This is a genomic window from Pseudomonas sp. NFACC08-1, assembly GCF_900106735.1.
Taxonomy (GTDB): domain Bacteria; phylum Pseudomonadota; class Gammaproteobacteria; order Pseudomonadales; family Pseudomonadaceae; genus Aquipseudomonas; species Aquipseudomonas fluorescens_Q.
On sequence record NZ_FNNL01000024.1, the window covers coordinates 1 to 57,671 of the forward strand.

General features: G+C 61.5%; 45 protein-coding genes, 1 tRNA gene and 1 pseudogene (1 of these 47 running past the window's edge). 19 read left to right on the plus strand and 28 right to left on the minus strand.

The window, feature by feature from the left end; all coding sequences use genetic code 11:
* Positions 1 to 4,348 (plus strand): annotated as a pseudogene (locus BLU76_RS29190) (LapA family giant adhesin); the annotation flags it as partial.
* A 183-nt stretch (positions 4,349 to 4,531) separates the two neighbouring features.
* Positions 4,532 to 4,870, plus strand: coding sequence for a hypothetical protein (locus BLU76_RS29195; protein WP_003196545.1), 339 nt, complete (start codon positions 4,532 to 4,534; stop codon positions 4,868 to 4,870).
* A gap of 245 nt (positions 4,871 to 5,115) precedes the next feature.
* On the opposite strand, the gene lapD is transcribed toward BLU76_RS29195, so the two are convergent.
* Together lapD and lapG are read right to left on the minus strand one after the other, a co-directional pair.
* The gene (gene lapD, locus BLU76_RS29205) at positions 5,116 to 7,062 is read right to left on the minus strand and encodes a cyclic di-GMP receptor LapD (RefSeq protein WP_072347288.1); all 1,947 of its coding nucleotides are present in this window, start codon (positions 7,060 to 7,062) and stop codon (positions 5,116 to 5,118) included.
* Positions 7,063 to 7,076: 14 nt separating this feature from the next.
* Positions 7,077 to 7,700, minus strand: a complete 624-nt coding sequence (gene lapG, locus BLU76_RS29210) for a cysteine protease LapG (RefSeq protein WP_371856198.1) — start codon at positions 7,698 to 7,700, stop codon at positions 7,077 to 7,079.
* A gap of 271 nt (positions 7,701 to 7,971) precedes the next feature.
* Here lapG and BLU76_RS29215 point away from each other — a divergent pair, with 271 nt between their 5' ends.
* From BLU76_RS29215 to BLU76_RS29235, 5 genes are all read left to right on the plus strand, one after another.
* The gene (locus BLU76_RS29215; protein ID WP_092225591.1) at positions 7,972 to 8,664 is read left to right on the plus strand and encodes a GntR family transcriptional regulator; all 693 of its coding nucleotides are present in this window, start codon (positions 7,972 to 7,974) and stop codon (positions 8,662 to 8,664) included.
* A gap of 685 nt (positions 8,665 to 9,349) precedes the next feature.
* The gene (locus BLU76_RS29220; protein ID WP_063323486.1) at positions 9,350 to 10,126 is read left to right on the plus strand and encodes a DUF3050 domain-containing protein; all 777 of its coding nucleotides are present in this window, start codon (positions 9,350 to 9,352) and stop codon (positions 10,124 to 10,126) included.
* Entirely contained in the window at positions 10,123 to 11,055 is a 933-nt protein-coding gene (locus BLU76_RS29225) for a diiron oxygenase (protein ID WP_092150211.1), read from the plus strand. The genes BLU76_RS29220 and BLU76_RS29225 overlap by 4 nt, the downstream gene beginning before the upstream one ends.
* 10 nt (positions 11,056 to 11,065) lie before the next feature.
* The gene (locus tag BLU76_RS29230; RefSeq protein ID WP_092225593.1) at positions 11,066 to 14,485 is read left to right on the plus strand and encodes a non-ribosomal peptide synthetase; all 3,420 of its coding nucleotides are present in this window, start codon (positions 11,066 to 11,068) and stop codon (positions 14,483 to 14,485) included.
* Between the two features lie 32 nt (positions 14,486 to 14,517).
* Positions 14,518 to 14,982 carry an SRPBCC family protein gene (locus tag BLU76_RS29235; protein WP_092225595.1) on the plus strand — a complete coding sequence of 155 codons (465 nt, stop codon included), beginning with the start codon at positions 14,518 to 14,520 and terminating at the stop codon, positions 14,980 to 14,982.
* A gap of 352 nt (positions 14,983 to 15,334) precedes the next feature.
* Here BLU76_RS29235 and BLU76_RS29240 read toward each other — a convergent pair whose 3' ends face one another.
* The gene (locus tag BLU76_RS29240; RefSeq protein ID WP_092225597.1) at positions 15,335 to 17,215 is read right to left on the minus strand and encodes a methyl-accepting chemotaxis protein; all 1,881 of its coding nucleotides are present in this window, start codon (positions 17,213 to 17,215) and stop codon (positions 15,335 to 15,337) included.
* Between the two features lie 253 nt (positions 17,216 to 17,468).
* On the opposite strand from BLU76_RS29240, the gene BLU76_RS29245 reads away from it, so the two are divergent.
* The 3 genes from BLU76_RS29245 (at position 17,469) to BLU76_RS29255 (ending at position 21,550) form a co-directional block, all read left to right on the plus strand.
* Positions 17,469 to 17,969 carry a sigma-70 family RNA polymerase sigma factor gene (locus BLU76_RS29245; protein WP_014335956.1) on the plus strand — a complete coding sequence of 167 codons (501 nt, stop codon included), beginning with the start codon at positions 17,469 to 17,471 and terminating at the stop codon, positions 17,967 to 17,969.
* Positions 17,959 to 18,960: a FecR domain-containing protein gene (locus BLU76_RS29250; protein ID WP_092225599.1), complete on the plus strand. Its 1,002-nt coding sequence runs from the start codon at positions 17,959 to 17,961 to the stop codon at positions 18,958 to 18,960. The genes BLU76_RS29245 and BLU76_RS29250 overlap by 11 nt, the downstream gene beginning before the upstream one ends.
* 85 nt (positions 18,961 to 19,045) lie before the next feature.
* Entirely contained in the window at positions 19,046 to 21,550 is a 2,505-nt protein-coding gene (locus tag BLU76_RS29255) for a TonB-dependent siderophore receptor (protein WP_092150228.1), read from the plus strand.
* Positions 21,551 to 21,688: 138 nt separating this feature from the next.
* On the opposite strand, the gene BLU76_RS29260 is transcribed toward BLU76_RS29255, so the two are convergent.
* Complete coding sequence (locus tag BLU76_RS29260) at positions 21,689 to 22,762, minus strand: fatty acid desaturase (RefSeq protein ID WP_092225601.1); 1,074 nt, start codon at positions 22,760 to 22,762, stop codon at positions 21,689 to 21,691.
* A 100-nt stretch (positions 22,763 to 22,862) separates the two neighbouring features.
* On the opposite strand from BLU76_RS29260, the gene BLU76_RS29265 reads away from it, so the two are divergent.
* Positions 22,863 to 23,867: an AraC family transcriptional regulator gene (locus BLU76_RS29265; RefSeq protein WP_092150234.1), complete on the plus strand. Its 1,005-nt coding sequence runs from the start codon at positions 22,863 to 22,865 to the stop codon at positions 23,865 to 23,867.
* Between the two features lie 190 nt (positions 23,868 to 24,057).
* Here BLU76_RS29265 and BLU76_RS29270 read toward each other — a convergent pair whose 3' ends face one another.
* Positions 24,058 to 24,744 carry a Crp/Fnr family transcriptional regulator gene (locus tag BLU76_RS29270; RefSeq protein WP_092225603.1) on the minus strand — a complete coding sequence of 229 codons (687 nt, stop codon included), beginning with the start codon at positions 24,742 to 24,744 and terminating at the stop codon, positions 24,058 to 24,060.
* Between the two features lie 88 nt (positions 24,745 to 24,832).
* Between BLU76_RS29270 and BLU76_RS29275 the strand changes: the two genes are divergently transcribed.
* Complete coding sequence (locus BLU76_RS29275) at positions 24,833 to 25,357, plus strand: Mpo1 family 2-hydroxy fatty acid dioxygenase (RefSeq protein ID WP_092225605.1); 525 nt, start codon at positions 24,833 to 24,835, stop codon at positions 25,355 to 25,357.
* A gap of 60 nt (positions 25,358 to 25,417) precedes the next feature.
* Here the strand turns inward: BLU76_RS29275 and BLU76_RS29280 are convergent, their stop codons facing one another.
* The 8 genes from BLU76_RS29280 to oscA all read right to left on the minus strand — a co-directional run bounded on the left by BLU76_RS29280 (position 25,418) and on the right by oscA (position 34,062).
* A complete protein-coding gene (locus BLU76_RS29280; RefSeq protein ID WP_092225607.1) occupies positions 25,418 to 27,640 on the minus strand; it encodes a GMC oxidoreductase in 2,223 nt (740 codons plus the stop codon).
* Positions 27,637 to 28,146 carry a hypothetical protein gene (locus tag BLU76_RS29285; protein WP_063323499.1) on the minus strand — a complete coding sequence of 170 codons (510 nt, stop codon included), beginning with the start codon at positions 28,144 to 28,146 and terminating at the stop codon, positions 27,637 to 27,639. The genes BLU76_RS29280 and BLU76_RS29285 overlap by 4 nt, the downstream gene beginning before the upstream one ends.
* Positions 28,136 to 29,503, minus strand: a complete 1,368-nt coding sequence (locus BLU76_RS29290) for a cytochrome C (protein ID WP_092225609.1) — start codon at positions 29,501 to 29,503, stop codon at positions 28,136 to 28,138. Before BLU76_RS29290 ends, BLU76_RS29285 begins: the two co-directional genes overlap by 11 nt.
* Positions 29,504 to 29,831: 328 nt before the next feature.
* A complete protein-coding gene (locus BLU76_RS29295; RefSeq protein ID WP_092225611.1) occupies positions 29,832 to 30,821 on the minus strand; it encodes a sulfate/molybdate ABC transporter ATP-binding protein in 990 nt (329 codons plus the stop codon).
* Between the two features lie 3 nt (positions 30,822 to 30,824).
* Positions 30,825 to 31,694: a sulfate ABC transporter permease subunit CysW gene (gene cysW, locus BLU76_RS29300; RefSeq protein ID WP_092225613.1), complete on the minus strand. Its 870-nt coding sequence runs from the start codon at positions 31,692 to 31,694 to the stop codon at positions 30,825 to 30,827.
* Positions 31,695 to 31,706: 12 nt separating this feature from the next.
* Complete coding sequence (gene cysT, locus BLU76_RS29305) at positions 31,707 to 32,525, minus strand: sulfate ABC transporter permease subunit CysT (protein ID WP_092225615.1); 819 nt, start codon at positions 32,523 to 32,525, stop codon at positions 31,707 to 31,709.
* Positions 32,526 to 32,728: 203 nt separating this feature from the next.
* Positions 32,729 to 33,742 (minus strand): sulfate ABC transporter substrate-binding protein, encoded by a 1,014-nt coding sequence (locus BLU76_RS29310; RefSeq protein WP_063323504.1) that lies wholly within the window; start codon positions 33,740 to 33,742, stop codon positions 32,729 to 32,731.
* Positions 33,743 to 33,879: 137 nt separating this feature from the next.
* The gene (gene oscA / locus BLU76_RS29315) at positions 33,880 to 34,062 is read right to left on the minus strand and encodes a sulfur starvation response protein OscA (RefSeq protein ID WP_003186967.1); all 183 of its coding nucleotides are present in this window, start codon (positions 34,060 to 34,062) and stop codon (positions 33,880 to 33,882) included.
* Positions 34,063 to 34,543: 481 nt separating this feature from the next.
* Between oscA and BLU76_RS29320 the strand changes: the two genes are divergently transcribed.
* On the plus strand, positions 34,544 to 34,927 hold the full coding sequence (locus BLU76_RS29320; RefSeq protein WP_092225617.1) for a DUF6124 family protein: 384 nt from the start codon (positions 34,544 to 34,546) through the stop codon (positions 34,925 to 34,927).
* 423 nt (positions 34,928 to 35,350) lie between these two features.
* On the opposite strand, the gene dibA is transcribed toward BLU76_RS29320, so the two are convergent.
* Positions 35,351 to 37,258 (minus strand): phosphodiesterase DibA, encoded by a 1,908-nt coding sequence (gene dibA / locus BLU76_RS29325; RefSeq protein WP_092225619.1) that lies wholly within the window; start codon positions 37,256 to 37,258, stop codon positions 35,351 to 35,353.
* Positions 37,259 to 37,404: 146 nt separating this feature from the next.
* Here dibA and desA point away from each other — a divergent pair, with 146 nt between their 5' ends.
* Positions 37,405 to 38,589, plus strand: a complete 1,185-nt coding sequence (desA, locus tag BLU76_RS29330; protein ID WP_092225621.1) for a delta-9 fatty acid desaturase DesA — start codon at positions 37,405 to 37,407, stop codon at positions 38,587 to 38,589.
* Between the two features lie 296 nt (positions 38,590 to 38,885).
* On the plus strand, positions 38,886 to 39,875 hold the full coding sequence (locus BLU76_RS29335) for a GGDEF domain-containing protein (RefSeq protein WP_092225623.1): 990 nt from the start codon (positions 38,886 to 38,888) through the stop codon (positions 39,873 to 39,875).
* Between the two features lie 279 nt (positions 39,876 to 40,154).
* Here BLU76_RS29335 and BLU76_RS29340 read toward each other — a convergent pair whose 3' ends face one another.
* The 3 genes from BLU76_RS29340 to gabD form a co-directional block, all read right to left on the minus strand.
* Complete coding sequence (locus BLU76_RS29340) at positions 40,155 to 41,372, minus strand: HDOD domain-containing protein (RefSeq protein WP_092225625.1); 1,218 nt, start codon at positions 41,370 to 41,372, stop codon at positions 40,155 to 40,157.
* Between the two features lie 138 nt (positions 41,373 to 41,510).
* A complete protein-coding gene (gene gabT / locus BLU76_RS29345) occupies positions 41,511 to 42,788 on the minus strand; it encodes a 4-aminobutyrate--2-oxoglutarate transaminase (protein WP_092225627.1) in 1,278 nt (425 codons plus the stop codon).
* A 173-nt stretch (positions 42,789 to 42,961) separates the two neighbouring features.
* On the minus strand, positions 42,962 to 44,404 hold the full coding sequence (gabD, locus tag BLU76_RS29350; RefSeq protein ID WP_063323510.1) for an NADP-dependent succinate-semialdehyde dehydrogenase: 1,443 nt from the start codon (positions 44,402 to 44,404) through the stop codon (positions 42,962 to 42,964).
* Between the two features lie 350 nt (positions 44,405 to 44,754).
* Between gabD and BLU76_RS29355 the strand changes: the two genes are divergently transcribed.
* Positions 44,755 to 44,831 (plus strand) — tRNA-Arg (locus tag BLU76_RS29355).
* 286 nt (positions 44,832 to 45,117) lie between these two features.
* Positions 45,118 to 46,125, plus strand: coding sequence for an Abi family protein (locus BLU76_RS29360; protein WP_092150264.1), 1,008 nt, complete (start codon positions 45,118 to 45,120; stop codon positions 46,123 to 46,125).
* A gap of 310 nt (positions 46,126 to 46,435) precedes the next feature.
* Here BLU76_RS29360 and BLU76_RS29365 read toward each other — a convergent pair whose 3' ends face one another.
* The 7 genes from BLU76_RS29365 to BLU76_RS29395 form a co-directional block, all read right to left on the minus strand.
* Positions 46,436 to 46,795, minus strand: coding sequence for a hypothetical protein (locus BLU76_RS29365; RefSeq protein ID WP_177344752.1), 360 nt, complete (start codon positions 46,793 to 46,795; stop codon positions 46,436 to 46,438).
* A 142-nt stretch (positions 46,796 to 46,937) separates the two neighbouring features.
* Positions 46,938 to 47,210, minus strand: coding sequence for a hypothetical protein (locus BLU76_RS29370; RefSeq protein ID WP_092225629.1), 273 nt, complete (start codon positions 47,208 to 47,210; stop codon positions 46,938 to 46,940).
* 377 nt (positions 47,211 to 47,587) lie between these two features.
* On the minus strand, positions 47,588 to 48,205 hold the full coding sequence (locus BLU76_RS29375) for a hypothetical protein (protein WP_092225631.1): 618 nt from the start codon (positions 48,203 to 48,205) through the stop codon (positions 47,588 to 47,590).
* Positions 48,202 to 48,774, minus strand: coding sequence for an RNA polymerase sigma factor (locus BLU76_RS29380; RefSeq protein WP_092225646.1), 573 nt, complete (start codon positions 48,772 to 48,774; stop codon positions 48,202 to 48,204). Before BLU76_RS29380 ends, BLU76_RS29375 begins: the two co-directional genes overlap by 4 nt.
* A gap of 175 nt (positions 48,775 to 48,949) precedes the next feature.
* Complete coding sequence (locus tag BLU76_RS29385) at positions 48,950 to 50,620, minus strand: vWA domain-containing protein (protein ID WP_092225633.1); 1,671 nt, start codon at positions 50,618 to 50,620, stop codon at positions 48,950 to 48,952.
* A 176-nt stretch (positions 50,621 to 50,796) separates the two neighbouring features.
* Entirely contained in the window at positions 50,797 to 51,378 is a 582-nt protein-coding gene (locus BLU76_RS29390; protein ID WP_092150273.1) for a hypothetical protein, read from the minus strand.
* A 101-nt stretch (positions 51,379 to 51,479) separates the two neighbouring features.
* Positions 51,480 to 52,481, minus strand: coding sequence for a zinc-dependent alcohol dehydrogenase family protein (locus BLU76_RS29395; RefSeq protein ID WP_092225635.1), 1,002 nt, complete (start codon positions 52,479 to 52,481; stop codon positions 51,480 to 51,482).
* Positions 52,482 to 52,588: 107 nt separating this feature from the next.
* Between BLU76_RS29395 and BLU76_RS29400 the strand changes: the two genes are divergently transcribed.
* Positions 52,589 to 53,467, plus strand: a complete 879-nt coding sequence (locus tag BLU76_RS29400; protein ID WP_092225637.1) for a LysR family transcriptional regulator — start codon at positions 52,589 to 52,591, stop codon at positions 53,465 to 53,467.
* A 9-nt stretch (positions 53,468 to 53,476) separates the two neighbouring features.
* Here BLU76_RS29400 and BLU76_RS29405 read toward each other — a convergent pair whose 3' ends face one another.
* From BLU76_RS29405 to BLU76_RS29410, 3 genes are all read right to left on the minus strand, one after another.
* Entirely contained in the window at positions 53,477 to 54,790 is a 1,314-nt protein-coding gene (locus BLU76_RS29405; protein WP_092225639.1) for an MFS transporter, read from the minus strand.
* Between the two features lie 38 nt (positions 54,791 to 54,828).
* Complete coding sequence (locus BLU76_RS31640; RefSeq protein ID WP_170862112.1) at positions 54,829 to 55,002, minus strand: hypothetical protein; 174 nt, start codon at positions 55,000 to 55,002, stop codon at positions 54,829 to 54,831.
* A 155-nt stretch (positions 55,003 to 55,157) separates the two neighbouring features.
* The gene (locus tag BLU76_RS29410; RefSeq protein WP_092150285.1) at positions 55,158 to 55,718 is read right to left on the minus strand and encodes a YbhB/YbcL family Raf kinase inhibitor-like protein; all 561 of its coding nucleotides are present in this window, start codon (positions 55,716 to 55,718) and stop codon (positions 55,158 to 55,160) included.
* 140 nt (positions 55,719 to 55,858) lie between these two features.
* On the opposite strand from BLU76_RS29410, the gene BLU76_RS29415 reads away from it, so the two are divergent.
* Positions 55,859 to 57,391 (plus strand): FAD-dependent oxidoreductase, encoded by a 1,533-nt coding sequence (locus BLU76_RS29415; protein WP_092225642.1) that lies wholly within the window; start codon positions 55,859 to 55,861, stop codon positions 57,389 to 57,391.
* 65 nt (positions 57,392 to 57,456) lie between these two features.
* Here BLU76_RS29415 and pgaD read toward each other — a convergent pair whose 3' ends face one another.
* Positions 57,457 to 57,671 carry the 3' end of a poly-beta-1,6-N-acetyl-D-glucosamine biosynthesis protein PgaD gene (gene pgaD, locus BLU76_RS29420; protein WP_072347222.1) on the minus strand. It continues 292 nt past the right edge of the window, so the window shows 215 of its 507 coding nt (coding positions 293-507); its start codon lies beyond the right edge, outside the window — the gene reads right to left on this strand; it ends in the stop codon at positions 57,457 to 57,459.

Here is a 57,671-nt window from a genome sequence, read left to right on the forward strand (position 1 = left end):
CGTGACGCTGACCGCCACACCGACCGTGAACGAAAACGGCACGATCACCTACACCGCGACCCTGACCGATGCCAATGGCAACCCGGTTACCGCGCAAAACGGTCCAGTCACCGTCACACTCGACAGCGGCAAAACCATCACCATCGCCGCCGGCGCAAGCTCCGGTGTGCTCGATGTCGCTGTGGGTAACGATGTTTACCAAGGCCCGACCACTGTCACCGAGTCGATCAAAGATGCATCCGGCGGCAACCTCGAAGCCATCGCACCGAACACCACACCGGTCAGCACCACCGTCAGCGATGTCAACGACACCACCACGGTGACCTTGACCGCCACACCAACCGTGAATGAAAACGGCACCATCACCTACACCGCCACCCTGACCGACGCCAATGGCAATCCAGTCACCGCGCAAAACGGTCCTGTGACGGTCACGCTCGACAGCGGCAAAACCATCACCATCGCGGCCGGCGCAAGTTCGGGCGTGCTGGACGTCGCCGTCGGCAACGATGTCTACACCGGCGCACCATCCGTCACCGAGTCGATCAAATCGGCGTCCGGCGGCAACCTCGAAGCGATCGGTGTCGATAAGACAGGCGCGTCGACGGCCGTGGGCGACACTGTCGACAACACCACCGTCAGCATCACTGGCAGCACGTCAGTCGCCGAAGGCCAGGCGGCCACCTATACCGTCAGCCTGACGAACCCGGCGCAAACCGAGGTGACCCTCAAGATCGTCTACAGCGGCACCGCCGCCGACGGCACAGACTTCACCGGTGTCTACACCGTGAAGATCCCGGCCAACGCCACCAGCGCCACCTTCAACGTGGCAACGCTGGACGACAAGATCACCGAAGGCACCGAAAACTTCGTGGTCAAGATCGACTCGGCCACCGGTGGCAACTTCGAGCACCTGGCGGTCAGCGGCACCAACGGCAGCGTCAGCACCTCGATCATCGACAACGATGCGCCACCGGCACTCGACCTGGACGCCAACAACTCCAGCGGCAAGACCGGTGCCGATTACCAGGTGACCTTCACCGAAGGCACCACCGGCCCGGGCGTGTCCATCGCCGACACCGACCTGAGCATCACTGACCCGGACAGCACCCTGCTGACCGGCGCGACCATCGTGCTGACCAACCGTCAGCCTGGCGATGCGCTGAACCTGGGCAACAGCGTCAATGGCATCAGCATCAACGCCAACAGCACCGACGGCAAGGTCGTCCTGACGCTGACGGGCAATGCGACGCTGGCCGACTACATGCAGCAGATCAAGAACATCAGCTTCATCAACAACAGCGAAGATCCGAGTACCGTGCCGCGCATCATCACCGTGACGGTGACCGACGGCGCGAGCTACTCCAACACCGCCACCACCACCGTAAACGTGGTCGGGGTCAATGACGCGCCGGTGGCCACCGGCGGCGCGGTGACCGGTACCGAAGACACTTCACTGGTCCTCGGCTGGTCGACGTTCGGCATCAGCGACGTGGACAACTCCGCCACCAGCCTGGGTGTGAAAATCACCGAGCTGCCGGCCGATGGCAAGTTGCAGTATCTGGACGGTGCAACCTGGAAAGACGTGGCCAACAACCAGACCTTCACCAAGGCTGACATCGACGCCGGCAAGCTGCGCTTCACTCCGGACGCCAACGAATCCGGTGCCAATGGTTATGTTGGCAGCAGCACGGGCAACAACCAGGCCGACTACGCACAGGTCAAGTTCCAGCCAACCGACGGCCAGGCACTGGGCAATACCGGCACCGTGAAGATCGACATCACGCCAGTCGCCGACGCTCCGACCCTCAACGTGGCCGGCAACAACGTGACCTCCACCGGTTTGATCAAGGAAGTCTGGACCGGCCTGTCGGGCCTGGGCACCGATGGCAGCGGCGCGCCGTCCGGCACGCTCAAGTCGGTTATCGATGCCGCCGGCACGCCGAACAGCAGCGGCACCGTGACCAACGTACAATCGGACAGCAACGTCAACCCGGGCACCGCATCGAAAACCTCGGGCCTGATTTTCCTCGAAGCCGGCAAGACCTATACCTTCAGTGGTACCGGCGACGACAGCCTGCTGGTCACCATCGGCGGCAAAACCGTCGCGGCAACCACCTGGGGCGCGGGTGGTCAGTTGAACGGTTCGTTTACCCCGACCACCAGCGGCTACTACACCCTGGACATCTACCACCACAACCAGACCGGCCCGGGCAGTTATGACGTGAACCTGTCGGTCAACGGCAGCACACCGGTCGACCTGAACGGCGCCGGCGTGCCGTTGTATACCGGCGTGACCGACCTGACGAACGCCGGCGTGACGGTCTCCGATTTGCACGGCACCAACGGCGAAGGCTACTACGACGGCTTCAAGCTCAACGAAGGCGCCGAAGGCACCAGCGTGCACCTGTCGAAAATCACCACCGCCCTGACCGACACCGACGGCTCCGAAAGCCTGAGCGTGAAGATTGGCGGCATGCCCGAAGGCAGTGTGCTGAGCGATGGCGCGGGCCACTTCGCGACCGTGGGCAGCAACGGCGAAGCATCGGTCAGTGGCTGGAACCTGGGCAGCCTGACCCTGACGCCGCCGGCCTACTACAACGGCCAGTTCAACCTGACCGTGACATCGACCTCCACCGAAGCCCTCGGCGGCTCGGCCACAAGCACGGCGCAGATCCCCGTCACCGTGCACCCGGCGACCTATAACGCCGTCACCGCCACGTCGGGCAGTGACAACGTCACCGGCACCGACGGCAACGACATCGTCGTCGCCGACATTGGCGGGCTGACCGTAGTACCGGGCGTCAACTACAACATCGCCTTCATGGTCGACAGCTCCGGCAGCATGAGCGACTCGTCCATCGCCGCGGCCAAGGCCTCGCTGACCTCGGTGTTCAACACCCTTAAGCAGAGCCTGGGCAGCAACTCCGGGACGGTGAATATTTTCCTCGCGGACTTCGACAGCCAGGTGAACAGCGCGGTCTCGGTCAACCTCAACGACTCGGACGCCCTGACCCAGCTCAAGGACCTGCTCGACTCGATGGTGTCCGGCGGTGGTACCAACTATGAAGACGTGTTCAAGACCACGGCGAACTTCTTCAAGAGTACCGAAGCCCTGAACAATACCGGGGCGAAGAACCTGACGTATTTCATTACCGACGGCAAGCCGACTTACTACCAGACCAACGAACAGGTCAATCCGACGCTTTATGACTCCGTCAAACTCGATGACGTCTTGAGCGCGGCCAATTACAGCGTCGGCAAGTACTACACCCAGACGATCGACAGCACGCACAAGTACACCATCTACGAAGACGGCAAGATGTACCTGTCGACCAAAAACGGCAAGAAGTGGACCGATAGCTACGTGGGCGTGGTGCATGCCGAGGGCAATGGCACCTTTGAATTGTCGAACCAGGGCGGCACCGGTTATGGCGAATACTGGAACTACGTCGACTCGGCGGCAGGCTCGACCGACAGTTTCACGCTGCTCAAAAACCTGAGCACCGTCGAAGCCATCGGCCTGAACAGCGATGTCACCCTGAACGACCTCAAACCCTACGATTCGGACTCGTCGCCGCAGACCAACATCGACCCGAACAACCTGGCCAACTCGATCATCGGCCACACCGAAGCGACCCTGCCGGGCGCCGATACGGTCAACGGCGGCAACGGCAACGACATCCTGTTCGGCGACCTGGTGAGCTTCAACGGCGTTACCGGCGAGGGCTACCAGGCCATCCAGGCCTTCGTCGCCCAACAGAGCGGCGTGGACGTCAGCAAGGTCACCACCAGCAACGTGCACCAGTACATCACCGAACACTACACCGCGTTCGATGTGTCCGGTGCCCACGATGGCAACGACACCCTGCTGGGCGGCGCCGGCAACGACATCATTTTCGGCCAGGGCGGCAACGACACGCTCAACGGTGGCAAGGGCAATGACATCCTGCTGGGTGGCACAGGTAACGACACACTGATCGGCGGCCAGGGCAATGACACCCTGATCGGCGGTCTGGGCGGCGATACCTTTGTCTGGAAGTCCGGCGACACCGGCACCGACGTGATCAAGAACTTCAACGCCGGCGAAGGTGACCGGATCGACCTGCGGGATCTGTTGCAGGGCGAAAGCGGCAGCACTATCGACCACTTCCTGAAAATCAGTACGGTCGACGGCGTGTCGTCGCTGCAAGTCAGCACTTCCGGCCAGTTCAACACCACCAACGGCGGCGCCGCGACCCCGGACGTGACGATCAAGCTCGAAGGCAACAACTGGTCGAACGTGAACCTGAACTCGTTGATCGCCGGCAGCGACCCGACCATCAAGGTCGATCACAACAACAGCTGAACCTGACACAAAACCGTGGCGAGGGAGCTTGCTCCCGCTGGGCTGCGCAGCAGCCCCTAAAAACAGGGCCGCTTCGCGCCCCAGCGGGAGCAAGCTCCCTCGCCACGGGATAAGTGTTCATACTCCCCCACAGTTGGCCTATGCTGCCCAGCATGACGCCGCTTCATACATGAGGGATGCCCGATGTTTTATGTGCAACGCGATGCACAAGGCCTGCTGGTGCGCGTAGAAGCCACCGCTTACGCCGAGGCCACCGAGACCTTGCCGGCCGACAACCACGAGATCCAGGACTGGTTCGCCAACCAGGCGGTGGAAAACAGCCTCAAGCAGCTCAAACAAAGCGACCTGGAGATGATCCGGGTACTCGATGACTTGATCCAGGTGCTGACCAGCAAAGGCGTCATCCGCGTCACCGACCTGCCACCGGCGGCCCAGGCCAAGCTGATGGACCGCACCCAGGCCCGGGAAGCCTTGGGCGGGTTGAGCCGGTTGATCGACGATGATGAGAAGGGGTTGATCTAACCTCAAATGACACAACCCGATCCCTGTGGCGAGGGAGCTTGCTCCCGCTCGGCTGCGCAGCAGTCGCAAAACCAGGCAACGCGGTCTGCCTGAAGAGCTGCTGGGGGCCTGCTTCGCAGGCCAGCGGGAGCAAGCTCCCTCGCCACAGGGGATCGTGTTGTATGGGCTTACGCTATCGCTCCGGGACGTGGAGCGTCCCTGGCTACATTCCCACGCGGAGTGGTGGAACGATCAATGTTTCAGGATCACCCCCACCGCCGAGGCTCCCCAACCAACTGCCCCTGCACCCCAAACAAACCCATCTCACGAATCACCGCCAACTCCCCCTCCGTCTCAACCCGCTCAGCAATCAAAGGCAAGTCAATACTGTGGGCCGCGCGCTGGATAGCCTCGATGAACAAACGTTTATCACTTTCCTGATCAATCGCGCGGATATAGCTGCCATCGATCTTCAGGTAAGCCAGCCCCAGCCGCGACAAATTGCCGATCATGCTGAACCGCCCACCAAAACGCTGCAGGCTCAAGGAAAAGCCAAGTTCGCGCAGACGCCGGGTCAACTGCTCCAGCACCGCTTGCTCCGGCAATTGCTCTTCGCCAATCTCCAGGGTCAAGCGCGACCCGAGGTTGGAATGCGCCCGCAGGATCTCAAAGATCTTGTTCAGCGCCTGCGGATCGGCCAAGGTCGCCGAAGACAGGTTCAACGCCAGGGATTGCTCATGCCCGGCCATTTGCCTGAGCACTTGTTCGAGCATCAAACGATCCAGGCGCGCGGTCCAGCCGAAGCGCTCCAACCAGGGCAGGAAACGCCCGGCAGGGATGGTCTGGCCCTGCTCGTCGAGCAACCGCGACAGCACTTTGTAATGCAACACCACCTGGGTGTCCCGGGCGGCCACCACCGGCTGGAAGTACAGCTCGAAGCGCTGATGATTCAAGGCCTGGTCGAGCAGCGTGTGCCAGGCATGGTGATCGTCACCGACGCTGGCCACCGCGCTGTGATCCAGGCAGGCCCAACCCGGTTCGCCCTGGCTTTCGGCCTGGGCCAGGGCCTGGTCGCCGAGCTGCAGCACCGCTTGCGGCGAGTCGCCATGGACGAACGGCGCCAGCCCGATGGAGGCCACCGACGCCACATCCGTCGCACCGGTCGCATGCAGGCTCGCCAATGCAGCCTCAAGGTTCTGCGCCAGTTGCAACGCTTCCTCGCGCACCAGCCCAGGTGCCAACACCGCAAACTCTCCACCGCGAATACGCGTGACCAAGTTGTGGGTTTCCGGATACCGCGCACATTCACGCAGCAATTGCTCACCCACGGCCTGGAGCAACTGGTCGGTGCGCTGCCCGCCCAACCGCTGGTTCAAACCGGCCAGGTCCTTGACCCGCAACAACAGCAGATAACCGGAACTGGCCTGCTCCGGGTTGCTCACCCGGGCATTGAGCTGCATTTCGAAATAACGCCGGTTGGCCAGGCCCGTGAGGTTGTCCTGGTAGGACTCGACCCGCAGTTTCTCGCTGCGCTCGGCCTGCTCCTGGAACAGCGCCTTGAGCTTCTCGACCATCTGGTTCATCGCCTGCACCACCCGGCGCAGTTCAGGCGTGCGCGGCAGCTCCGGCAGGCTCAGGAATTCGCGACGGGCAATGGCATGGGACTGATGCACCATGTAGTCCAGCGGCTTGAGCTGGCGACGCAGCAGCAAGGCCCCCAGCACCGCGCTCACGGCGCCACACAGCAAAAGCCAACCCAGGCTGCCCAAGGCGCTCTGCCACAGCTTGGCGAGGGCGAACATCGGGTGGCTGACCACTTCAACCCGCGCCGCCTGTTCCCAGCCGCGGCTGACGATGGCATCGCCACCGGCCGGTTCCAGGCCGATCAGCTTGACGAACCATTGCGGCACGCTGCCGGCGTCCGGCGTGCCGGTGCGCTCGACGAGGGTCCTGTCGGTGGCCACGTCGACCACGCGGATGCTGGCGTAGTAGCCGCTGTCGAAGATCGAGCTGACCATCAGCTCCACCATCGCCGGGTCGTCGATGTTCGGCGTCAGCGACAGGGCCAGCGCCGTGGCCGCATCCTGGGCGTGGGAGCGCAACTGGTTGACGTACTGGGCCCGCGAGCTCTCCAGGCTGACCATGAAGCTGCCGCTGAAGGCAACCACCAGGAACAGACAGATAGCGATCAACAGCTGTTTGAACAAGGACATCTGAGCGCGCGCTCCTAGTTAGTCGTCTCGACCGGAAAACCTTCGGCCTGCATTTTTTTCAACACATCCTGCCACCGGGACAGGCGCTTGGTGTCACCCACTTTCTTGTTGCCCTTGGCGCCCGGCAGCCACAGCCCTTCGGCATTGAAAGAGTAGACCGGGAGCAAGTCGGTTCGCTGGCTGGCCGGCAGGATGCCGTCGATCAGGCTGTCGAGTACCAGCGGCATCGCCTCGGGCGTGGCGTAGTAGGTGAGCACCATGTGCGCACGGTTCTGCCGCAAGGCCTTGACGTAGGTGATGCGCAGCTTGTCACTGGACACCCCGAGATGACGCAGGCTGAAGTACTTGGCGATGGCGTAGTCTTCACAATCACCGGCGCCCTTCCACAGGGCCTGGATCGGGGTTTCCCAGTAGTCGACTTCACGCCACAGGTCGATGTCTTCCACGTAGCGCACCTGTTTGTTGAAAAACAGGTTCACCACCTTGAGCTGTTCGAGTTCCGGAATCTGTTTCTGGGTCGCCAACAGTTGCTGCCATGCGTCGATCCGTTGCTGACCTTCGCCCAAGGGACCATATAACGCTTGCGCCCGTCGGCTGATCTGCGCAAAGTCCCAGTCGGCCTGCAGGCCGCCCAGCATCAGGCCGGCCAGCAACAATGCCGAACATAGCCAGCGCAAGGACCTGAGGACAGGGAACGGTGCAGCCAAGGGAAATACGTCCGAAAAGGGTCGTTGGAAATTCGTTGGATGGTGACGCCTGGCCCACTAAAAGACAATGGCAAGGTGCAATCACCGCAGGCAGACTAAACTTTAGTTCAGGAACCTCCGGTCGAGAGACTTTGACGGCTCACCAACCTGTAACTAACGTGAGCCTGGATCCAATTTTTACTACCAATCAGGGTGCGTTGTCGTGACACAGAAGCCCAAACCGCTCAGCACTATCCAGATCAACGGCCCCATTCCCGCTGACCAGGCACGCTCGATCATCGAAGAGTCTCTGCGCGAGGCCATCCTCGATGGACGCTTGCCTTGCGGTACCGCCCTGCGCCAGCAGGAACTGGCCGACCTGTTCGGCGTGAGCCGCATGCCGGTGCGCGAGGCGTTGCGCCAGCTCGAAGCGCAGTCACTGCTCAATGTGGTTCAGCATAAGGGCGCCGTCGTGGCACCGTTGATCACCAACAATGCGGTAGAAACCTATGCCCTGCGTTCGGTCCTGGAATCGTTCGCCTTGCGCCTGTCCATCCCCTTGCTCGATGACAGCGACCTGGCAATGGCCGCCCAGTACATCGAACAGCTGGAGACGGAAACCGAACACGCCGAGATCGGCAAGCTCAACCGGCTGTTCCACATGTCGCTTTATCACAAGGCCCCCAACGGCAAGCTGCTGGACCTGATCGAGCGCGAGCTCAATGAAGAAGAGCGCTTCCTGCGCTTTCATCTGTCGTCCATGGGCCTGGGCAAGTTGAGCCAGGACGATCATCGCGCGCTGCTCGAGGCCGCGCGAACCAAAGACATCGATAAAGCGATCGTATTGCTGGAACGGCACCTGGAAAAAGCCTCTGTCACCATGCGCCGGTACTTGGAACAGTTGTCGAAGCTGTGATCCCACGTCGGCGCTCCGTCCGGCGTAAAAATTTCTTACATATCCTTCCGACTCACTTGTCGCCTGCGCGGCGCGGCCTGGCCGTGGCCGCGACTCGCCGTCCCATCAGTTCAATGGCACTGCCATCGATTTGGGCTCACTCTTGCGCTTGTCGATTCAAAACAGACCTGAAGAAGTCAACGCCTGGCTGAGGCCAGACGAATCGAAGCCAATACGCAAGGAGCGTCGTCCAACCGGCGGGATGATCGGATGTCCGACCGACGTCCTGCCCATAACATAAAAGTTATTAACTCCCCGATCCCTGAAGTGCTCCGAGTGAGGCATTCACTCGAACTATTCGATTCTGATACTCGCAAATCGGAAGGAGCTTCTTCGCCCAAATAAAACTTATATAAAAAGTTTTAAAAGCCCTCTTCGCGCCCAATAAAACATCAACTTTAAATAATTAAAAAAATACTTGCCGACAACTTGTTTCATGCATTAGCTTTTTATTCGTCGCGTTACTTGCGACCCTTTCGCTTTTTGACAAACCCTTTAAACACAGGCAACACAAGCCCACAACACGTACTGAAAGCGAACACTTAAGCCACTTGGGTAATTCATGGATTCCGGTTCAGGCTCCCGCTCGTCTTAATTAAACAACGAGCAACCTTCCGGACAAAACATCATTGATGAGGACGTTCCGATGCAGCCATCCAAAGAACAACTATCTCTGAAAAAACACGAACTTGGCCAACACCCGGTTTTTTCCGAGATTACATCAATCGATCTGTTACGCCGCTTTATGGAAAGCCATGTCTTTGCCGTCTGGGACTTCATGTCGCTGACCAAGCGGCTGCAACGCGAACTCACCTGCGTCCACCTGCCCTGGCTGCCGCCGGCCGACCCGCACGCAGCACGCTTGATCAATGAAATCGTGCTGGGGGAAGAGTCGGATGACCGCCCCGGCGCAGGCTATTGCAGCCATTTCGAACTGTACTTGGACGCCATGCGGGAAATCGGCGCCGATACCCGCGCGATCGAGCAATTCATCACCCTGCAACAGGAAGGCGTCAGCCCCGAGACGGCGCTGGACAGCGTGGAGGTCGAACCGGCGGCGGCGCGGTTTGTCCGCCAGACCTTGCACACCGCTCTGCACGCACCGGCCCACAGTGTGGCCGCCGCCTTCGTGCATGGTCGCGAGAGTGTCATCCCGCAGATGTTCCAGCGCATGCTCGACGCTTGGGGCATTGGCCTGGATCAGGCGCCGACCTTTCGTTATTACCTGCAACGGCACATCGAAGTCGATTCCGAAGACCATGGCCCGGCGGCAGAAAAGTTGTTGGCCCGGCTGATCGATGGCGACCCACAGCGCGAAACCGAAGTACTGGTCGCCGCGCTCGCCGCTGTCCACAGCCGCGCGGCCCTGTGGGATGGCTTGCGCCAGAGCATGACCCAGCCGGTTGCACAGGTGATGCCATGAACGCTGTCGAATACCAATCCTTCGCCGACGCTTGGGAAAGTCGCGCTACGATCCGTACCCGGCCACGGCGGCGGGTCGAAAACGACGACAAGCTGATCTTCCCCATGAGCCGCCAGCCGCTGGTGCACAGCCAGACCTTCCTCAGCCACTGCCCGCAATTGCGCGACTTTGTGCTGGTGCAGAGCCTTTACAAGTTCATCAACGACGTGGTGATTTTCGAGACCGAACTGGTGGACCACACCGCCCGCCGCATTGCCAAGAACCGCTTCGGCATCGAATTCCCGTTCGCCTGCCGCTACGACGCGATGACCGTGGTGGTGGACGAGGATTATCACGCGCTGGTGGCGATGGACTTCATGCAGCAGACCATCGACATGACCGGCATCGCACCGATCCCGTTGCCGGGGCAGATCGAACTCAGCCGCGCGATACCGGCGACCCTGGCCCAGGCGCCGGAACATTTGCTCAGCGCCGTGGAGCTGATCTGCATCGCCATTGCCGAGAACACCGTCACTAACGAAGTGGCGGCCTTCGCCCGGGACGACTCGGTCAAGGCCTCGATCAAGGGACTGATGGCCGATCACTTGCTCGACGAGGGCCGCCACTCCGGTTTCTGGACGCGACTGGTGCAGATCTACTGGCGCACCGCGCCCGAAGAGGACCGCGCGGCGATTGCACGCTTGATGCCCGGGTTCGTCGTCCAGTACCTGGCGAGCGACCTGCAGCAAGCGTTCGACATCGAACTGATCGCGCACCTGCCCGTTGACGAATCGGTACGCCAATCGCTGCGTGAAGACGCCAGTGCGCTGGCCTACCCCATCAATCGTTTTCACCCGTTGGTGGGCAACATCACGCGTTTTTTCCGCAGCAGCTCGATGCTCGCGTCCCCCTGCGTACGCGACGCCCTCGCTGATTACCTGACTCCATGAGGACCTTTCGATGAAACGCCTCGAAATTGCAGTGCCTGGTACCAGCCAGGCCATGGCCGAACTGGCCCGCGAACTGGAGCTGCACGGCCACGGCATCGTGGATCGGCAATCGCCGGCCAACCACGGTATGGTCGACTTGTTGATCGACGACGGTACGACACCGCGGGCCATTGAAGCCCGCTCATGCCTCCAGGTGCGCGTGGTGCTGCGCACGCTACCCGGCGAGGTATTGCCGCAACCGGTGGTGATATTTCGCGACGGCGCGCAGCGGCTGTTGTGCCAGGAGGTGATTGCGCCGCAAAGCGATGGCAACGGTCAGTCCCTGCGGTTGCGTACCCTGGCGACAGTGGTCGAGACCGGCGCACGGCTGGTCAGCCAGTTATCCCGGGATGACACCTGCTTCGATCACTGGCCGACGGTGCACGCTGACACTGTCGAGCAGCCCCTGCTCGGGCTCGATGCGCTGGAGTCGCTGGCGTTCGAACACGGCCTCAATCGGCCACCAGTACCTTGGCTGCTCGCCGCCGCCGACATGCCGGTGATGCACAGCATTGAACAGCGCATGCTCGACGACGCGGCGCAACCAGCCCTGTGGGTCGATGGGCAATTCATCGACTACAAATCCTTGCGCCGCCTGGCGCTGGGGTTGCAACAGCCGATGTTGCAGAGGTTAAGCGGCGCGGCCAAGCGCCCCTTGGTGGTCGGTGTCTGCCTGCCCAAGTCCGCGCACCTGTATGCGGCGATCCTGGCGGTGCTGGGCTGTGGGGCGGTGTACCTGCCGCTGGACCCGCAGCATCCGGCGCAACGTCGGCGCTTCATTCTGGAAAATGCCCAGGCGGACCTGCTGCTGCACGACGGCGACAGCGACCTGGGCGACCTGTCGGTGCCAACGCTGAATGTCCATCAACTGCCATCGCCCAAGCCAGGCATCCCAGCCTCGTTGATTCGCCGCACAGTGGACAGCGACGAACCGGCTGTGGCGATCTACACCTCTGGCACCACCGGCCAGCCCAAGGGCGTGTTGCTCAGCCACCGCAACCTCAGTCATTTCTGTGCCTGGTACGGCGACTACGTCGGGTTGCAGCGCGACAGCCGGGCGTTGCAGTTTTCCACCATCAACTTTGATGCGTCGCTGCTGGATATCCTGCCGACGTTCATCCACGGCGCCTTGCTGGTGGTGCCCAGCGAAGACCAGCGCCGCGATCCGCAGCAATTGGTCGCGTTGATTCACCAGCAGCACATCAGCCACGCCTTTCTGCCGCCTGCGCTGCTGAGCGTCATGCCCCTTGATGCACCGCTGGGCCTGGCGCACCTGATCACCGGTGGCGATGTCTGTGAACCGTTCGTGATCGAACAGCTCGCGCCACAATGCCAGTTCCACAACATCTACGGCCCGACCGAAACCACAGTGCTGGCGACCACACGACAGTTCGGCGTCGGCGACAACAACCGCAACCTCGGCGTGCCCATCGCCAATGGCCAGGTCTTGATCCTGGACGAACAGTTGCAGCCGGTTCCCCAAGGTGTGCCCGGCGAGCTGTACATCGCCGGCCCAGGCGTCGGGCTGGGTTATTTGAATGACCCGACACTGACCGCGACGCGCTACCTCGACCTGACACTGCCCACCGGGCAAGTGCTGCGGGTTTATCGCACGGGTGATATCGGCCAGTGGACCGACAACGGCATCGAACTGTGTGGCCGGCGCGATAACCAGGTGAAGATCCGCGGTTTTCGGGTCGAGCCCGAGGAGATCGAACACTGCCTGCGTGATAGCCAGTTGTTTCGCCAAGTGGCAGTGGGGGTCGATGAACGGCGGCGAATCCTGGCGTTCCTGGTTCATCCCGAGCACTCCGGCGATGCCCTCCAGGCGTTGCGCGATCACGTGCAGAACAGCTTGCCCAGCTACATGCACCCGGCCGCCTACGTCGAATTGCCGAGCCTGCCGTACACCAGCAACGGCAAGGTCGATCGCCGGGCCTTGCTCACCATGGCGGTGCAGGTGCAGGTCGATGGCCAACGCCGGCAGCCACAGAACGCCCTGGAGACGCAATTGCAGCAACTGTGGGCAGAGTTGCTTGAACTACCCGTCGAGGACATCGCCACCGACGAAAGCTTCTTCAACCTCGGCGGGCATTCGATCCTGCTGTCGCGACTGTTGTTGAGCATCCGCCAGACGTTCGGCCGCAGCCTGTCGATCAACCGCTTTATCGAAGCACCGACGCTGATGACCTTGGCCAAGTTGCTGGACGATCCTGATCAAAACAGCGCATCGATCCTCAGCCCCCAGGCCTTCATCGATGCCGAGGCCGAGCTCAACCTCGATCCGCTGCCCATCAGCCAATGCGGCGATGTGCACAAGGTGGTGGTAACGGGCGCCAACAGCTTTCTCGGGGTGCACATCGTCGAGGCACTGCTGGCCTGGGGCGCCACCGAAGTCGCGTGCCTGGTGCGTGCGAGCGCTGAACAAAGCGCGGCCGAGCGCTTCTCCCAGGCCCTGCGGGACAATCACCTGACCCACCTGGACCTGGACCGCGTCAGTGTGTACGCCGCCGACATCACCCAACCGCAATTGGGCCTGCCAGACGACGTCTACACCCGCATAGACCGCACCTTCGGCGCGCTGGTGCACAACGCCGCCCACGTCAACCATGTGCTCGACTACGAGTCCCTGGCGCAGGACAACGTGGAGCCGATCTTCGAGTGCCTGCGCCTGTGTGAAGGGCGCAGCAAGAAGATCTTCAACTTCGTCTCCACGCTGTCCGCCTCCAGTGCCCTGGATGCTGACGGCCAGGTGCTGGAACAGCCGGCCGCCGAGACGCCGCCGATCTACATCAAGAACGGCTACAACCTGTCCAAATGGGTCGGCGAACGGATCCTGCAGCGGGCTCGTGATCGCGGGGTGTGGGTCAACCTGTTCCGCCCCGGCAACATCAGTTTCAACAGCCTGACCGGGGTCTGCCAGCCCCACAAGAATCGCTTGATGCTGATGCTCAAGGGCTCGATCCAGCTCGGCCAGGTGCCAGACCTGTCACTCAATTTCGACCTGATGCCGGTGGATTTCCTGGCCCGCTTCATCGCGTTCCACGCCAGCCGTTACCAGCCGACGCAAGCGGTGTTCAACCTGCACAACCCACAGCCTTTGAGCTGGGACGCTTATGTCGCCTCGTTTCGCGACAGCGGCCGGGAGTTTTCGTTGGTCAGCGTCGCCGAGTGGCAACGGCAATTGGCGCGGGTCGATGCCGACAACGCGTTGTTTGGCGTGCTGGGCTTCTACCTCAACGGCTTCGAGGAGGACATCGGCGACATCTCGCTGATCAGCCACGACAACGCCCGCGCCGGCGTGCGGCAGATGGGCGCCAGCTACCCGGAAAAATCCCCGGCCCTGCTGCGGCGCGGCGCCGAGTACCTCAAGGCCATCGACTTCATCTGAAACACCCTCAACCCAAAGCAAGGAGCAAGACCATGAGTGCATTTCAACCCGACACCCTGATCAAAAACCCCCAAGCCTGCCAGGTCGAAACCTCGGTGGAGGTCACGGCCGACGCGGCACGCGTCTGGAACGTGGTAGGTGATTTTGGCGGATTCAACCATTTCATTCCGGCACTGGAACACATCGAAATGACCGGCGAGGGCGTGAGGTCCCTGCGCAAGAAATTCTTCCGCGATGGGCAGAACCTGGTGGTGGAACAGCTCAACAGCCGTGACGACCAGGCCATGCACATGACCTGGACGCTGATCTACAACACCCTGGGCATCGACAACCTGTGGGCGGCCATGCGCGTCGAACCCCTGGCGGACAACCGTTGCCGCGCCACCTGGACCATCATCGCCGACCACACCGACGCCCACACGCCGTCGGGCTTCAGGGATTTCCTCCAGGGCTTCGCCGATGAGGCGATGGGGAATGTGCAGGAGATGTTCGCCTAAGGCACAGCCCTTCCCCGATGTGGGGCTAATGCTGTTCACTCAAGGCAATCGACAAACCCCGTGGCGAGGGAGCTTGCTCCCGCTGGGCCGCGAAGCGGCCCCAAAACCTGCCAAATGCGGAGCATCAGACACACCGCACCCGCCGGTTTACGACTGCTTCGCAGCCGAGCGGGAGCAAGCTCCCTCGCCACAGGGATTGGGTTGGCTTGAGGTTCAAGCATTGGGCTGAGCGGCCTGTGCTGCATTGAAGCTCGCTCCCACATTGAGTTGCAGTGAACCCAGGATCCAGGCTCACCGCCAATCCCCTGTGGGAGCTTGCTCGCGATGGCAGTGGCTCGACTTGCGACTGGGGTCAGATCTTGAAGCTGTCCACCAGTTGCTTCAGTCGATTGGCCTGTTGGGACAAGGCATCGCAATCCTTCAGGGTTTCATTGAGGTTGGCCACGCTTTGCTGGTTCAGCAGGTTGATGTGGCTGACGTCCATGTTGAGGGTTTCAACGACAGCGGTCTGTTCTTCGGTCGCAGCGGCTACCGACTGGTTCATGCCGTCGATCTCACCGATACGCTGCGTCACGCTGACCAGTCGCAGGCCGGCCTGGTTGGCCACTTCCACGCTTTCTTCGCTGGACGTCTGGCTGGCGTTCATCGTGGTTACCGCTTCACGGGAGCCGACTTGAAGCGAGGTAATCATCTTGTGGATTTCTTCCGCCGACTCCTGGGTGCGGTGCGCCAGGTTGCGCACTTCATCGGCCACCACCGCAAAACCACGGCCGGCTTCACCGGCACGGGCCGCTTCGATGGCCGCGTTCAGGGCCAGCAGGTTGGTTTGCTGGGAGATGCCCTTGATCACGTCCAGGATGTGGCCGATGTTGTCGGTGCTGGCGTTCAGGGTTTCGATCTGGGTGCAGGAAAGGCTGATCTTCTGCGACAGCTCGGTCATGGCCTGGATGGTTTTTTCCACCACTTGGCGACCGTCATCGGCCTGTTCGCTGGCACCGCTGGCATGTTGCGAGGCATCGGCGGCATTGCGGGCGATTTCCTGGGTCGCAGCCCCCAACTGGTTGATGGCCGCGGCCACGCTGTTGGTGCGAGCGCTCTGCTCATCCGAGCCGACAAGCGACGCATTGGACGAGGTCATCACCCGCTGCGACAAGTCATGCACCTGACGGGTGGCGGAAGACACTTCCGAGATCGACGCGTGAATCCGCTCCACGAACTGGTTGAACGAACCACCCAGCACTGCGAACTCATCCTTGCCCTGCACCACCAGGCGCCGGGTCAGATCGCCTTCGCCCTGGGCGATGTCCTGCATGGCGCGACCCATGGTGGTCAACGGGCGCATCAATACCTGGATCAACAGGCTCAGCAGCAACGCAATGGCCGCCACCGCGACAAACATCGCAATCAGCGCAGACGTACGGAACTGGCTCAACGGCGCGTAGGCCTTGGCCTTGTCGATCGACAGGCCGATGTACCACTCGGCGTTCGGCAAGCCAGTCACTGGAGTAAACGAAAGGATACGGTCCTGCCCGTTCAGCTCAACGTCCTGGATACCCTTGCCAATGCGCACCGGGGTCCCGGGGTAGATGTCCTTGAGGTTCTTCATCACCTGGTCTTTGTCCGGGCTGACGATCACCTGACCGTCGCCGCTGACCAGGAACGCATGGCCGATACCACCGAAGTCCACGGAGTTGATGATCTTCACCAGGGTTTCCAGGCTCAGGTCGCCGCCCACCACACCGAGCAGTTCGCCGTTGTGCTTCACCGGCAGGGCAACGGTCACCACCAGGCCACCTACCGCCGCCAGGTAAGGCGGGGTCAGCATGGTTTTATCAGCGGTCACCGCCTGTTTGTACCAGGGGCGCTGACGCGGGTCGTAGCCGTCAGGCATTTTGGCGTCCGGACGTTGGGTGAAGACACCGTTGGCCTGGCCGACATAAGTGAACTGGAAGTTCGAGGTCAGCGCTGGCTGATCGACCAGCCCTGGCAGATCGGCAGTAGCGCCCTGGTGCGCGATGTTTTGCGCCAGGTTTTCCAGCACCAATATCCGGCCACTCATCCAGTTCTGGATGCTGCTGGCCGTCAGGTCGCCGGATTGCTCGATGGACGACTCAAGGCTGCTGCCGATGGTGTTGCGCTGCAAATAATCGTTGTAGAGCGTGAACAGGGCAAAAGCCAGGACCACCACACCAGAGGCGGCAAGAAGGATTTTGTGGCTGAACTTTAGATTCATTGATGAGGCTTCTTAGGCAAGGAGTGGGGGTGCATTCCAGATTTGCAACGGTCCATGTAACAGTGCGAGCGGTTATCAATCCGCTCCACTTTGGTGCACACGTACAAGTCTGTCGGCAAACCTGTACAAATAATTAGGGATACGAAGAAATAGCCGACGGGAGGACACAGCGGGCGAACGGTGGTTGCAAATTCGCCGACGGCTGATGACAATGCGACCTATTATCATTTGTAACATCCAGGCCGTTGCGTCCATGTCATCTCCCGAGTTTGCAGTACAGGCGCTCTACAGCCGGCATCACGGCTGGCTCAATACGTGGCTGCGCACCCGGCTGGGCAATGCCGCCGATGCGGCGGACCTGGCCCAGGACACCTTCGTGCGCCTGTTGCAGCGTAGCGAACGCCTGGAACTTCGAGCTCCACGCGCCTTTTTGCGCACCATCGCCCAAGGCCTGGTGATCGACCATTGGCGGCGAGAAGAAATCGAACGTGCCTACCTGCAAACCATAGCTCACTTGCCGGAAGCCGAAACCCCTGGCGCTGAAGCCCAGGCCCTGATCCTGGAACTGCTTGAAGCCATTGCCAGGATGCTCGAAGGCCTCAAGCCGAAAGTGCGCAGGGCCTTTCTGTTGGCCCAGTGCGAAGGCCTGACGTACAAGCAGATCGCCGAACAGATGGGCATCTCGTTGCGCTCGGTGGAGCGCTACGTCGCCGATGCGCTGTACCACTGCTATGTGCTGCGTTATGAAAGCTGAGCCGGCGGAGCACTTGCAGAGCCGCCGCAACGGCCCGTCGCAACAGGTGGTCAGGCAGGCGATCAACTGGCTGCTGCGCCTGCGCAATCACACCGCTCACCCGACCCTGCGCCAACAGTGCGACACCTGGCGCGCCGCCCACCCGGAACACGAACTGGCCTGGCAACGGGTGCAATCGCTGCACAGCGAATTGACCTCCAACCTGCGGGCGGTGCCCGCTGCCCACATCGCCCTCGACACCCTGGAAAACAGTGCCCAGCGCCTCAATCGTCGCCAGGCCCTGAAGTTGCTGTCGGGCATCGCCGTGGTGAGCGGCGCGGCTTGGCTGGGCAAGGACCTGGGCTGGCAATCGTGGAGCGCTGACTTCGCCACCGCCACCGGTGAACGCCGAGGTTTCCAGTTGCCGGACGGCACGCGACTCGAGCTCAATACCCACAGCGCCGCCGACCTGGACTTCAGCGCCCGGCAGCGCCTGATTACCCTGGCCCGCGGCGAAATCATGGTCACCTGTGGTCGCGACCCGGGGCGGCCGCTGCTGGTGAAAAGCAGGCATGGCCTGTTCGAAGGGCTGGGGGGGCGCTTCGTGGTGCGCCAGGACAGCGACTGCACGCGCTTGAGCGTCACCAGCGGGCAAGTCGTCATCCGTTCGCACCCCAACAGCGATGGCAGGCCCATTCAGGTCGAGGCCGGGCAAAGCTATCTGATCACTGCATCGACAGCGGCCCTCGCACCGCCGCTGGACATGGACGCAGGCGCCTGGGCCGACGGGTTGATCGTCACGCGCAACATGCGCCTGGAAGACTTCCTCAATGAAGTAGGACGCTACCGCCCGGGTTATATGAACTGCGCGGCGTCGGTTGCCGACCTGCGCTTGTCGGGGGTTTTCCGTTTGGAGGACACCGACAAACTGCTCGCCGTCCTGCCACGCATGCTCCCCGTACAGATCCGTTATCGAACCCGTTGGTGGATCACGGTGCAGCGCCTGGCTTGATTTTTTTTGGCGGGTTTCAGGCCGGCGTCCGGCTAGGACAGTAAGCAACCCTTATCTGCCTTCGGCGACTCCTACGGAACCTACAATGACTGAGCGCGTACCTCTCAAGAACCCCTTCGGCTTCTCTGCGCAACCGGGCCTGCTGCGCCAGGCGATCCATGCCGCGCTGTTCTCCACGGCGCTGGGGGTCAGCGTCATGCCGATGCTCGCGGTGGCCGCACAAAACGGCGTGACCGCCAGCCGTCAGAGCTACAACATTGCCCCGGGCCCATTGAGCGATGTGCTGAACCAGTTCGCCCGCCAGGCCGGGATCACCCTGGCAAGCACCCCGGCGCAAACCGGCGGCGTCCAGTCCCCGGGGCTCAAGGGCGAGTACTCGCCGGACCAGGCCCTGAGCCAGTTGCTCAGCGGCTCGGGACTGGTTGCCGTCAGCCAGGATGGCAGCAGCTACGTGCTGCAGACCGAGACCGCTGGCAGCACACTGGAATTGCCGACCACCGACATCAAGGGCTTCGCCTTGGGTAACGCCCTGGGCAGCATGGAAGGCTACAACGCCACCCACAGCCAGGTCGCCACCAAGACCAGCACCGCCCTGCGCGAAACCTCCCAGAGCGTGTCGGTGGTCACCCGCGAACAGATGGACGACCAGGGCGCGCAAACCGTGTCCCAGGCCATGCGCTACACCCCCGGCGTGCTGACCAACCCCTACGGCGCGACCCACCGCTACGACTACGTGGCGATGCGCGGCTTCAACGACGGCTCGGTGGATAACATCTACCTCGACGGCCTCAAGTCCATGGGCGACAGCGGCACCTACAGCTCCATGCAGGTCGATCCGTACTTCCTGGAGCGGGTCGACATTCTCAAGGGTCCGTCCTCGGTGCTCTACGGTCGCAGTTCGCCCGGCGGCCTGGTGGCACTCACCAGCAAGAAGCCGCAGTACGAGGCCTATCACCAGATCCAGGCCACGGTCGGCACCCAGGGCCAACGCGGCATGGGCTTCGATTTCACCGGCCCCGTGGATGACGACAAACGCATCACCTATCGCCTGATCGGCCTGGCGGACACCTCCGACACCCAGTTCGACCACAACAAGGAAAAGCGCTTCGCCCTCGCGCCGACAGTGAACATCGACTTCAGCGAGGACACCTCGCTGACCCTGCAAGCCTACCTGCAGCATGACCCCGACGGCGGCTACCACGGCGGCATGCCGGCCGATGGCACCTTGCATCAGCGCAACGGTCGACGGATTTCCGAGCACTTCTTCGAAGGCGAACCCGGCATCGACCGCTATGAGCGTGACCAGCAGTCGTTCGGCTACCAATTCGAACACCGTTTCAACGACGTCTTCACCGCCCGGCAGAACTTCCGTTACCTGGATTCCGAGGTCAAGAACGATCAGGTTTATGCCTACGACTGGACCACGCCCACCAGCAACGAGCTGAACCGCTACTACACCGGCGCCGAAGAAAAGCTTCATTCCTTCATCGTCGACAACATGCTGCAAGCCGAATTCTTCACTGGCGCCACCAAGCACACCGTGCTGATGGGGGCCGACTATCAGCGGCGCAAAACCGTGGTCGACTGGACCAGCGGCAGCCTGGCGCCAATCAACGCCTTTGACCCGGTCTACGGCAACTCGGCCATCACTGGTCGCTATGACACCAGCTACCTGCGACGCCTGGAGCAGACCGGCGTCTACCTGCAAGACCTGATCGAAATGGACAAGTGGCGCTTCTCCCTCGGCCTGCGCCAGGACTGGGTTCAAACCTCGGATGAGAACCGCATCGCTGAATTTGAACGCCCGGAAGGCACCGAGATCAACGACAAACGCACCAAGCTCACTGGCCGTGCCGGAGCGCTGTACCTGTTCGACAATGGCCTGGCGCCGTACATTAGCTACTCCGAGTCGTTCAACCCGAACTCCTATGCCGACAGCGCCGGCAACCCACTGCCGCCCACCGATGGCAAGCAATGGGAACTGGGCCTGAAGTATCAGCCGCCGGGCACTGACGACCTGTACACAGCCTCGCTGTTCCGCATCGACCAGGAAAACCTGGCGACCAAACTGCCCCAGGACAGCTTCTACCGCGCCGTCGGGGCCGTGCGCTCCCAGGGCCTGGAGCTGGAAGCGCATCTGCAGTTGACCGAACAATTCAAAGTGCTGGGCAGTTACACCTTCACCGACATCGAATACTCGAAATCGATGGTCAGCACCCTCAGCACGCCCACCGACATCATCGAAAACAAGGGCAACTCCCCGACCCAGGCCCCGCGCCACATGGCCTCGGTCTGGGCGGACTACAAGTTCGACAGCGGCACCCTCGATGGCCTGCGCCTGGGCGGCGGCGTGCGGTATGTCGGCTACAGCTGGGCCGATGCGGAGAACACCATGAAGGTGCCGTCCTACACGTTGTTCGATGCCTCGGTGGGGTATGACCTGGGCAAGGTCGGCTTGAAGGGCGTGGACGTGCGCCTGAACGCGAACAACCTGACCAACGAAAGCTACGTCGCTTCGTGCGCCAGCCTGAGCTTTTGCTACATGGGCGAAGAGCGCAATGTGGCGGCGACGGTGAGTTACCAGTTCTAACTGCAACCCATTCCCTGTGGCGAGGGAGCTTGCTCCCGCTGGACGCGAAGCGGCCCGTTTTTTGGGGCTGCTGCGCAGCCCAGCGGGAGCAAGCTCCCTCGCCACAGGTTCTGTTCTGGCCCTTCGGATGGGGCAGCTTCAAACCCGAACCGTATTACCTTCTTCCCGCACCACCCCCTCCTGGCGCACAAACCGATTCGCCCGCCCGAACGTGCCGAAGTCATTGAACCGCACGCCCATCTCCCGCATTACCTTATGCGCCACCGGCACCGTCAGTTGACGAATGTAGAACGGCTCCTTCACCACGAAGTGATGAATGCCATGGCTGCTGCCGAAGTTGAAGCAGAACGCCTGCAACGGCCACAACCACCAGGGATTGAGCACTTGGGTTTGCTGGATGACGTTGCCCGGCTCGATATCGCCGTAGTAGTGCATGTTCGAACTGACGAAATGCAGGCAAAAGGTGCGCAACACGTTCGGCCCGATGATCACCACCGCGGCGATGTCGATCACCTGCATCGTCGCCAGCGTGGTAGCCGACCAGTCAATTGAAGTGCCCAGCAGACCGGCGATGCCGTTGGCCCCATGAAAACCGAGAAACACATACCAGGCGCCCCAATGCAGCAACGCCAGCGGGAAATACACCTTCAGCGTGCGTTTGAGAATGCTGCGCTTGTGCGCCCAGGTCCTGGCTCGCAGCAGGCGGATGAACGCCGACATCACGTTATCGCCGACCATCAGCAACCGCGCCAGCCCCCAGGGTTCGCCGTTGGTGATGGCCCGCTCCTCCATGTCGGCTTCGCTGCCGGACACCTTGTGATGGTTGAGGTGCAGGTGACGACGGATCCACGGATTGATCGTGCTCGGCCGCGCCAGCCAGACCAACCCCATCATCAGGTTGTGGGGCACGCGCTGCTTGCGAAAATACATGCTGTGGATCAGGTCATGTTCCAGCTCGTGGGTCAGCGACGCGAAGAACGCGTTGAGCAACAGGCACACCCACCCGGCCAGGTAACCGTTGATGTAGAGCAGCGCCGAACCGATCATCCCAGCCAGGGCCAGCGCCAGGATGCCCGCGCCCAACGCGTCCTGGTGGCGCAGGATCGGATAGCGCCGACGCAACTCCTCGCCCCGGGCCAATACAACCTGGCGAATATGGGCTGATCGCTGTTGTGCATTCAATCGCTCGGGGCTTGCGCAAGTGCCGTGCATGGCTTACATCCTCTGTTAGAGATGTGCTCATCCTGCCGGGCGTTGTCCCCTGGGGTGGTAGCCGTAAACGCCAACCTGTTGACCGCACGCGCCAATCGTCATGACTGAACCGACTTCCCTCGCCAGCTGGACCCGCGCCCTGCGCAAACAGCTCGATGCGCTGGGCCTGGACAGCCATGTCTTGTGCGTGGAAGCCGGCCTCGACCCGCAATGGATGGACGACCCGAACGCCCGTTACCCGCTCTCGGCCACCACCCGTCTGTGGGCATTGGCTGTGCAGGCCAGCGGCGACCCGGCCATCGGCCTGCGGGTCTCGCGTTTCGTCAGCCCCACCACCTTTCATGCGCTGGGTTATGCCCTGGTGGCCAGCGGCAGCCTGCGGGAAGTGTTCGAGCGGATCGTACGCTATCACCCGGTGGTCAGCGATGCGCTAACCCTCCAGCTGATCCGCGCAGAGGACCGTTATCGCTTTAGCCTCGAGGTGCCGCCGGACCGACCGGCGCCAGCCTTCGAGGCCATCGACGCGTTCGCGGCGATTTACGTGCGCACCTGTCGCAACCGCCTCGGCCGTGATTACGCACCACTGGCGGTGTACCTGCGGCGCCCGGAACCGGCGGACCCCAGCCCCTGGCACAAAGTGTTCCGCTCGCCGGTGCATTTCGGCGCCGCGCAGGATTGCCTGGAGTTCAACCTCACCGATTTCGACAGCCACCTGGACGACGCCAACCCGGAACTGGCCGAACACAATGAAACAGTGCTCGAACGCACCCTCGCACAGCTCAAGCCACTGACCTGGGAACGCAAGGTACGCGCGGCCATCGAGGCCCAACTGCCCGAAGGTGAGCCCAGCGCCGAACGCATCGCCCAGGCCATGCACCTGAGCCTGCGCAGCCTGCAACGGCACCTGGCCGACGAAGGCTGCCGCTTCGACGCACTGCTCAACGAGTGCCGGGAGAATCTGGCGCTGCTGCACCTGCGGGATCCGAATTGCTCGCTGAGCGAAGTCAGCTACCTGTTGGGTTTTGCCGATGCCAGCAGCTTCAGCCGCGCCTTCAAGCGCTGGACCGGGATGACGCCGGGGCAGTTTCGGGATGGGTTGCGCTAGGGATTTGGATTGGTTGGGCGGGCGATGACTTTCGCCCAGACAAGCCCCTGTGGCGAGGGAGCTTGCTCCCGCTCGGCTGCGCAGCAGTCGCAAAACCGGCCAATGCGATCCGCCTGCCTATAGACATGCCAAGGGCCTGTTGCGCAGGCCAGCGGGAGCAAGCTCCCTCGCCACGGGGGCCAGGTCGGTTTCAGATCGTGGTCAACCCGCGCAATCGCTCGATGTCGAGGATTTCGATCTCGCCATAACCGAGGTGGAGAATGCCCTGGGCCTGCAAGTCTTTGAGGATCTGGTTGGTGGTCTGGCGTGACAGCGCGAGCATCAGCGCCAGATGCTCCTGGGGCAGTTGCAAGATTCGGCGCGGCGGTTCGATTTCGCCGTAGCCTTCTGCGATCAGCAGCAGGCGGTGGGCCACCCGGGCTGGGGCGGGCATCAGGCTCAGATGTTCGAGGTTGATGAAGGTCAGGCGCAGTTTGTGGCTCATCAACAATGCCAGATACCGCCAGTAGATCGGCTGCGCTTGCAGGAAGGCCAGCAACGGCGCCTGCGGCACGTGCAGCAGTGTACCTTGACCGACCACCACCGCATCATGAGTGCGCGGCTGGCCATCGAACAGGCAGATTTCACCGAACCAGTGGGGCGCCTCGATCATACTCAGCAGTGCCTCCTTGCCCTGTTCGTTCACCGCACCGACGCGCACCGCGCCTTCCAGCACGGCATACAGCCCGCACGGCGGATCGCCACGCTTGAACAGCCCATGGCCCGGCGGCAGGCGGCGCTCGCGGGCCATATCCAGCAGGCTATTCTGTAACTCAACGGGCAAGTGGCTGTACCAGTGGCCGGCCATCAGTTGTGAGTGCCAGGGATGCGAATTCATGGAAACTCCGGGACAAGTGTCGGCTAACTGACAGAGCGTCGTGCAAGACCTGATGCATCATGCGGGCATCACCCCAGGAGGAACAACAATGAAAAGCCTCGTCGACCATCTTGGTCAATACGCCACCTATCACCGCGATCCTCGCAACATCGCCACTCATTTCGTTGGCATTCCGCTGATCTTCGTCGCCGTTGCCGTGCTGCTGTCACGGCCCGGTTGGCCGCTGGGCGCGATCCTGATTTCTCCGGCATTGCTGGTGGCCGTGGCCAGTGCTTGGTTCTACCTACGCCTGGAAGTGCGCCTGGGTGTGCTGATGACGGTGCTGCTGGGCCTGGCGGTATGGCTGGGTCAGACACTGGCAGCGCAAAGCACGGCGGTGTGGTTGAGCAGTGGCCTGGGGATGTTCGTGGTGGGTTGGGTGATCCAGTTCGTCGGCCACTATTACGAAGGCCGCAAACCGGCGTTTGTCGACGACCTCACCGGGCTGATTGTCGGGCCGCTGTTTGTGGTGGTGGAAGCGGGTTTCCTGCTGGGGCTTCGCGGCGAATTGAAGCAGGCCATCGAAGAGCGCGCCGGGCCGGTGACGTTGCGCAACCAGCGTTCGGCCGCCTGAAAACACCCCTCTGTGGGAGCGAGCTTGCTCCCACAGGAGTTGGGCCTTACCGCTCAGGCACTACAGGGCGCCGAATTCGATCCGCACCGTCAGCGCACCGGTGTTATCGCTCAAGCCTGCTCCGTATTGCCCGGTCAGGTCATCATTGATGCACAGTTGCAGCTCGCCTTGCTCGCTGGCAGGAACCTGCCCCAGATCACCCACCAGGAACGGCTTGCCGCCATTGCCCACGCGACCGATCAAGGCACCTTCGGCGGCACCGGGCAAGGCATAGCTGCTGTAGTCGATGTGCCTCGAACCGCCATTTCCATCGACATTGCCACCCTGGGGACTGGCACACCATAGCCCACTGACGTAGCGAACCAGGCGCGGTACCAACCCGTTGACCTGCACGCCGGTGCCCTGCCAGGCGATGTTGGATTGGACCTGCATCGTCACCGCCTTCAGGTCGTTGGCCACGGTGTCCCCGGCCTGGAACGACAACGCCGCGATCGTCAGGCTCGGGTTCGAGGTGCCGGTGCTGGGAAACACACCATCGCCCACCAGGAACAGGTTCTTGTGGTCCCAACTGCGCTGGTCCTTGTCCACTACCGACTTGGTCGGGTCATCGCCCATGCGATAGGTGCCCATCAGGTGCCCGGCGCCCTGGAAGGTGTAATCCTCTTCTTTGTACCTGAATTTCCCTTGGCCAATAGGTGCCGTCAGCTCCACGGCGCCGAGCAGGTCCTTGATGATGTGGCTCGCCAATACCTTCGCCTGCCTGAAACCTTCCTTGGTGTAATCGGACAGGTCGTAGTGGATTTCCGGCCGAAGAATGCCAAGCCCGTCCGTGAGCTTGTCCGTCGAAGGCACGATGTAGCTCTTGGACTGGTCGGGATCCTTCTCCACCTGCTCCACCAAAAAGCCGATCCGAAACTGGCGGATGAACAGGTCGTTGAGCCGTTGAATCAGGGCCGTGCCGTAAAGCGCTTCAGTGGGCGGCGGCGGGTTCTCTTTCGATGGCAACGGGTTGGTGCAGCTTTTGTTCTTGCCATCGATAAAATCGGCCACGGTGACGTAAGGGTCGCCCACCGGCCAGTTCCAGCCCTCGTTGCCGATTTCGATACGCCACGCCGCTCGCTGGCTGCGAAAGTCGCCGTCACGCAGGCTCTCGATGCCCGCCGTGGACACCGGTCCCCGGTACGGGAACACCGTCTTGCCTTCCGGCATCAGCCCCCACGCCAGGTAAATCGGATGGTCGGACAGGCTGCGTCCGACCTGGCCGCTGCTATTGGCCACGCCATCGGGCCAGGCAGGGGTCTTGGAGTTGAGCAACAATTTGGGAGTTTCGATGGCATGGGCCGCGATCACGTAACGCTGCCCGATGGCCACGCCGGTGCCCGTCTTCGGTCCCTCGCCAAGCTGGTATTGAATGAATTCGACGCCATTGATGTTCTTGTCCGGGCCCACGGTCACTTTGCTGGCCACGGTCCGGTACATGACTCGGACCTTGCCGGTGGCCAGGGCCTTGTTCAGGGTCACGGTGGCGTCGTACTTGGCCTGGATCGGGCAGATCGGCGTGCAGTTGGTATTGCCGGCACACACCCGGCGCCCGGCATAGGGCTGGGAGTTGCGCCCGGCCGGGGTCGGGCTGACTACCAGCGGCAAGCCGTCGAAGTTCTTGCCGGTCACGGCTGTGACGAAACTGCCATCGACCAACGACAACGGAATGCTGTGCATCGGGAATGAATAGCCCTCGGGGAACGTCATGCCCAGGTAGGCCTGGTCGGCGACATTGGCCGACACCCCGATTTCCGCCTCGGCCCGGCAATAGGCGCTTTGCAGGTCGTCGTAGCCGATCGGCCAATCCACCCCGACGCCGTACTTGCTCTTCAGGCGGAAATCGTTCGGCACCATGCGCAGGCAGGTCCCGACCCAGTGCCAGGTCGTGCCGCCGCCCACCCGTTCATAAGTACTGTTGAAGGGCAGTGGGCCTTTCTGCACCAGATAGCTGACTTGCGGCTTGTCCCAGCCAAGGATCAGGTCGGCGATGGTCGCCCGCGGGGCATTTTCCTTGCTCGGGTCACGCGGCGTGTCCAGGGTCGACACTGGCGGATAGGGCGACTCCGGGGTCTTCAGGGTGGCGGTGTAGAAACGCTCCAGGTATTGCGCACGGTTGGCCGGGATCTCCGGACCCGATTCGAGCACCAACACATCCACGCCGGCCATGCCCAACTGATAAGCGATGATGCTGCCGGCCAACCCCGCGCCAACGATGATCACCTCGGCTTGTTCGGTACTCATGACGAGGCTCCTTGTGTGTTGGCAGGCACGCCGGTGTAGTCCTCAAGGCTCGGTGGCGTGGTGTTCCAATAGCCGAAAAACATCTCGCTGTAGCCCATGGGGTGGGCCTGGGCGATTTTCCAGGCCCAGCTCTGGATGTAAGCCTGGTCGGACACCACCGTCGAGTCGGTCGACTTGTAGTTGCCAGTGGCATAGGGCTGATACCAGACTCCCAGCAACCACAGTTTCATGATCGAACGCGCAGCTTGGGCCGCTTGCGTGACAGCCGGTCGCGATCCATCCATCAGCACCGCTTTGGCGATCTGGTCGGGGGGCACATTGTCCGCTGCCAGCGTGGCGTATTGAGTCAGCAACGTATTGAGCACCTCAGGGGTGATACGCGGGGTGATGAACGCGAGAAAAATCGGTGGCAAACCCACCTGGTCGATCGCCGGTGCCAGCCGATCCGTGGGAATGCCGGTCAGGGCCGATGACAGGCCTACAAAGTTGTCCAGATCACTGCTCATGGTTGACTCCTTGTCCGCCAGTGGACTGTGCGCGTTCGAGCAAATAGGTGAAATCCGCGAAGCTGGTACGCGGCGACTCGGTGACATGGGTGGCCGCATTGCCGTGGCAAGCCATGCAACTGGAAGACGCCTGGGGCACGGTGCCCTGGATGTAGGTCTCCAGCGTGGCGTTGGCCAGGAACAAGGGCGCAGGGCTGCCCAACAGGTTGGCGGCCGATATCTGGCAGTTCGGTGACGGGGCCGACGGCCACTGGGTACTGATCAGTTGATAGTTCGCCCAGACGCTCTTCGGGTTCACCGTACGCAACAGGCCTTGATACGTAGCGTTCAGTTTTTTGGTGGCCTCGGTGAGCGGCACGTCGCGCACGATCTGCGAGGGCGTCGCCTTGACCGCCGGGTTCCATGGCCGTGGCGGCGGTTGGTTGATGTCGCTTTGGCTGGCTGCGTTGTAGAACAGATAAGGCCCCGTGCGCTGGGCAACAGGCGTGGTTTTTTCCGGCACGTTTTTCACATGCTCGAAGGTTGACCAGACCCATTGCGCCGCACTGGTGGTCTTATGGACCATGTGCAATCCCACCAACCCGACCGGCTCGGACACGCACGACTCTCCGACAATCGGCCCATGGCTCGGGTCGTTGTTGCCCGGGGTGTAGACCAGTGCATCGACGGTGTGAAAGTCCTGCCGGTTGTCGTTGGGGCCCAGCACTTTCCATGACGCCTTCACCATCACCGCGCCGACCTGTTTGGTCTCGGTGGAACCACAACTGAACGCCACGGTATTGGTCGGCTTCGCGGCGAAGAACTTCTGCTGGCCTTCGATGCTGTACAGACCGTTGTCGACGATGCCGTTGAACATCGATTGGTTGACCACGATTTCGTTGCGCGTGTAGGTGCCGTTCTGGTCCACCAGCGGGCCGCTCTCGAAGGGCTGGATAAATTCATCCAGCACATCGGGCACCTTGCCCATTTGCTGCAACAGGCGACCGGGCTTGAGCGACTTGCACGCTTCGGGCAGAGTCGCCGGGGCATTCCAGGGCAGCGGCGCCTGGCCCTTGGCGCGGAAAATCTGGTAGCTCTCTTTCCAGCTCTCCCACACGGTGGCGCCATCCTGCTTGCCGATGGGCGTGCCGGTATTCGGATCACCGTTGTCCAGCGCCGGCCAGTTCAGGGCAATGAAGGTTTGCCACGACAGCTCATCGAAATTGGCTTGCAGGCTGACCAGTGAAACGGGGTGGGGCACCGTGACATCGAAGGGTATCTGGGGGGACAACGAAGGGGCGGCGCTGGCGGCCGGAGCCAGCAAGACGCCTAACAATGCACAGCCAAGCGGGCCATGCCGACTGACTTCCACTCTCATGTTTTCTCTCCTTGGCATCAGGGCACCAGGAGAGATAACACCGGTCCGTCATGGACTCTCACTTGCCTCCTGGCCTGTCAGAGTCTAGGTAGGGTTTGGGCGGGGAAAAGGCGTTGGCGTAGAACCAATCGAAGCAAGGTTGGGTGGAGTTATTCAGATTCTGACCGGGGGCAGTGAGGACGCCATCGCGAGCAAGCTCGATCCCATGGATTGGCTTGAAGCTGATCAAAAGCGGAACGCGGAGCGTCCCTGGCGGCATTCCCACGCAGGAGCGTGGGAACGATCGAACCGCCAATCCCCTGTGGAAGCGGGCTTGCTCGCGATGCTTTCAGAGGTTGGCGACTTTCTGCCAGACCTTCGGCTTGAAGAACAGCGTCTCGCCCTTCGCCAGGCCCACCAGACTGTCGTGGTCCTTCACCACTTCCGCTTCGATCAGCTCACTTTGGCCTTCCACCTTCAGGGTCACCCGAGTGGTGGCGCCGAGCGGACGGATGTCGCGCACTTCGGCGGCGTGGTGGTCTTCCAGCTCCGAGCGCGACAGCGAAACTTCGTGAGGGCGGAACAGCACATGCCGGTCCTCACCCAAGTGCAGGCGGTTCGAGTCGCCGAGGAAGTGATACACAAAGTCGCTGGCCGGGTTTTCGTAGACATCCCCCGGCGAGCCGATCTGCTCGATCACGCCCTTGTTCATCACCACGATCCGGTCGGCGACTTCCATGGCTTCTTCCTGGTCGTGGGTCACGAACACCGAGGTCAGGTTGATGTCCTCGTGCAGCCGTGCCAGCCAGCGCCGCAGCTCCTTGCGGACCTTGGCGTCGAGTGCACCGAAGGGTTCGTCCAGCAGCAACACCTTGGGTTCCACCGCCAAGGCGCGGGCCAGGGCGATACGCTGGCGCTGGCCGCCGGACAGCTGTTCGGGGTAGCGATCGGCGAGCCAATCCAGCTGCACCATGTTCAGCAGTTCATGGACCTTGGTCGCGATCTGGCTTTCGTTCGGGCGTTGCTGCTTGGGCTTCATGCGCAAGCCAAAGGCGACGTTGTCGAACACCGTCATGTGGCGAAACAACGCGTAGTGCTGAAACACGAAACCGACGTTGCGGTCACGCACGTCGTGGCCGGACACGTCCTCGCCGTGGAACACGATGTTGCCCTGGTCCGGGGTTTCGAGGCCGGCGATGATTCGCAGCAAGGTGGTCTTGCCACAGCCCGACGGACCCAGCAGCGCCACCAGCTCGCCGCTCTGGATGTCCAGGCTGATGTCATCCAGGGCCTTGAAGGCATTGAAATTCTTGCTGACGTTACGAACTTCGATCGACATGACTTATTCCTCCGCGGCGCTGGCGCGCAGGCGGTTGATTCGGTTTTCGCTCCACTGCTTGAGCAGCAGGATGAAGAGCGCCAGGATCAGCAACAGGCTCGCCACAGCGAACGCGGCCACGTGGTTGTATTCGTTGTAGAGGATCTCGACGTGCAGCGGCAGGGTGTTGGTCACCCCGCGAATGTGCCCGGATACCACCGACACCGCGCCGAACTCGCCCATGGCGCGGGCGGTACACAGCACCACACCATAAATCAGGCCCCACTTGATGTTCGGCACGGTGATATGCCAGAACATCTGCCAGCCATTGGCACCGAGCAGGCGCGCGGCCTCTTCTTCCTGGGTGCCCTGCTCCTGCATCAGCGGAATCAGCTCCCGGGCCACGAACGGCACGGTGACAAAAATCGTCGCCAGCACGATCCCCGGCAGCGCGAACACAATCTGGATGTCGTGATCCGACAGCCACGGACCGAACAGGCCCTGGGCGCCAAACATCAGCACATACACCAGGCCCGCGATCACCGGCGACACCGAAAACGGCAGGTCGATCAGCGTCACCAGCATGCTCTTGCCACGGAATGAATACTTGCTCACGCACCACGCGGCACTGACACCGAACACCAGGTTCAGCGGCACCGAAATCAGCACGGCGATTACCGTGAGCTTCAGCGCCGACAATGCGTCGGGTTCGAAAATCGCGGTGAAGAACGCCCCCAACCCGAGCTTCAGGCCCTGGGACACCACGATGAACAGCGGCAGCAGCAAAAACAGCGCAAAAATCAGCCAGCCAAGGCCGATCAGGATTCGCCGCGACGTCGCACTGCCGCGACGGGCGGCATTGGTGGAGGCTGCGGAAATAGACGATTGGGACATGTTCGCGCCTCCTTATGGGGTTTCGATGCGCCGCTGCAGCAGGTTGATCAGCAGCAACAGGACGAAGGAAACCACCAGCATCAACACGCCGATGGAGGTGGCGCCGGTGTAGTCGTATTGGTCGAGCTTGACCATGATCAGCAGCGGCAGGATCTCGGTTTTCATCGGCATGTTGCCGGCGATGAAAATCACCGAACCGTACTCACCCACGCCACGGGCAAAGGCCAGGGCGAAACCGGTCAACCAGGCCGGCAACAGCGCCGGCACGAGGATGTGGCGGAACACCTGCCATGGCTTGGCGCCGAGGCAGGCGGCGGCTTCTTCGACTTCACGGGGAATATCGGCCAGCACTGGCTGCACCGTGCGCACCACGAACGGCAGCGTCACGAACGTCAGCGCCAGGGTGATGCCCAGCGGGGTGTAGGCGATCTTGAACCCCAGGTCGGTGGCGAACTGGCCCACCAGACCGGTCGGCGCGTACAACGCCGTCAAGGCAATACCGGCCACGGCAGTGGGCAGGGCGAACGGCAGGTCGATCATCGCGTCGATGATCTTGCGGCCGGGGAAGGTGTAGCGCACCAGCACCCAGGCCAGCAGCGTGCCGATCACGCCGTTGATGATCGCGGCGTACAGCGCGGTGCCGAAACTGAGTTTCAAGGCCGCCAGCACCCGCGGTGCCGAGATGATCACCCAGAACTGTTCCCAGGTGAGTTGGGCGGCATGCACGAACATCGCCGCCAGGGGTATGAGCACAATCAGACTGAGGTACACCAGGGTGTAGCCCAGCGTCAGCCCGAAGCCGGGTATGACGGGGGATATGCGACGCGACATAGAAGTCCTTGGTTGAACGCACGAAACTGTGGCGAGGGGATTTATCCCCGTTGGGCTGCGCAGCAGCCCCAAGCCGTTATCGACAGTCAGATTTTAGGGCCGCTGCGCGCCCCAGCGGGGATAAATCCCCTCGCCACAGGTTATGTGTGCGGCTTTATCTTTGGTAACTGACTGACATTAGGTTCGTTTAAGCGTGTTTCAGCTTACTGCGCCTGATAGATCTGGTCGAACACGCCGCCATCATTGAAGAATTTCGGTTGCGCGGTTTTCCAGCCGCCGAAGTCCTTGTCGATGGTCACCAGGTCCAGTTTCGGAAACTGGCGCGAGTACTTGGCGGCGACGTCCTTGTCACGTGGACGATAGAAGTTCTTCGCGGCGATTTCCTGGCCGGCCGGGCTGTACAAGTGCTTGAGGTAGGCTTCGGCGATCTCGGCGTTGCCTTTTTTCTCGGCGTTCTTGTCCACCACCGCCACCGGCGGTTCGGCCAGGATCGACAGCGACGGCACGACGATGTCGAACTTGTCGGCGCCGCCATCTTCCTTCAGTGCCAGGAAGGCTTCGTTTTCCCAGGCCAGCAACACGTCGCCCTGACCGTTGTTGACGAAGGTAATCGTCGAGCCACGGGCGCCGGTGTCGAGGATCGGCACGTGCTTGAACAGCGCTTGCACGTATTCCTTGGCCTTGGCTTCGTCACCGCCATTGGCCTTCAGGCCGTAGGCCCAGGCCGCGAGGAAGTTCCAGCGAGCACCGCCTGAGGTCTTCGGGTTCGGGGTGATGACCGACACGTCATTCTTGATCAGGTCGCCCCAATCCTTGATGCCCTTGGGGTTGCCCTTGCGCACCAGGAACACGATGGTGGACGTGTAGGGCGTGCTGGCTTCCGGCAGGCGTGTTTGCCAGTCCGCCGGCAGGGACTTGCCCAGCTTGGCGATTTCATCGATATCGCCGGCCAGGGCCAGGGTCACCACGTCGGCCCGCAGACCGTCGATCACCGCCCGGCCCTGCTTGCCCGAACCACCGTGGGATTGCTGGATCTTCACGCTGTCGTCCGGGTGCGCTTTCTTCCAGAAACTGGCGAATTCGGCGTTGTAATCCTGGTAAAGCTCACGCGTCGGGTCGTAGGACACATTGAGCAACTCGTAATCCTTGGCGACGGCGGAACCTGCAAAAACAGCACTGGCCAGGGCGGCCAGGGCATAACGACGAATGGACGACATGGTGAAAGCTCCTGGAATTCTGGTTTTCTTATGGCTTCTGGAAATTCGTTTGGCTTATAGAAAAGATCGCAGCCTTCGCCAGCCCCTACACTCAGCCCCCGTAGGCACTGCCGAAGGCTGCGATCTTTTGTCTTTCTTCAAGACGGCTTATGACTCGGTTGCTGCAAGCGGAATTTTTCCTTGCGTTCGATCTGGACCACCTGCGCGTTGTGCACGGTGATTTCCACTGCCCCAAAGCGTAGATCGCGCAACGCGCTCTGGATCTCGCGCAAGATGGTTGCTTCGTCCTGGCCGTCAACGCTACGTAGAGATGCGCTCATGCTGCTGCTCCTTTGAATGAATGCCTGGCAGTGGGCGGCACTGCTTGCGGCGTGGGAGCAATACTAGATAAGCGCGGATATTCTTAAAAAGACTATTTAAGAATTTTTATATAACCAAAATTACAGAAAGTAGCCGACGTCCTACGGCAGGGGAGCTTGGGAGGCCTTTCCCTGCTAACGCCTCGGATATTTCCTTCAAAACGCCGAGCTGTTCATGAACTAGGCAGCGCTCCATGCCGCGGCTAACCTCTGTTCGTCATCGCAAAAAACGGTGACACGGGCGTGCAAGTCCGGATTGGTACGCAATTGGTTATGGCTATTGACCGAGCATTTTTTTATGCTCGCGTCCGTTATGGCAATTGTGCGTGGGAGGCCTTCGGGTCTGCCGGCGGTACCGGACCGGTCTTGCACACCTACGTACAGTTGCCACCTCTTCGAATGCAAGCGAAAGGATGTCGACCTCAACTCTGGTACATAGAATATGGTCAAGCCTTCACCGAATCCTCCGCAAAGCGGCCACAAATCCCGCGTCCAGGCGCAGGAAGAAAAAAAGCTCGATGACGCCGCCACCCGCGCCCTCGACTACTACCTCAACCCCAAGCCCGCCTCACCGCCCGGACCCGACAAAAACCAACTTTTCATCGTGTCCCCCCACATAGACACCGAAACCCTGCTCGCCAACGCCTCCGAAGACCTGCTCTCCATCAGCACCATCGCCGCCGACCTGGCCGACGACGTCGACGACTCACGCCGCTGCGTCGCCCTGGCGATCAGTCGCATGGCCGATGGGGTGCAGTTGTTGGTCGAGCGGGCGTTGGATCATTTGGAAACCAAGGAGATGGCGGCGTCTGGGGCCAAGGGGTAGCACATAGCTTGGATGCAAGCTGAACCGACGCCTTCGCGAGCAAGCCCGCTCCCACAGGGGAAACGCGGTCTCACCCAGAGCCAGGTCGGCTACTAGGCCGCCTCGCGGTGGACGTTGTCTCGGGCGCCCCGTTAACCACGATGGCCGAACGCAGGCATTGCGTAGTGGGCACCTCGGCATGGATGCCGAGGTAGCCGCGCTGGGCCATGGATGGCCCTTCGCGGCGGCCCACGGAGCAATGCCGGAGAGAGGGCATGCCGAGCCTAGGCGAGGCACCGAGTGGTGGGGCAAAAGCGTTTTGCTTACTTTTGACTGGGCCGGCTTCCGGGCTTCTCAAAAGTGAGCCGCCGTCAGGGCGGAACCCTAAGTGGCCGTTACCGCAGCAACGGATATGTACCCGATCAACACCAATACCACTGACGATCAAGCAATAACCGGCGCCCGCCCCCAATCCAACTGCGCCGCCGCCACGGGCCGGCCAAACCAGTAACCCTGCCCCAGCTCACACGCCTGTCCCAGCAAAAATGCCGCCTGCTCACGCTGCTCGATGCCCTCGGCGTGCACTTGCATGCCCATACTGTGGGCCAGGGCGATGATCACCCGGACGATCGCCGCGTCATCCTCATCCCACGGTAACCCCGCGACAAAACCCTGATCGATCTTCAGCTTCTGCACCGGCAAACGCTTAAGCCGCAGCAACGACGAATAGCCCGTGCCGAAATCGTCGATAGCCAAGCGCACGCCCAGCTCCCGCAGGCGATGCATCTGCTCCAGCGCCACCTCTGGGTCATCCATCACCGCGCTTTCCGTCACTTCCAGCTCCAGGCAACCCGGATCCAGGCCCGTGTCGTGCAACACCTGCGCGACCTGGTCATACAACTCGCGACGCGCAAACAACCGACTCGATACGTTGACGGCGACAAACGACAGCGCCACACCGGCCTGCTGCCACTGGCACATTTGCCGGCAGGCCTGGTCCATGACCCAGGCATCGACCTGGGCAATCAGGCCGGTACGTTCAGCGATGGGAATGAACTCGGCCGGCGACACCAATCCACGCGTGGGATGCTCCCATCGCACCAGCGCCTCGACACCGATCAGACGACTGGTCGCCAAGTCGTGGACCGGCTGGTAGTGAACGCGCAACTCCTGTTGCTGCAGCGCGCGTCGCAATTCGAAGGCAATCTCGACCCGCTGCTGGGCGTGGGCGGTGAGTTCTTCGGTGTACAAGGCGTAGCCGTCGCGTCCGGCGCTCTTGGCCTTGAACAACGCCGAATCGGCATTGCGCAGCAGCTGCCCGGCGCTCAGGGCATCGCCGGGAAACAGGCTGATACCGATGCTGGCATTGATGAACAATGCATGGTCATCGAACCGCAGGGGCTCTTTCAAGGCGTCTAGGATGCGCCGGGCCAGCGCCGCTGCCTGGCCTGGCTGCGAGCAGTTTTCCACCAGCACCGCAAATTCGTCGCCCCCCAGCCGGGCCAGGGTCACGCCCGGCGCAAAAAGCCCGCGAAACCGCTCGGCCACGCCTTTGAGCAACTCATCGCCTACGTTGTGACCCAGGCTGTCATTGATGTTCTTGAAGTGATCCAGGTCCAGCAGCAACAGGGCACAGCCACGCTTGTGCAACTGCGCCGACGCCAGGGCCTGCTCGGTACGATCGGAAAACAGCAGGCGGTTGGGCAAGCCGGTCAGCGGGTCGTGATGGGCCAGGTAGGCCAGTTCGTGCTCGGAATCCTTGATGGCACTGATGTCAGAAAACACCGCGACATAATGGCTGACCTCGCCGCTGTCGTCGCGAATGACGCGGATCGTCTGCCATTGCGGGTAGATCTCACCGCTTTTACGCCGATTCCAGATCTCGCCGCTCCACTCCCCCTGGCTGTCCAGGGAGGTAAACATGTCGCGATAGAATTCCGCCCCATGACGACCGGACTTGAACAGGCTGGGGCGCTGGCCCAGCACTTCATCCCGCACATAACCGGTGATCGCCATGAAGGCCCGGTTCACGTGCACAATCAGGCCGTTGCGGTCGGTCACCAACACCCCTTCGCGGGTGCAATCGAAGACGGCGGCAGCCTGGCGCAGACGCTCGCGATCGGCGCCGTGCTCACCCTTGGCGAAAAATCGCGAGATCCGCGCCCGCGCCAAGAAGATCAACCCGGCGCTGAGCAGGACCCAGGCATAGCCGTTGATCAGCAGCCAGCGTTGTCTGTCAGCGAATTGATCGAAGAAACTGCTCAATAAATAACCAATCAGCTGCAGCCAGACGACTGACAACACGAGGTAAAGCAGCGCTACGCGCATGGCACTGCGTTGATAAGCAGGCATTCGGCCATCCATGTCCCTACAGAGAGGTGGGGATTATAGAGGAAGAAACATTCAGCCACTCTTATCTGAAAGGCCGACTGGTTTTATCTGTAGGGCCGGTGATAATGCAACGGCTGTTTCTATCTTTATCGAGGGCCCTACAGCCTATGTGGTACGAAGGTTTTCTTGGCTTGTCGGCCTGGTCACTGGTGGCAGTCACCCTGCTGATGACCCACGTCACGATCATTGCCGTCACGGTCTACCTGCACCGTTATTCGGCGCACCGCTCCCTGGAGCTCAATGCCGGCCTCAAACATTTCTTCCGCTTCTGGCTGTGGCTGACCACGGCACAGAACACCCGCGAGTGGACCGCCATCCACCGCAAGCACCACGCCAAATGCGAAACCGAGGATGACCCTCACAGTCCGGTCATCAAGGGCTTGTCCACCGTACTGCGCAAAGGCGCCGAGCTGTATCGCGCCGAGGCGGAAAACCCGGAAACCCTGCGCATCTACGGCAAGAACTGCCCCGACGACTGGATCGAGCGCAACCTCTACAGCCGCTTCCCGCTGCTGGGCGTGGCGATCATGGGCATCATCGACCTGCTGTTGTTCGGTACCATCGGCATCACTATCTGGGCCATCCAGATGATGTGGATCCCCGTCTGGGCCGCTGGCGTGGTCAATGGCCTGGGCCATGCCGTGGGCTACCGCAACTTCGAATGCCGCGACGCGGCGACCAACCTGGTGCCCTGGGGCATCCTGATCGGCGGCGAAGAACTGCACAACAACCACCACACCTACCCCAACTCGGCCAAGCTGTCGGTACGCAAATGGGAGTTCGACCTGGGCTGGGCCTGGATACGGGTGTTCAGTATCCTGCGCCTGGCCAAGGTCCAGCGGGTTGCGCCGATCGCCCACCGGGTCGAAGGCAAGGGCCACCTGGACATGGACACGGCCATGGCGATTCTCAACAACCGTTTCCAGATCATGGCGCAGTACCGCCGGCTGGTCATCGCGCCACTGGTGAAGCAGGAACTGGAAAAGGTCGATCACTCGGTGCGTCACCAGTTCCACAGGGCCAAACGCCTGCTGTCGCGGGAAACCAGCCTGCTGGACGAGCGTCACCACGTGCGCATCCAGAACATGCTCGAACACAGCCAGGCGCTGAAGGTGATCTACGAGAAACGCCTGGCCTTGCAGCAGATCTGGGTCAAGACCAGCAGCAACGGCCACGACATGCTCGCCGCCATCAAGGAATGGGTCCACGAGGCCGAGGCTAGCGGCATCCAGTCCCTGCGCGAGTTTGCCGACCAACTCAAGACTTACTCGCTACGGCCTGCCACGCCCTGACCAGGCAACGCCAGCACTGTGGACAAGGGCTTTTTTGTGGCGAGGGAGCTTGCTCCCGCTGGGCTGCGCAGCAGCCCTCTCTTTCTTGTGAGCGCTTCGCGCTCAAGCGGGAGCAAGCTCCCTCGCCACAGGTCCAACACTTGGCACCTGACTCGCTAAATCCCCACGCCCTTCGTCGCCTGAAAAGGAACTTCGCCCCAAATCTCCTATCTCAAAGAGCACTTCGCCATCCAGGCGGGTTTTGGAGAAAGCGCGTGCGAACCAATAGCAGTGCATGCTCTTTGAGATTTGTGCCGATGGTCGACAAGAACCTACAGGATTACTCCCTACCTCATTGGCCCGAGGCAGCCCAGACGCTCATGGCGCTGATGCATGCCCAAGGCGAAGTGGCGCGCCTGAGCGAGCGTGAGCAGCTGTTCAGCTCGTTGCTGGTCAGCGTCAATGCCGTGCTGTGGGCGTTCAACTGGGAAACCCGGCAGGTGCTGTATGTCAGCCCCGCCTACGAGCGGATCTTCGGCCGCCCCGCCGGCCTGGTCCTGGCTGACTTCAACGAATGGCGCGACGCCATTTACCCCGACGACCTGGAGTACGCCGAGCGCAGCCTGGCCGAGGTTTTGGTCAAAGGCGCCGTCGAAGACCGTGAATACCGCATCATTGCCGGCAACGGCCAAATCCGCTGGCTGAGCGACAAATGCTTCATCAACCGCAAGGCCGAGCCAGGACAACCGGTGATTGTGGTGGGCATTGCCGAAGACATCACCGAAAAGAAGCTGCTGGAAAGCGAACTGCAGCGCTTGGCGACCACCGACGTGCTGACCCAAAGCAGCAATCGTCGGCATTTCTTCGAATGCGCCCACCGCGAGTTCGAGCAGGCACGGCTACAAGGTATGCCCATGGCGTTCCTGTTGCTGGACATCGATGACTTCAAGGTGATCAACGACACCTACGGCCATCAGGAAGGCGATACCGTGTTGCAGAGAATCGCCGAAAGCGGGCGGTCCGTGCTCCGGCGCGGTGACCTGTTCGGGCGGATCGGCGGCGAAGAGTTCGCCGCGGTGTTCCCCGGCTGCCCCCCGGACATGGCGCTGCAAGTGGCCGAGCGGTTGCAACGGGAAATCCAGCGCCTGATGTTCCGCTGCGGTGAACAGAGCTTCGGCATTACCGTCAGCCAGGGCCTGACCGGCATTACCCCCGAAGACCCGTCCCTCGACAGCCTGTTCGCCCGCGCCGACGCAGCCATGTACGAAGCCAAGCGCAAAGGGAAGAACCGCATCATCGCGGCTTGACGCCAATCGCAGTGCTGTTGAGCCCAGTCATGCCGCTCCCACAGCTCTGGTTTCGAGGCGGATGCGAAATCCGAGCCACCGACAATCCCCTGTGGCGAGGGAGCTTGCTCCCGCTCGGCTGCGCAGCAGTCGCAAAACCGAACAACGCGTTCTGCCTGTAAGCATGCTGAGGGCCTGCTGCGCAGGCCAGCGGGAGCAAGCTCCCTCGCCACAGGTTCTGGCCTGTCTGGACTGCCACCATCGCGAGTAAGCTCGCTCCCACAGGGCTGGGCAGTGGCTTTATTTGCGGCGCAACCGCGTCAACTCCGGCAAGCCGATCTTCAGCAACCGCGCCGTGCGGCCACGGGCCAGTTCTTCAAGGCCCTCATGCGCGGGCAGATGCGCCATCTGCGCTGCCATGTTCATCACCAAGGCTTCACGGGAATACACCCCGCCCCCCAAGTTATAGACCGCCGCGATCAACTCCCGCAGCTCCAACGGCAGACGCCAGCGGGCACGTAACGCCGAGCCGAAACTGGCGCCAAACATGTCCAGCGAGTCGCCAACTTCTTCCGGCTCGTCCAGCTCGCCACCGGCCTGTTTCCACTCTTCCAGGCAGCGCAGCAACGCCAGATCGCCCAGGCGATGCAACAAGCCGGCGCAATAGCAGCGCTCCTGCTCCAGGTCCAGCAAGCGCGCCATCGTCCGGGCGTATTCGGCCGTGTGCAGCGACAGCTCCCAGTAACGCTCGGCATAGTCCGCCAGGCATGGGACGCTGAGCCGGGCGCAGCGTTTGAGGGTCAGGGCGAGGATCAGGTTCATGCTTGGTCCGGAACCAAGCTGGTGCAGCGCCTGGGCCACCGTCTGCACCGGGCCACCGCCCTGATGCTGGGCAGCGCTGTTGGCCGCCGCGATCAGCACGGCGGTGATTTGCGGGTCGGTGCGGATTTCTTCTTCGAGCAGTTTCAGGTCCAGGCCGCCGGGGTTGAGGCTGCGCTTGACCGCCACTTGCACATCGGTCATCAAGGGCGCGCCCTCGGACAGGTCACGCCGACGTTCCAGGAAGGTGAGCAAGTTCAACGCCGGCCCCGGAACCGGCGCATCGTTGGAAGTTTCTTCACCGCCGTTCACTAACAACCCCTGCAAACGCTGGGTCAGGTTTTCCCGGTTCAAGGGTTTGGTCAGATACGCGGTCGGCGCCAGCGGCAAGACCTCGCGCACGCTGGCGCTGTCATTGCGCCGACTCATCAGGATGAACGGCAACGGCGGCGTGCGATGCTGCTGGCGAAGGCCACGCAGAATCGCCAGGCCATCAACCCCCGGCAGCTCCCAATCGGCGATCACCAGGTCGTAGGAATGCTTCGCCAGCAAATCCAAAGCCTCTTTGCCGTCGCCACAAGTGTCCACCCTGGCATCGCAGCGCACACCCGACAACACCTGCTCAAGCAGCTCACGGGACGCCGGATCGGCCTCGGCGATCAACACACGGGGTACAGCGGGTAAATCCACAGCAGTCATGCAGCATGCTCCCTTGCCATACTTGCACCTTAGACGTTGGTGGCCGTTCCAGACAGCTCAAAATCCACCGGATAGCTTCGCCAATATGAAAAAACCCGCCAGAAGGCGGGTTTTTGTGGATCAGCGCACAACCGTCACTCAGAGTTCGGAGAAGCACTCTTCAAGGATTGCCAGGCCTTTGTCCAGTTGCTCGTCCGGCGCGGTCAGCGGCACCAGCACCCGCAAAACGTTGCCGTAGGTGCCGCAGGACAGCAGGATCAGACCCTTGTCACGCGCCTTGGCCACGACCTGGGCTACCGCTGCCGCGTTCGGCTTGTGGGAGTCGCCGTTTTCGAACAGTTCCACGGCGATCATCGCGCCCAGGGCTCGCACGTCACCAATGACCGGGTACTTCTTCTGGATCGCCTTGAGGCCGGCCACCAGACGCTCGCCCACAGCCTTGCAGCGATCCAGCAGGTGTTCTTCTTCGAACACTTCCATCACCGCCAGCGCCGCCGCACAGGCGATCGGGCTACCGGCGTAGGTGCCGCCCAGGCCACCCGGCGCGATGGCATCCATGTACTCGGCCTTGCCGCACACACCGGCCAACGGGAAGCCGCCAGCGATGGATTTGGCGAAGGTAGTCAGGTCGGCGGCAACGCCCATCTGCTCCATGGCGAAGAAGGTGCCGGTACGGCCAGCACCGGTCTGCACTTCGTCAGCGATCAGCAGGATGCCGTGCTGGTCGCACAAAGCGCGCAGGCGCTGCATGAATTCCTTGGGTGCTACATAGAAACCACCTTCGCCCTGTACCGGCTCGATGATGATTGCCGCGATGTCACGCGGTTCGGCGTCGTTCTTGAAGATGCGCTCGATGCTGGCGATGGAGTCGTCGATGCTCACACCGTGCAGTTCGTTCGGGTACAGCGCGCGGAAGATGCCGCCGGGCATCAGGCCCATGCCGGCCGAGTACGGCACGACTTTACCGGTCAGGCCCAGGGTCATCATGGTGCGACCGTGGTAAGCGCCGGTGAAGGCGATCACACCGGCACGGCCTGTGGCGGCGCGGGCGATTTTCACGGCGTTTTCCACCGCTTCCGAACCGGTGGTCACCAGCAGGGTTTTCTTGGCGAAATCACCCGGCACCTTGGCGTTGATTTTTTCACACAGTTCCACGTACGGCTCGTAGGCCAGGACCTGGAAGCAGGTGTGGGTCAGCTTGTTCAACTGCTCGGTCACGGCGGCGATGATTTTCGGGTGCACGTGACCGGTGTTCAGCACGGCGATGCCGCCGGCGAAGTCGATGAACTCACGACCTTCAACGTCGGTCACCGTGGCGTTCTTCGCCGACTCGGCAAAGATCGGGTGAATCTGCCCAACACCGCGTGGAACAGCGGCGGTACGGCGGGCCATCAGGTCTGCGTTGGTCTTGCTCATTAAAATGTCCTCATTCGCCGCTCATCGGTCGGCGTGGCTCAAGGAATACATGGCGGGGAGGCAACTGCGACAGCATGCGATGATCGACTGCCGCAGCGTTCCGGCCACAAGAAACAGAACGGGTGAAACACGCAAAGGGACAGCGCTCTCGTGCCCTTTGCGCTTGAAGCGGATCAGATACCCAGGCAGAGGTATTTGATTTCCAGGTAATCCTCGATGCCGTACTTGGATCCTTCACGGCCCAGGCCCGAAGCCTTGATGCCGCCAAACGGCGCGACTTCGTTGGAGATCAAACCGGTATTGACGCCGACCATGCCGTATTCCAGGGCTTCGGCCACACGGAACACACGGCCCAGGTCACGGGCATAGAAGTACGAGGCCAGGCCGAACTCGGTGTCGTTGGACATCGCGATCACTTCGGCTTCGTCTTTGAAGCGGAACAGCGGTGCCAGCGGGCCGAAGGTTTCTTCTTTCGCCACGGCGGCGTTCTTCGGTACGTTGGTCAGGATGGTCGGCTCGAAGAAGTTGCCTTCCATCGCCTTGCCGCCCGACAGCACGGTCGCGCCTTTGCTGACCGCATCGGCAATGTGTTCTTGTACCTTGGCGACCGCTTTCTCGTCGATCAGGGGACCTGTGGTGGTGCCATCGTCCAGGCCGTTGCCGATCTTGAGCTTGGCGACCGCCGCCTTGAGTTTTTCCGCGAAGGCGTCGTACACCGAATCCTGGATGTACAGACGGTTGGCGCAGACGCAGGTCTGGCCGTTGTTGCGGTACTTGGAAATGATCGCGCCTTCGACGGCCTTATCCAGGTCGGCGTCGTCGAACACGATGAACGGCGCGTTGCCGCCCAGTTCCAGGGAGACTTTCTTGATGTCCTTGGCACATTCGGCCATCAACTGGCGACCGATCTCGGTCGAGCCGGTGAAGGACAGCTTACGCACGATCGGGTTGCTGGTCAGCTCGCCACCGATGTCGCCGGCGCTGCCGGTCACCACGCTCAACACGCCTTGCGGAATGCCGGCACGGTGCGCCAGTTCCACCAGGGCCAGGGCCGAGAAAGGGGTTTGCGAAGCCGGCTTGATGACCATGGTGCAACCGGCGGCCAGGGCCGGGCCGGCCTTACGGGTGATCATCGCGGCCGGGAAGTTCCACGGGGTAATGGCCGCGGTCACACCAATCGGCTGCTTGATCACGATCAGGCGCTTGTCGGGCTGGTGGCCGGGAATCACGTCACCGTAGATGCGCTTGGCTTCTTCGGCGAACCATTCGATGAACGAGGCGGCGTAGACGATTTCGCCCTTGGCTTCGGCCAGTGGCTTGCCTTGTTCCAGGGTCATCAGGCGACCAAGGTCGTCCTGGTTTTCGATCAGCAATTCGTACCAGCGGCGCAGCTTGTTGGCGCGCTCCTTGGCGGTCAGTGCACGCCAGGCCGGCAGTGCCTTGTCGGCGGCTTCAATCGCCCGGCGGGTTTCGGCAGCGCCCATCTTCGGCACGGTGCCCAGCACTTCGCCCGTCGCCGGGTTGGTAACCTTGATTGTCTGACCATTGTCCGCATCGACCCAAGCGCCATCGATAAAGGCTTGCTGGCGGAACAACTGGGTGTCTTTAAGCTGCATGTCGGCTTTCCTTAACAGCACCGCGCGCACGCGGAGCGAATTAGATTTGTAGAAAAGGCGCCTCGGGGGCTGCCGTCAGGGAAATCATTCACCGGGCTGAAGCACAGAAATAACGCACAAAAGCACAGACGTGCGGTTCAGCACCCAGACAAGAGCGTTTGAAATCTCAAACGAATCCTAGGGCCGATAGGGGTGAAGGACAATAGGCTGTTCGAAAAAAAGAACGAAAAAACCGAATTTGCCTGTTTTTTCTGATCAGCGTAGCCAAGAGCCGCCGAGCAGTGTGAAAACACCGGCAAATCAGCAGCATGGACGCCCGCCATGCATATGAGTATCATGGCGCCCGCGTCGCACCAGTAGCTCAGCTGGATAGAGTACTGCCCTCCGAAGGCAGGGGTCGTGGGTTCGAATCCCGCCTGGTGCACCATACATGCAAAATCAAAAGCCTCAGTCCTCACGGATTGGGGCTTTTTTATGGACGCGAAATTTTCCGTATCGAACGTCGTTGATATCGATCACGACCCACGACGAGTCTTGTTACAAGACGCTCCTCATCCGATTGTGGAGAGAATGGCAAAGTCATCTCCCAGAGCTCCCAAGATGCCCTTCTCTGAAACTTGGCCCTACAAAAATACTTGCTCACAAGGAGCCGCCACGTGAAGGGGTATGTGGAAAGCAAAAGACAGACAAAGGGCAGATTAGGCGATGTTTAAATGAAGCAGGGGTATCCCAAAACTTGGCAGAGCTACCAAGCGCAGCTTGAATTGTTGATGGCTCGGGGAATGGTCGTTACTGATCAACCTAAAGCACTGGAATATTTGGAGCGCATTGGTTATTACCGCCTCAGCGGCTACTGGTTCGCCTTTCGCGAGCGCACTGAGCTTTGCTGTCCTCTCATCCAGCAGGGAATTCACAAGCCATCCAAAACGAAACCTACGCGACTGCTTCTCGACAATTTCAAGCCCGGCACAACATTTCAAAATGCCGTTGACCTGTATGTTTTCGACAAGAAACTCCGCCTCTTGACCCTGGATGCTCTGGAACGCATAGAAATCGCCCTGCGGGTGGACATCTCTCATGGCTTGGGGAGGCACGAGAAATTCGCCTATCTAAAGCCTGAGCTGTTCCACGAAAGTTTCTCTACGCAGTTGGACGGTCAGACTGGACTAACCAAACATCATGCGTGGATAGGTAAACACGCCGCGTTAATCAATCGCTCGAAGGAAGATTTTATTCGGCACAATAAAGAAAAATACGGCCTTCCCCTCGCCGTCTGGGTGGCGTGCGAAGTTTGGGACTTCGGCGCGTTATCGACCCTTTATGCGGGCATGACCGAAATCGATCAAGATGCCATATCTCGAGAGTACGGCATCAGCAATGGCCGGATCTTCGCCACTTGGCTCCGCAGCCTGAATTACCTGCGGAACGTATGCGCCCATCATAGTCGCCTGTGGAACCGGAACATAGCCGATCAACCGAAGCTGCCCCCTGTAGAGCAGGCGCCTTCATTAAGCGCGTTCCATGACGACACGCACGGACGTGCACGCCCGTTCCTGCTTTTGTGCATCACCCAGCATCTGATGAAAACCATCAATCCCTCATCAAGTTGGGGGCAGCGGTTGAAGGCTCTGCTGGAGGATGATTTTCCAGATTTGTCCCGCCTCGGTCTTAATCTGGAGGGCATGGGCGTCGATAATGATTGGCAGAAGCGTGACTGGTGAGGAAAAAATTCAAACAATAAAAAACCCCTGAGCAGTATCAGCGCCGAAGCGCATCAACCGACAGGGGCCGTGTTGCGAGCAATTATAGAGATCAGAAGTCTCCCGTCAACCACCCACCAGCCATGACGGCCTCACCAGCAATCGCCGTCCTAAGACTGGATATTTCAGGTCGCCGCTTCGCGCTGTCAGGAAACAGGCGTAGCGGGTCAGGGCCGTATCGTCGACAGCCTACCGCTGCGAGCCAGAACCGAGGCTGACCATTTTCGTGACATCACGAAAATGGTCGCCAATCAGATGACCCATATGCCCCTCATTTCCTTAGGCCCTGAATCACTCCATGAGGATCGTCCATCTCGCTCCAGGCAGTACCATCGAGTTCTTTGAGTTGAGTAACCGCACAGCGCAAAGAGACTCTCTCAAGCCTCTCGTAGGATTGAATGAACATTCTTCGCAGGCGCCAGCCACCCTGTGGCCGACTTTCCCACTCCCCTGCACCATGGACACGAATGGAGATGAACAACAGCTTGCCCAGGTGTTCTGCCAATGCCACATCGGCTTCACAAAGAAAATTTTCACCACCGGTGCCCTCAAGCAGAACAGGAACCGTCTCGCCCTCCCCACCAATAGAATACAGACGTCCCTGGATGCTACCTTGCTTGATGATAACCATGAGAGAGGGCCTTTACGTTTAGGGGTTGAGTAGCGTCGCACCTTGCGTGCAAGGTCCATTCACTCAATTCGACGCCATCAATGCGACATGCAGCAGGCAGGTCTTGCATGCAGTCCCACGCACGAGCGCCTACTAACTACGGTTACAATCTGCCAGCACCATCGACATTACGACTTACCACTTCCAGCAAATCCGAACCTTCTCGTAGCAGCAAATACGCCGCGTTGGTAAATCGATACAAATCCCCATCGTCGATGCCCTTGATCGTGACAGAAGTGATGCTTTCCAAAAGGTCGGTCCCGGCCTTGATGCGGCTGAGCGCACTGTCAATCAGCATCGCGGTGGGCATCTGGCTGTCGATCAATAGGACGGGACAATCGGGATTGTTGGTTTTCAATGGGATGTAATGCGACATGTGCTAACTCCTTGTCAGACGAACCGATGAATTGATAGAGCCGGCAACGGCACCGAAACTGCGCGCTGCTCCATCCGTCGATTCAGTAGATCATCGAGAAGCAGATATCCGAAAAGCAGATATAGCGTTTAGGGCGCACCCCATGGATACCACCATGGCCGAAGCGATCCACAGACCTCTCCATCTGCTCACTTAAGGTTTGGATGAGACATTGTCGCTCGGCCTGTAAGAGCTGCCGAGCGGAGCGAGGCTGCGATCTTTGCGCAGGCAGTTGAGTCTCAAGCGAAAGATCAAAAGATCGCAGCCTTCGGCAGCTCCTACAGCGCAGCCCAGCGAGAGCAAGCTCCCTCGCTACGGGACGTTGGTGCTCGCAGACTTTAAGGCTTGCGCAACGCCTCCAACCGCGCCGGCAAGTCTTCCTTGGGAAAACGCTTGTGCAGCGCCAGCAGCTTCTCATCAGCAGCCTTGGTATCCCCCGCCTCGCGCAGGCGCAGGATTTCCATCAGGCCTTGCTCCAGGGGTGGCAGTGCAGCTGGCGCGGCTTTGCTCATTTTTGCCGCAGGCTTTTCCATCAGGGCCTGGTCAGCGCTGGCTGGGACCCGGGCCAGTTCGCCCTGGGGCGCCATGCGGATAATCGGGGCGGGGGCGGGCATGGCCGGCGGCGGTGCAGCGGCAACGGCAGGCGCTTGCCGATCGGCGGAAAACTCCATCGAGGCGGGTGAGGACAGTTCGTCGTGGGGCACGGGCGAGCGCAGCACCAGGCCGATCATCAGCGCCACGCCGGCGATCGTGGCGAATGCCATTTGCCAGCGCGGCCGTTGACAGGCTTGCAACCAACGTTGCCAGAAGCTCGGTGCAGGCGTCGGGGCTTCGCGGTGGGCGGTGGCCAGGATGAAAGCGTCCAGGGAAGCTGGCGGCTCGCCGCTGGTGTGTTGGCGGAAATGCTCGATCAGCACTTCGTCGTTCGGATCCGGGGTGTGTTTGGAGTCGATCATGCGGGTACCTCCTCGGCCAGCAGCCGATGCAACTTCTGCTGGGCGTAACGCAAGCGGCTTTTGACCGTTTCCAGTGGGGCGCCGGTCAAGGCAGCAATCTGTGGCAATTCCAGGTCGCCGTGCAGGCGCAGCAGGAAGACTTCTCGCTGATCCTCGGGCAAGGCCTGCAACGCCGCATCGAGACGCGCCTGGTCGCGGCTCAGGCTCAGCTGCTGCTCAGGGCCGCTGGTGTCGTCGGGCTGGACGTGAAGCTGCTCGTCGTAGCTGTCGTGCAACGGATTGTGGACACCCTGCTTGCGCCAGTGGTCGATCAAACGGTTGCGGGCAATCTGGAACAGCCAGGTGCGAAAACTCGCCCGGCCTTGTGGCTGGGTGGTGCTGCGAATCAGACTGAGCCAAGTGTCCTGGAAGACTTCCTCGGCCAGTTCGGCCTTGTTGCTCAAGGACATGAGGAAACGGTAGAGCCCTTGCCGATGGCGGGCGTACAGGACTTCGAAAGAAGCCCCATCGCCGTTGCGGTAGCGGGCCAGCAGCGATTCGTCGCTGGGAGAATCAAGCGCAGCGGACATGTGGGTGACGAACTCCTTTCCGGTCATTGCAGCACAATCCTGGCAGACAACAAGGGAATACTGTGGGAGCGAGCCTGCTCGCGATGACGTCGGATCAGTCAATGATGATGCTGATCAATCCACCGCTATCGCGAGCTGGCTCGCTCCCACATTTTGGTCCTCGTTGTGCTCGGGATCAGCGCTTGGCCGCAGGCTCGAGGCTCTGGGCAAGCTCCACCAACTGCACAAACTCGGCACGCAGCCCAAACGGATCATCGCCGCGGGCCGAACGGGCCAATTGCGCAGTGTCCTTCAAGCTCATCGTCCCAGTATAACGCCCGTCCCCCTTGAGCTGCTGGGCGAAGGCCGCCACGGCGGCGGAGAAACGCAGGTCATCGCTAGGCTTGTCGTCGTTCTGCACGCCAGCAATCGGATGCTCGATCAATCGACTGCTACCGCCCTCAGCGGGTTTGTAGCGTACGCGCAACATCGCCAATTCGCCTGATTTCCCCTCCGACTGGGGCGTGCTGGCATAGCGCAGCGGCTCCAACCAGCCCGGTTGGCCCTTCGGGACAATTTCATACAAGGCCGTCACCGTATGCCCGGCACCTATCTCGCCCGCGTCGACCTTGTCGTTGTTGAAATCCTCACGCTTGAGCGCACGGTTCTCATAACCGAGCAGGCGATACTCGCTGACCCGGGCAGGGTTGAATTCCACCTGCAACTTCACATCCCGCGCCACCACCGCCAGGGTGGAGCTGAGCTGGTCGACCAAGACTTTACGCGCCTCGAGCAGGTTGTCGATGTAGGCGTAGTTACCGTCACCAGCATCGGCCAATTGCTCCATCAGGTGTTCGTTGTAGTTATCCACACCGAAGCCCAGCGTCGTCAGGGAGACGCCGCTTTTACGCTGGTCCACCGCCATCTGCTTGAGGCTGTCGAAATCACTGACGCCAACGTTGAAGTCGCCATCGGTGGCCAGCAGGATGCGGTTGATGCCTTTGTCGATGAAGCTCTCCCGCGCCATCTGGTAGGCCAGTTCGATACCCGAGGCGCCCGCGGTGGAACCACCGGCGTCGAGTTGATCGATGGCGTTGCGGATTGTCACCTTGTCGCGCCCCGAGGTGGGCTTGAGCACCACCCGGGATTCACCGGCATAGACCACCAGGGATACCCGATCCTGATCGCGCAATTGATCCACCAGCAGTTTCAGCGTGCTCTTGACCAGCGGCAGGCCTTCGCGACGGTCCATGGAGCCGGAAACGTCCACCAGGAAGACCAGGTTGGCCGGCGCCAGATCCGCCACGGCGCGGTCGCTGGCCTTGATGCCGATGCGCAGCAAACGGGTGTGGGGGTTCCACGGTGAGGGGGCGACTTCGGTCGTCACACCGAAGGGTGAACCGTCGCTGGGCAGGGCATAGTGGTAAGGGAAATAGTTGACCATTTCCTCCAGCCGAACAGCCCCTTCGGGCGGCAGGCTGCCTTGATTGAGGAAACGTCGCACATTGGCATAACTTCCGGTGTCGACATCCACGCTGAAGGTCGAGACCGGCGTTTCGGCGACGCTATGGATGGGGTTGTCCGGCAGTTTTGCGTACTGCTCGCGCGGTTCGGTGCGGTAATCCCCGGCGATGGCATCGTTCGCCATACTAGGGGCGGGCATTGATGCCGGGGCGACCATGCGCTTGGCCATGGGTTGGCGCACGTAGGCGATCTCGCCTTGCGGTACAACGCTGGGTGCCACAGGCACCGGTTCGGATGGCTTGGCAGCCTCCCGGGAAGACAACCCACAACCGGCCAACGCCACCAGCAAAGTCACGGCGAAGCCTTGGGCAGCAGGACGCATAAAGGGAAGTGGACGGAACATGGGCTGAACCTCGTGAATGAATGATTCGTACACAAGCTCAGACGCAAGGCACACGAGGTTCGGGTTAACGATCAGGAATTTTTTTTGGCACGCTGGAAAAACCGGGCTGGCCCCCTCAAGGTGGCCAGCCCGTTACCGCGATCGGACCAATCGCCAGCACGTTGCAGCAGGCATCGTTAGCGGGACGGAATGCCCCGCAGATCATCGGCGATGAATCCGCTCAAATGGCCGGTGTAATAGTCTTCGACATCGGAGTTGCCTTTGTTCGTCAGGGCGCCCGCGATGCCTCTCATGGCCTCGAGCTGCCCGATCGCCCCACCCGGCATCAGCCCCTGGCGGGCCTGGGCAAAGTGCAGCACTTCGACACCGGCCTTCTTCACCTTGACCTGATAATTGAAATCGACACTGGCCAGATACGTACCGTCGGCGACGATTTTGTTCATGAAACCACCTTGAGTGTCCTGAATACGGCGCGCATAGACGGCGTTGACGTCCAGCAGATAGTCAGCGGTTTCCTTGCTGGAGGCATAGCGATTGCCATCGAGCAGGCGGACGATCAGGTCGGTGTGCAACTGGTCACGGACTTTTTCGTCGGGCAGGAAACGTTCGTTTTTGCCGACGACTTCAACGTTGAACGTGTCGATCCAATAGGTGGCGGTCTCGGGGATCGCCACCGGCGCAGGGGAGATGTAGTAGTCGGGCTTGGAAGCGCAACCGGCCATAAGGCAGAGGGCCAGCAACAGGGTAAAAACTCGCATTTGAATTCGTCCTTGAGAGGTAGCGGCATAATGGCGGCTGCATTCTACGGGGTTTGTATGAGCGCTCAAGTTGTTTGGCCCTGACGGAGTGCGGTCCCGTCTCACTCAATCCCAATGTCCACGACCGTTTTCCCCGCCCCACGCCCCTCGGCTACCTGCGCAAAGGCCTCATTGACTTGCTCCAGGCCAAACCGGCGCTGATCCAGCTTGATCCGCAGTTGCCCTGACTCAACCAGAGCGGCGGCCTCCCGCAAGATCTGACCATGATGCTCGCGCCCCTTGCCGGTCAGCAGCGGCATCAACGTAAACACCCCGGAATAGCTCGCCCCCCGAAACGACAGCGGCGCGAGGCTGTGTTGGCCCCAGCCGAGGCAACTGAGCACATGGCCGGTGTAGGTTTTTACCGCGTTGAAGGACGCATCCAAGGTCGGGCCGCCAACGGTGTCGTAGACAATGTCGAAGCCTTCGCCATCGGTGTACTGGCGCACGTAGCTGTCGGTGTCCTGGGTCCGGTAGTCGATGGCTGACGCGCCCAGTTCGCGGATGAAAGCCTGGCTGTCGGCCGAGCCCGTGGCGTAGACCTCGGCGCCACGGGCCTTGGCGATTTGCACGGCCATTTGACCGACGCCGCCCGCCCCGCCATGAATCAACACCTGTTGCCCGGCCCGAACGTTGGCGCGATCGACCAAGCCTTCCCAGGCCGTAATGAATGCCAGCGGCAAGGCGGCCGCTTCGCGCATGCTCAGTGAGCGAGGCTTGGGCGCAATCAGGCGGGCATCGACCGCGATGTATTCGGCCAGCGCGCCTTGGGCCCCGCCGATCCCGCCGGCCATGCCGAACACCTCGTCGCCAGGCGCGAAGTCATTCACGCCCTCTCCCCGTTCAACCACCATCCCGGCCAGGTCGATTCCCAATACGGCGGGCAGCGGCTGACGTGCGTGGGCCCCGCCTCCCGCCGCGATCTTGGTGTCCAGCGGGTTGATTCCGGCGGCATGCACCTTGATCAATACCTGGCCTTTGCCGGGAATGGGCCGGGAGATGGAACGGACAATCAGCGCAGCCTGAGCGGTTTCGGCAACGGCGGCGGACATGGTGTTGTTCATGACGGTAAACCTCCAATGAGTGGGCAGGTTCATAGTGCGAGGGAAGACGCATTCCGATAAGTGAGCAACAATGGATAGGATTTATTCCAGGCAGAGGCTAAATCCAGATGGATCTGTTCGACGCAATGCAGGTGTTCGTGCGGGTGGTAGAGCGCGGCTCGTTTTCGGCCGTCGCCAGGGAACTGAACCTGGGCCAACCGGCGGTGAGCAAGCAGATCCGCGCGTTGGAGCAACACCTTGGCGGGGCGCTGTTTGCCCGCAGCACCCGCCAGCTCGCGCTGACCGACCAGGGGCAGCGCTTCTACGCCGAGAGCAAGGACATACTCGCCAGCGTGGACGCCGCACGACTCAGTTTCGCCAGTGGCCAGGAACAGATCGCCGGCCTTCTGCGCGTGGCGGCGCCCGTCAGTTTCGGCCGATTGTGTATTGCGCCCCTGGTGGGCGAGTTCCTGGCCCTTCACCCACAGCTTCGTATCGACTTGAGGTTAAGTGATCAGAACGAAGATGTGCTGAAGGAAAACATCGACCTTGCGATTCGCATCGGCGCGGTGAAAAACGAAGGACTGGTGGCGGTTTCCCTCGGCGACAGCCCGCGCCGGGTGTACGCCTCCCCCGCCTATCTGCAACAGCACGGCACGCCCCTCGCACCGGCTGACCTGGCCGGCCATAACTGTTTGGCGTTCACACTGCTGGAGCATTACGACATCTGGCGGTTCGACCAGGATGGCCGACAGCACAGCGTAACGATCAAGGGCAACGTCACCTGCAACAGCAGCGAGGCGATCCGGGAAATGGTGCTGTCGGGCCTGGGCGTTTCGCTTTCACCGCAGTGGTTGTTCGCTGCCGATGTTCGCCAGGGTACCGTCTGCCCCCTGCTGGCCGATTACCAGCCACTGGCACTGCCCATCAGCGCCGTGTTCAGTCAAGATCGACGCCGCTCGGCACGGACTCGTGCTTTTGTGGATTTTTTGCGTGAGCGTCTTTGACCAGCCGGATCAGGATTCACAAGCCAATGACGGCTGCGCCGCCTTCCCATGCCGTCCTGGAAAATACGCCGCCGCCCCCACGCCCACCGCCCCCATCACCACGCAATACCCCACGCACACCCACGGGCTCCATGGCACCAGGGCGATCAGCATCAACGGTGTCATGCTGGCCCACAGGGCATAGGCGATGTTGTAGGTGAGCGAGATGCCGGACACGCGGATCTTCGGCGGGAACAGGCCGACCATCACCGACGGCACCGCACCAACCACGCCGCAACCCAGCCCGGCCACGGCGTAAGCCAGGCCCAGCCAGGCGCTGCCGCTGATCAGGCTGGCGTAGAGCACGGCAATGCCCACAGGCAGCAGCAGGCTGTAGAGCATGACGGTACGCCAGGCGCCGATGCGGTCGACGATGAGCCCGGCCAGGACGCAGCCGATGTTCAGGAACACGATGCCCAGGCTGCTCAGGGCGAAGGTGTGGCTGGGGGTCATGCCGAAGCTTTTCTGCATCACGGTCGGGGTGATGACCACGAACACCACCACGGCAGAGGTCAGCACGCAGGTCAGGATGGCGGCGGGCAGCAAGGCCTGGCGGTGGTCGCGCAGGACCGTGCGCAACGGCAGTTCCGCTGCGCCTTCGCGATTGGCTTGCAGGGCCATGAAGATCGGCGTTTCGCTCAGCCAGCGACGCAGCCAGACGCCGATCACGCCGAAGACGCCCCCCAACAGGAACGGCAGGCGCCAGGCGTAATCGAGAATCTCCGTCGGCGTGTAGATCCGCGCCAGCGCCGTTGCGGTCAGGGCGCCCAGCAGGTAGCCGAAGGTCAGGCCGGCCTGGAGGAAACCCAGGGCATAGCCGCGATGATGCAGCGGCGCGTGTTCGGCCACGAATACCCAGGCGCTGGGCACCTCACCGCCCACCGCCGCACCTTGCAGGATACGCAGCGCCAGCAACAGCAACGGTGCGAAATAACCGATTTGCGCGTAGGTCGGCATCACGCCGATGAGCAGGCACGGCAAGGCCATCATCAGGATGCTCAGGCTGAACACCCGCTTGCGTCCCAGGCGATCAGCGAAGTGCGCCATGAGAATGCCGCCTAGGGGCCGGGCCAGGTAGCCGGTGGCAAAAATCCCGAAGCTTTGCAGCAGGCGCAGCCAATCGGGCATTTCCGGCGGGAAGAACAACTGGCTGAGAGTCAGGGCGAAGAAGACGAAGATGATGAAATCGTAGATCTCCAGCGCACCGCCCAAGGCGGCCAGGCCCAGGGTCTTGTAATCGGATCGGCTGAATCGGTCACCGGGTAGAACAGGGATGGCAGTCATAGGCAGATTTGAACGATAAGTTAAAAGAGGGCGACGGCTCAGGCGTCGCGATCAGTGTCCACCGGTTGAACCGGTGGCTGGCCTGGCTCGGCGTCTTCGGCCTCGTCGGCAGGCAGGAAATCCTTTCGGCTCTGGGCGATGGCCCGGCGTATTTCGTCGCCCTTGGTCGGGCAGTTCAGGAGGCGGGCGATGCCGTCGGGTTTCTGCGTCATCGCCATCCTCCGGCATGAGTGAACAGGGGCTCGATAGTGCTCGCTTTTGGCGCGTGATGCCAATTTTGTGTCTGGACGGCGCCATTGTGGCAAGGGGTGCTTTGCACCCCAACGGGGATAAATCCCCTCTCCACAGGGGGTTGTGTCGTCTTGGGTCAGCGGTGGTAGCGGCGCACTACGCTACTGTTGCGCAGCACGTGGCCTTTGATTTTTTCCATCAGTTGGGCGCGTGTGAGGTCGGCGGGCAGTGCTTCCGGCGGCAGGTCCAGGGCGAAAAGCTGGATCAGGTAGTGGTGAGCGCTGTCGCCGACAGGCGGGCAAGGACCGACGTAGCCGTGGGTGTTCTTGCTGTTGATACCACTCATGCCTTCCAACGAGGACTTGGTGCCGGCGCCCGCCGGAATCTGCCGCGTGGTGGCCTTGATGCCGTAGTGGACCCAGTGGTCGACACCTTGGCCCCTTTGGCCGTCCGGGTCCAACATGACGATGGCGTAGCTGAGGGTGCCGGGTGGGCCGGCGTTCCAACTCAGGGCCGGAGAAATGTTCTTGCCACCACAGGTGTTGGCATCACTGGCTGCCGCCGCCGTGAAGAGGCGGTCGTCCGACACACCGGGGATGCTGAGGGTAAAACGCTCCTCGGCCTGGACAGCCCCTTGTGCGCACAGCACCAGGGCGACGGCCGCCAGCCAAGGGGAGAAAAAATTCAATCGGGTCATACCGGGGGCACCTTGTGCGTGTCTGGCCATGGACGGCTTGCGAACTATAGCCGCAGCTTCGCCAAGGTTGCAGTGACAATTATGCTGAAACTCGCTCCGTTCCTGCGACTCCAAAGGGAAACGCCTGCCGGAGAATGACCATGTCTCTGCATCAAGTCGCCCGTTTCGCCGACGTTCGTGAAGACCGCGGCCTCGAAGTCAAAATCGACGACACGTCCATCTTGCTGTTGCGCTCCGGTGATCAAGTGCGCGCCTTCCAAGGCAAATGCCCGCATGCCGGCGCACCACTGGCCAAGGGCGCGGTGTGCCACGGACGGCTGATTTGCCCCTGGCACAAGGCCGCGTTCCGCACGGAAGACGGCGCCCTGTGCGAACCGCCGGCCCTCGACAGCCTGGCGCGCTACCACGTCGAGGTCCGGGACGGTGTCGTCTGGGTCGACGATCAACCATTGCCAACCGATAAAGTCCCGCCGGCCGATGACGCACGCACGTTTGTCATCATCGGCGCCGGTGCCGCCGGCACGGCTTGCGCGGCGGCGTTGCGGGAGAAGGGTTTTGGCGGTCGAATCCTGATGATCGACCGCGAAGCCGAGGCCGGCTACGACCGGACGGTGCTGAGCAAGTATGTGTTGGCCGGCGACATGGCAGTCAACGAGACAGCGCCGCTGCGCGATGAAACCTACTTCACCCGGCAACGCATCGAAAGGCTCTATGGCGAGGTCACCCATTTGGACCCCGACGCTCGGCAAATCCAACTCGCCGATGGCCGGCAGCTGGACTACGACGCCGCGCTCATTGCCACTGGCGGGGCACCCAAGATGCCAGCACTGCCCGGCATCGAATTGCCGCAAGTCTTCGTGCTGCGTTCGATCGCCCACGCCCGGCAGATTCTCGACACGGTCCGGCCAGGGCAACAGGCGGTGATCATCGGCGACAGTTTCATCGCCATGGAAGTCGCCTCGTCCCTGCGCAAGCGCGGGCTGGACGTCACCGTCCTGGCCCGGCATCCGGTACCGTTCGCTGCACAGATGGGTGAGAGCGTTGGCCAGGCCATCCTGGCCCGGCACCGGGCCAACGGCGTGGTGTACCACACCGACGGCGAAGCGGCACGGATCGAGGGAGCGCACAAGGTCGAAGCCGTGGTGCTGGATAACGGCCAGCGTCTGGCTGCGGACCTGGTGATCGTCGGCATTGGCGTGCACCCGGCCACCGAGCCGTTTGCCGGGTTGCCACGGGAACAGGACCAGTCGCTATCCGTTGACGCAGGCATGCGTGTGGCTGAAGGCGTATGGGCCGTGGGTGATATCGCGACGTTCCCCCTCAACGGCGCGCCTGTGCGCATCGAGCATTGGCGCCTGGCCCAGCAACAGGCGCGCATCGCCGCTGCGAACATGCTCGGCGGCGACGAGCACTATCTGGACGTGCCGTTTTTCTGGACCTATCACTTTGGCAAACGCTACGACTATCTTGGCCACGCCGAGCACTGGGACGAAGTGGAATTCAAGGGCACGCCCGAGCATCCGCCCTTTATTGCCCTACTGGGCAAGGACGGCCTGGTTGCCGCCGCAGTGGCCTGTGATGAAGGCCGGGCCATGGCGGCGTTGGCCCAGCGCATGAAACAACCGTTGCCGGTGGACGAGGCATGGCGGCTGGTTCGGGATTTCTCTTCGTAGATCTGCCCCCCAAAAAATCCCCTGTGGGAGCGGGCTTGCTCGCGAAAGCGTCGGCACGGCTTGCATCAATGTACGGAGTGATCGGCCGGCAGGTGAATCACGCCCGGCCGCTCCAGTGGCGCCAGGGGCGGTGGCTGCAAGTCGGGGCTGAGCAAGTGGAAGTGCGGCACGACGTGGCTGATGTCGCCGTCCTGATTGTTGTGAATAGTCTTCGAGCCGGGCTGGCGCAGCGTGTCCAGGCGCTCGTCGGTCAACTTGAAACTGGCGCTCAAGCCCTGGT

Bases quoted from the DNA above. Each gene is read 5' to 3' on its own strand.
- BLU76_RS29360 (WP_092150264.1), top strand. From the start codon at position 45,118: ATGAAGCAGGGGTATCCCAAAACTTGGCAGAGCTACCAAGCGCAGCTT.
- dibA (WP_092225619.1), bottom strand. From the start codon at position 37,258: ATGCCTGCTTATCAACGCAGTGCCATGCGCGTAGCGCTGCTTTACCTC.
- BLU76_RS29250 (WP_092225599.1), top strand. From the start codon at position 17,959: ATGAAAGCTGAGCCGGCGGAGCACTTGCAGAGCCGCCGCAACGGCCCG.
- gabT (WP_092225627.1), bottom strand. From the start codon at position 42,788: ATGAGCAAGACCAACGCAGACCTGATGGCCCGCCGTACCGCCGCTGTT.
- BLU76_RS29270 (WP_092225603.1), bottom strand. From the start codon at position 24,744: ATGAATTCGCATCCCTGGCACTCACAACTGATGGCCGGCCACTGGTAC.
- BLU76_RS29240 (WP_092225597.1), bottom strand. From the start codon at position 17,215: ATGAATCTAAAGTTCAGCCACAAAATCCTTCTTGCCGCCTCTGGTGTG.
- lapD (WP_072347288.1), bottom strand. From the start codon at position 7,062: ATGTCCTTGTTCAAACAGCTGTTGATCGCTATCTGTCTGTTCCTGGTG.
- lapG (WP_371856198.1), bottom strand. From the start codon at position 7,700: ATGCTGGGCGGCCTGCAGGCCGACTGGGACTTTGCGCAGATCAGCCGA.
- BLU76_RS29295 (WP_092225611.1), bottom strand. From the start codon at position 30,821: ATGTCGATCGAAGTTCGTAACGTCAGCAAGAATTTCAATGCCTTCAAG.
- desA (WP_092225621.1), top strand. From the start codon at position 37,405: ATGTGGTACGAAGGTTTTCTTGGCTTGTCGGCCTGGTCACTGGTGGCA.
- cysT (WP_092225615.1), bottom strand. From the start codon at position 32,525: ATGTCGCGTCGCATATCCCCCGTCATACCCGGCTTCGGGCTGACGCTG.
- BLU76_RS29245 (WP_014335956.1), top strand. From the start codon at position 17,469: ATGTCATCTCCCGAGTTTGCAGTACAGGCGCTCTACAGCCGGCATCAC.
- BLU76_RS29260 (WP_092225601.1), bottom strand. From the start codon at position 22,762: ATGCACGGCACTTGCGCAAGCCCCGAGCGATTGAATGCACAACAGCGA.
- BLU76_RS31640 (WP_170862112.1), bottom strand. From the start codon at position 55,002: ATGACGCAGAAACCCGACGGCATCGCCCGCCTCCTGAACTGCCCGACC.
- BLU76_RS29310 (WP_063323504.1), bottom strand. From the start codon at position 33,742: ATGTCGTCCATTCGTCGTTATGCCCTGGCCGCCCTGGCCAGTGCTGTT.
- BLU76_RS29415 (WP_092225642.1), top strand. From the start codon at position 55,859: ATGTCTCTGCATCAAGTCGCCCGTTTCGCCGACGTTCGTGAAGACCGC.
- BLU76_RS29405 (WP_092225639.1), bottom strand. From the start codon at position 54,790: ATGACTGCCATCCCTGTTCTACCCGGTGACCGATTCAGCCGATCCGAT.
- BLU76_RS29285 (WP_063323499.1), bottom strand. From the start codon at position 28,146: ATGAGCAGTGATCTGGACAACTTTGTAGGCCTGTCATCGGCCCTGACC.
- BLU76_RS29340 (WP_092225625.1), bottom strand. From the start codon at position 41,372: ATGACTGCTGTGGATTTACCCGCTGTACCCCGTGTGTTGATCGCCGAG.
- BLU76_RS29195 (WP_003196545.1), top strand. From the start codon at position 4,532: ATGTTTTATGTGCAACGCGATGCACAAGGCCTGCTGGTGCGCGTAGAA.
- BLU76_RS29290 (WP_092225609.1), bottom strand. From the start codon at position 29,503: ATGAGAGTGGAAGTCAGTCGGCATGGCCCGCTTGGCTGTGCATTGTTA.
- BLU76_RS29230 (WP_092225593.1), top strand. From the start codon at position 11,066: ATGAAACGCCTCGAAATTGCAGTGCCTGGTACCAGCCAGGCCATGGCC.
- BLU76_RS29235 (WP_092225595.1), top strand. From the start codon at position 14,518: ATGAGTGCATTTCAACCCGACACCCTGATCAAAAACCCCCAAGCCTGC.
- BLU76_RS29410 (WP_092150285.1), bottom strand. From the start codon at position 55,718: ATGACCCGATTGAATTTTTTCTCCCCTTGGCTGGCGGCCGTCGCCCTG.
- oscA (WP_003186967.1), bottom strand. From the start codon at position 34,062: ATGAGCGCATCTCTACGTAGCGTTGACGGCCAGGACGAAGCAACCATC.
- BLU76_RS29335 (WP_092225623.1), top strand. From the start codon at position 38,886: ATGGTCGACAAGAACCTACAGGATTACTCCCTACCTCATTGGCCCGAG.
- cysW (WP_092225613.1), bottom strand. From the start codon at position 31,694: ATGTCCCAATCGTCTATTTCCGCAGCCTCCACCAATGCCGCCCGTCGC.
- BLU76_RS29225 (WP_092150211.1), top strand. From the start codon at position 10,123: ATGAACGCTGTCGAATACCAATCCTTCGCCGACGCTTGGGAAAGTCGC.
- gabD (WP_063323510.1), bottom strand. From the start codon at position 44,404: ATGCAGCTTAAAGACACCCAGTTGTTCCGCCAGCAAGCCTTTATCGAT.
- BLU76_RS29375 (WP_092225631.1), bottom strand. From the start codon at position 48,205: ATGATCGACTCCAAACACACCCCGGATCCGAACGACGAAGTGCTGATC.
- BLU76_RS29320 (WP_092225617.1), top strand. From the start codon at position 34,544: ATGGTCAAGCCTTCACCGAATCCTCCGCAAAGCGGCCACAAATCCCGC.
- BLU76_RS29395 (WP_092225635.1), bottom strand. From the start codon at position 52,481: ATGAACAACACCATGTCCGCCGCCGTTGCCGAAACCGCTCAGGCTGCG.
- BLU76_RS29390 (WP_092150273.1), bottom strand. From the start codon at position 51,378: ATGCGAGTTTTTACCCTGTTGCTGGCCCTCTGCCTTATGGCCGGTTGC.
- BLU76_RS29365 (WP_177344752.1), bottom strand. From the start codon at position 46,795: ATGGTTATCATCAAGCAAGGTAGCATCCAGGGACGTCTGTATTCTATT.
- BLU76_RS29385 (WP_092225633.1), bottom strand. From the start codon at position 50,620: ATGTTCCGTCCACTTCCCTTTATGCGTCCTGCTGCCCAAGGCTTCGCC.
- BLU76_RS29280 (WP_092225607.1), bottom strand. From the start codon at position 27,640: ATGAGTACCGAACAAGCCGAGGTGATCATCGTTGGCGCGGGGTTGGCC.
- BLU76_RS29400 (WP_092225637.1), top strand. From the start codon at position 52,589: ATGGATCTGTTCGACGCAATGCAGGTGTTCGTGCGGGTGGTAGAGCGC.
- BLU76_RS29255 (WP_092150228.1), top strand. From the start codon at position 19,046: ATGACTGAGCGCGTACCTCTCAAGAACCCCTTCGGCTTCTCTGCGCAA.
- BLU76_RS29265 (WP_092150234.1), top strand. From the start codon at position 22,863: ATGACTGAACCGACTTCCCTCGCCAGCTGGACCCGCGCCCTGCGCAAA.
- BLU76_RS29370 (WP_092225629.1), bottom strand. From the start codon at position 47,210: ATGTCGCATTACATCCCATTGAAAACCAACAATCCCGATTGTCCCGTC.
- BLU76_RS29380 (WP_092225646.1), bottom strand. From the start codon at position 48,774: ATGTCCGCTGCGCTTGATTCTCCCAGCGACGAATCGCTGCTGGCCCGC.
- BLU76_RS29220 (WP_063323486.1), top strand. From the start codon at position 9,350: ATGCAGCCATCCAAAGAACAACTATCTCTGAAAAAACACGAACTTGGC.
- BLU76_RS29275 (WP_092225605.1), top strand. From the start codon at position 24,833: ATGAAAAGCCTCGTCGACCATCTTGGTCAATACGCCACCTATCACCGC.